General features: G+C 39.0%; 42 protein-coding genes, 2 tRNA genes and 1 pseudogene (1 of these 45 cut by a window edge). 38 read left to right on the forward strand and 7 right to left on the reverse strand.

Features of this window, described 5'->3' with window-relative positions:
* The 3 genes from A3GS_RS0108335 to rsmA all read left to right on the forward strand — a co-directional run.
* A protein-coding gene (locus tag A3GS_RS0108335) for a methyltransferase family protein (RefSeq protein ID WP_018364964.1) crosses the window boundary here: on the forward strand, window positions 1–35 show its final stretch. 487 nt of this gene lie to the left of the window's left edge; only the last 35 of its 522 coding nucleotides appear in the window; its start codon lies beyond the left edge, outside the window; its stop codon occupies window positions 33–35.
* Between the two features lie 36 nt (window positions 36–71).
* Window positions 72–596, forward strand: a complete 525-nt coding sequence (locus A3GS_RS0108340) for a DUF1697 domain-containing protein (protein ID WP_018364965.1) — start codon at window positions 72–74, stop codon at window positions 594–596.
* A 129-nt stretch (window positions 597–725) separates the two neighbouring features.
* Window positions 726–1,598: a 16S rRNA (adenine(1518)-N(6)/adenine(1519)-N(6))-dimethyltransferase RsmA gene (gene rsmA / locus A3GS_RS0108345; protein ID WP_018364966.1), complete on the forward strand. Its 873-nt coding sequence runs from the start codon at window positions 726–728 to the stop codon at window positions 1,596–1,598.
* Window positions 1,599–1,632: 34 nt separating this feature from the next.
* Here rsmA and A3GS_RS0108350 read toward each other — a convergent pair whose 3' ends face one another.
* Entirely contained in the window at window positions 1,633–3,027 is a 1,395-nt protein-coding gene (locus A3GS_RS0108350; protein ID WP_018364967.1) for a bacteriocin secretion accessory protein, read from the reverse strand.
* 11 nt (window positions 3,028–3,038) lie between these two features.
* Window positions 3,039–5,186: a peptide cleavage/export ABC transporter gene (locus A3GS_RS0108355; RefSeq protein WP_018364968.1), complete on the reverse strand. Its 2,148-nt coding sequence runs from the start codon at window positions 5,184–5,186 to the stop codon at window positions 3,039–3,041.
* A gap of 272 nt (window positions 5,187–5,458) precedes the next feature.
* On the opposite strand from A3GS_RS0108355, the gene A3GS_RS0108360 reads away from it, so the two are divergent.
* The 18 genes and pseudogenes from A3GS_RS0108360 (at window position 5,459) to A3GS_RS0108455 (ending at window position 16,094) form a co-directional block, all read left to right on the forward strand.
* Window positions 5,459–5,686: a Blp family class II bacteriocin gene (locus A3GS_RS0108360; protein ID WP_018364969.1), complete on the forward strand. Its 228-nt coding sequence runs from the start codon at window positions 5,459–5,461 to the stop codon at window positions 5,684–5,686.
* A gap of 1 nt (window position 5,687) precedes the next feature.
* Complete coding sequence (locus A3GS_RS0108365; protein WP_018364970.1) at window positions 5,688–5,876, forward strand: class IIb bacteriocin, lactobin A/cerein 7B family; 189 nt, start codon at window positions 5,688–5,690, stop codon at window positions 5,874–5,876.
* Window positions 5,877–6,354: 478 nt separating this feature from the next.
* Window positions 6,355–6,738, forward strand: coding sequence for a hypothetical protein (locus A3GS_RS0108370; RefSeq protein ID WP_018364971.1), 384 nt, complete (start codon window positions 6,355–6,357; stop codon window positions 6,736–6,738).
* Window positions 6,735–6,938, forward strand: a pseudogene (locus A3GS_RS12430) (garvicin Q family class II bacteriocin). The gene A3GS_RS0108370 and the pseudogene A3GS_RS12430 overlap by 4 nt, the downstream one beginning before the upstream one ends.
* An 11-nt stretch (window positions 6,939–6,949) precedes the next feature.
* Window positions 6,950–7,252, forward strand: coding sequence for a bacteriocin immunity family protein (locus A3GS_RS0108375; RefSeq protein WP_015695689.1), 303 nt, complete (start codon window positions 6,950–6,952; stop codon window positions 7,250–7,252).
* A gap of 157 nt (window positions 7,253–7,409) precedes the next feature.
* Window positions 7,410–7,631 carry a leucocin A/sakacin P family class II bacteriocin gene (locus tag A3GS_RS0108380; RefSeq protein WP_018364972.1) on the forward strand — a complete coding sequence of 74 codons (222 nt, stop codon included), beginning with the start codon at window positions 7,410–7,412 and terminating at the stop codon, window positions 7,629–7,631.
* Complete coding sequence (locus A3GS_RS0108385) at window positions 7,631–7,927, forward strand: bacteriocin immunity protein (RefSeq protein ID WP_006531879.1); 297 nt, start codon at window positions 7,631–7,633, stop codon at window positions 7,925–7,927. Before A3GS_RS0108380 ends, A3GS_RS0108385 begins: the two co-directional genes overlap by 1 nt.
* A gap of 167 nt (window positions 7,928–8,094) precedes the next feature.
* Complete coding sequence (locus A3GS_RS0108390) at window positions 8,095–8,322, forward strand: Blp family class II bacteriocin (protein WP_018364973.1); 228 nt, start codon at window positions 8,095–8,097, stop codon at window positions 8,320–8,322.
* Window positions 8,323–8,517: 195 nt separating this feature from the next.
* Window positions 8,518–8,775 (forward strand): garvicin Q family class II bacteriocin, encoded by a 258-nt coding sequence (locus A3GS_RS0108400; protein ID WP_018364975.1) that lies wholly within the window; start codon window positions 8,518–8,520, stop codon window positions 8,773–8,775.
* The gene (locus tag A3GS_RS0108405; RefSeq protein ID WP_018364976.1) at window positions 8,775–9,083 is read left to right on the forward strand and encodes a bacteriocin immunity protein; all 309 of its coding nucleotides are present in this window, start codon (window positions 8,775–8,777) and stop codon (window positions 9,081–9,083) included. The genes A3GS_RS0108400 and A3GS_RS0108405 overlap by 1 nt, the downstream gene beginning before the upstream one ends.
* Before the next feature lie 811 nt (window positions 9,084–9,894).
* Window positions 9,895–10,131, forward strand: a complete 237-nt coding sequence (locus A3GS_RS0108415) for a hypothetical protein (RefSeq protein WP_018364978.1) — start codon at window positions 9,895–9,897, stop codon at window positions 10,129–10,131.
* An 86-nt stretch (window positions 10,132–10,217) separates the two neighbouring features.
* On the forward strand, window positions 10,218–10,529 hold the full coding sequence (locus tag A3GS_RS0108420; protein ID WP_026216336.1) for a hypothetical protein: 312 nt from the start codon (window positions 10,218–10,220) through the stop codon (window positions 10,527–10,529).
* 212 nt (window positions 10,530–10,741) lie between these two features.
* Window positions 10,742–10,855 (forward strand): Blp family class II bacteriocin, encoded by a 114-nt coding sequence (locus tag A3GS_RS0108425; RefSeq protein WP_018364980.1) that lies wholly within the window; start codon window positions 10,742–10,744, stop codon window positions 10,853–10,855.
* Window positions 10,856–10,891: 36 nt separating this feature from the next.
* Window positions 10,892–11,296: a hypothetical protein gene (locus tag A3GS_RS0108430; protein ID WP_018364981.1), complete on the forward strand. Its 405-nt coding sequence runs from the start codon at window positions 10,892–10,894 to the stop codon at window positions 11,294–11,296.
* Window positions 11,297–11,476: 180 nt separating this feature from the next.
* Window positions 11,477–12,523 carry a DUF6568 family protein gene (locus tag A3GS_RS0108435; protein WP_018364982.1) on the forward strand — a complete coding sequence of 349 codons (1,047 nt, stop codon included), beginning with the start codon at window positions 11,477–11,479 and terminating at the stop codon, window positions 12,521–12,523.
* Window positions 12,524–13,097: 574 nt separating this feature from the next.
* A complete protein-coding gene (locus A3GS_RS0108445) occupies window positions 13,098–13,859 on the forward strand; it encodes a DUF6261 family protein (RefSeq protein WP_018364983.1) in 762 nt (253 codons plus the stop codon).
* A gap of 186 nt (window positions 13,860–14,045) precedes the next feature.
* Window positions 14,046–14,771: a LytR/AlgR family response regulator transcription factor gene (locus A3GS_RS0108450; protein WP_018364984.1), complete on the forward strand. Its 726-nt coding sequence runs from the start codon at window positions 14,046–14,048 to the stop codon at window positions 14,769–14,771.
* A gap of 12 nt (window positions 14,772–14,783) precedes the next feature.
* Window positions 14,784–16,094, forward strand: coding sequence for a sensor histidine kinase (locus tag A3GS_RS0108455; RefSeq protein ID WP_018364985.1), 1,311 nt, complete (start codon window positions 14,784–14,786; stop codon window positions 16,092–16,094).
* 17 nt (window positions 16,095–16,111) lie between these two features.
* Here the strand turns inward: A3GS_RS0108455 and A3GS_RS0108460 are convergent, their stop codons facing one another.
* The 3 genes from A3GS_RS0108460 to A3GS_RS0108470 form a co-directional block, all read right to left on the reverse strand.
* Window positions 16,112–16,270 carry a ComC/BlpC family leader-containing pheromone/bacteriocin gene (locus A3GS_RS0108460; RefSeq protein ID WP_018364986.1) on the reverse strand — a complete coding sequence of 53 codons (159 nt, stop codon included), beginning with the start codon at window positions 16,268–16,270 and terminating at the stop codon, window positions 16,112–16,114.
* A 269-nt stretch (window positions 16,271–16,539) separates the two neighbouring features.
* Window positions 16,540–16,628 (reverse strand) — tRNA-Ser (locus A3GS_RS0108465).
* A 110-nt stretch (window positions 16,629–16,738) separates the two neighbouring features.
* Window positions 16,739–16,821 (reverse strand) — tRNA-Leu (locus A3GS_RS0108470).
* Between the two features lie 464 nt (window positions 16,822–17,285).
* Between A3GS_RS0108470 and rsgA the strand changes: the two genes are divergently transcribed.
* The 11 genes from rsgA to A3GS_RS0108525 all read left to right on the forward strand — a co-directional run bounded on the left by rsgA (window position 17,286) and on the right by A3GS_RS0108525 (window position 28,453).
* On the forward strand, window positions 17,286–18,158 hold the full coding sequence (gene rsgA / locus A3GS_RS0108475; RefSeq protein WP_018364987.1) for a ribosome small subunit-dependent GTPase A: 873 nt from the start codon (window positions 17,286–17,288) through the stop codon (window positions 18,156–18,158).
* A 7-nt stretch (window positions 18,159–18,165) separates the two neighbouring features.
* A complete protein-coding gene (gene rpe / locus A3GS_RS0108480) occupies window positions 18,166–18,828 on the forward strand; it encodes a ribulose-phosphate 3-epimerase (protein WP_018364988.1) in 663 nt (220 codons plus the stop codon).
* The gene (locus A3GS_RS0108485; RefSeq protein ID WP_018364989.1) at window positions 18,821–19,453 is read left to right on the forward strand and encodes a thiamine diphosphokinase; all 633 of its coding nucleotides are present in this window, start codon (window positions 18,821–18,823) and stop codon (window positions 19,451–19,453) included. Before rpe ends, A3GS_RS0108485 begins: the two co-directional genes overlap by 8 nt.
* Window position 19,454: 1 nt before the next feature.
* Window positions 19,455–20,729 (forward strand): DNA recombination protein RmuC, encoded by a 1,275-nt coding sequence (locus A3GS_RS0108490; protein ID WP_018364990.1) that lies wholly within the window; start codon window positions 19,455–19,457, stop codon window positions 20,727–20,729.
* The gene (locus A3GS_RS0108495) at window positions 20,719–21,657 is read left to right on the forward strand and encodes a 3'-5' exoribonuclease YhaM family protein (RefSeq protein ID WP_018364991.1); all 939 of its coding nucleotides are present in this window, start codon (window positions 20,719–20,721) and stop codon (window positions 21,655–21,657) included. The genes A3GS_RS0108490 and A3GS_RS0108495 overlap by 11 nt, the downstream gene beginning before the upstream one ends.
* 93 nt (window positions 21,658–21,750) lie before the next feature.
* The gene (gene purR / locus A3GS_RS0108500; protein WP_018364992.1) at window positions 21,751–22,566 is read left to right on the forward strand and encodes a pur operon repressor; all 816 of its coding nucleotides are present in this window, start codon (window positions 21,751–21,753) and stop codon (window positions 22,564–22,566) included.
* Between the two features lie 204 nt (window positions 22,567–22,770).
* The gene (gene rpsL, locus A3GS_RS0108505; protein WP_009854984.1) at window positions 22,771–23,184 is read left to right on the forward strand and encodes a 30S ribosomal protein S12; all 414 of its coding nucleotides are present in this window, start codon (window positions 22,771–22,773) and stop codon (window positions 23,182–23,184) included.
* Window positions 23,185–23,201: 17 nt separating this feature from the next.
* Window positions 23,202–23,672, forward strand: coding sequence for a 30S ribosomal protein S7 (rpsG, locus tag A3GS_RS0108510; RefSeq protein WP_018364993.1), 471 nt, complete (start codon window positions 23,202–23,204; stop codon window positions 23,670–23,672).
* A gap of 155 nt (window positions 23,673–23,827) precedes the next feature.
* Window positions 23,828–25,906 carry an elongation factor G gene (fusA, locus tag A3GS_RS0108515; protein WP_018364994.1) on the forward strand — a complete coding sequence of 693 codons (2,079 nt, stop codon included), beginning with the start codon at window positions 23,828–23,830 and terminating at the stop codon, window positions 25,904–25,906.
* A 200-nt stretch (window positions 25,907–26,106) separates the two neighbouring features.
* Entirely contained in the window at window positions 26,107–27,120 is a 1,014-nt protein-coding gene (gene gap, locus A3GS_RS0108520; RefSeq protein WP_018364995.1) for a type I glyceraldehyde-3-phosphate dehydrogenase, read from the forward strand.
* A gap of 136 nt (window positions 27,121–27,256) precedes the next feature.
* Window positions 27,257–28,453, forward strand: a complete 1,197-nt coding sequence (locus A3GS_RS0108525; RefSeq protein ID WP_018364996.1) for a phosphoglycerate kinase — start codon at window positions 27,257–27,259, stop codon at window positions 28,451–28,453.
* Window positions 28,454–29,029: 576 nt separating this feature from the next.
* Here A3GS_RS0108525 and A3GS_RS0108530 read toward each other — a convergent pair.
* Window positions 29,030–30,658, reverse strand: a complete 1,629-nt coding sequence (locus A3GS_RS0108530; RefSeq protein ID WP_018364997.1) for a peptide ABC transporter substrate-binding protein — start codon at window positions 30,656–30,658, stop codon at window positions 29,030–29,032.
* 187 nt (window positions 30,659–30,845) lie between these two features.
* On the opposite strand from A3GS_RS0108530, the gene A3GS_RS0108535 reads away from it, so the two are divergent.
* From A3GS_RS0108535 to A3GS_RS0108560, 6 genes are all read left to right on the forward strand, one after another.
* A complete protein-coding gene (locus A3GS_RS0108535) occupies window positions 30,846–31,313 on the forward strand; it encodes an FUSC family protein (protein WP_420805167.1) in 468 nt (155 codons plus the stop codon).
* 114 nt (window positions 31,314–31,427) lie between these two features.
* Entirely contained in the window at window positions 31,428–31,799 is a 372-nt protein-coding gene (locus A3GS_RS0108540) for a MerR family transcriptional regulator (protein ID WP_018364999.1), read from the forward strand.
* Between the two features lie 43 nt (window positions 31,800–31,842).
* Window positions 31,843–33,189, forward strand: a complete 1,347-nt coding sequence (gene glnA / locus A3GS_RS0108545; RefSeq protein WP_018365000.1) for a type I glutamate--ammonia ligase — start codon at window positions 31,843–31,845, stop codon at window positions 33,187–33,189.
* 147 nt (window positions 33,190–33,336) lie between these two features.
* Window positions 33,337–37,854, forward strand: a complete 4,518-nt coding sequence (gltB, locus tag A3GS_RS0108550) for a glutamate synthase large subunit (RefSeq protein WP_018365001.1) — start codon at window positions 33,337–33,339, stop codon at window positions 37,852–37,854.
* Between the two features lies 1 nt (window position 37,855).
* A complete protein-coding gene (locus tag A3GS_RS0108555; RefSeq protein WP_018365002.1) occupies window positions 37,856–39,292 on the forward strand; it encodes a glutamate synthase subunit beta in 1,437 nt (478 codons plus the stop codon).
* Window positions 39,293–39,454: 162 nt separating this feature from the next.
* A complete protein-coding gene (locus A3GS_RS0108560; RefSeq protein ID WP_018365003.1) occupies window positions 39,455–40,096 on the forward strand; it encodes a COG3942 and LysM peptidoglycan-binding domain-containing protein in 642 nt (213 codons plus the stop codon).
* Window positions 40,097–40,212: 116 nt separating this feature from the next.
* Here A3GS_RS0108560 and A3GS_RS11720 read toward each other — a convergent pair.
* A partial coding sequence (locus A3GS_RS11720; RefSeq protein WP_018363866.1) for an IS3 family transposase occupies window positions 40,213–40,455 on the reverse strand: 243 nt, incomplete at its 5' end.

Here is a 40,455-nt window from a genome sequence, read left to right on the forward strand (position 1 = left end):
AAGCATATCAAAAACGTGTTAGGATGTATCTGTGACGTTTATTGTTACAAATTAGGCTGGGGGATTAGCTGATGAAAAAAATTATTTTGCTCAGAGGAGTGACGCCGACTGGTCCAAATCGTATCCCAAAGATGGCTTATCTTAGGGAAATTTTGATAGAGGTTGGTTTTGAGAATGTTCAAACCTATATCCAGAGCGGCAATATTGTCTTTGAGACAAATTTATCTGATGAAACTGTCCGAGGACTTGTGCACTATACCATTTTAGAAAACATTGGTGCGGATTTGTCTGTCATTATTAAAATGCCTGAGCAGCTGGCAGAGGCTGTGCAGGAAAATCCATTTGGTAATAGCTATGACGCCTCCAGAGTTCATCTAGTCTTTACCAACGACAAGTTGGACACTGGTATTTTGAAAAATTTAGCTCAAACTGACTTTGGCGATGAAGCACTTTATATCGGTAGCCAGTGTCTTTATCTGTATTTACCGCGGGAAGCCAAGAAAAAACGCCTCAATACCAATTTTTTAGAAAAGAAATTAGGAATCCGAGCGACTATGCGGAAGTTGAGTGTGACGAGTAAACTTTGTCTGATGTAACAAGTAAGAATGGAGTCAATTAAGCTCTCCCAAGGATAAGTTAGTGCTAGCCTATCCTTTTTATGTTACAATATGAGAGAATCATCATGAAGAAAGGGAAAACAGCTCATTGAGGGCTGTTGCTAATAAATGAGAATCGCAGACAAAACTGTTACCCGCGCCATCCTTGAGCGTCACGGGTTTACCTTTAAGAAATCGTTCGGTCAGAACTTTTTGACCGATACCAATATTTTGCAGAAGATTGTGGACACGGCAGAGATTGATAAGAATGTCAATGTCATTGAAATTGGGCCTGGTATCGGTGCTTTGACCGAGTTTTTAGCGGAAAATGCAGCTGAAGTCATGGCATTTGAAATTGACGATCGACTCATTCCGATTTTGGCAGATACGCTGCGTGATTTTGATAATGTTAAGGTTGTGAACGAAGACATTTTAAAATCAGACTTGCAAACGCGCATTAAGCAGTTTAAAAATCCTGATTTGCCCATCAAAGTGGTGGCTAACCTGCCTTACTATATCACGACGCCTATCCTCATGCACTTGATTGAATCAAAAATCCCATTTGCGGAATTTGTCGTGATGATGCAAAAAGAAGTGGCAGATCGTATTTCGGCAGAGCCAAACACCAAAGCTTACGGCTCGTTATCAATTGCGGTGCAATATTATATGACCGCTAAAGTTGCTTTTGTTGTACCGCGTACAGTCTTTGTACCAGCACCAAATGTGGATAGCGCTATCCTCAAGATGACCCGCCGTGAACAACCGCTCGTTCAAGTCAAAGACGAAGATTTCTTCTTCCGTGTTTCAAAAATCAGCTTTGTTCATCGCCGCAAAACCCTTTGGAACAACCTAACCAGTCATTTTGGGAAGTCAGAAGAGGTCAAGACCAAGTTAGAAAAGGCTCTGGAAGCAGCGGGTATCAAGCCGTCCATTCGTGGAGAAGCTTTATCTATTGCCGATTTTGCAAGATTGGCGGATGCCTTAAAAGAAGTCGGATTATAATGAAGAGACCCCAGCCATTTATTGTGGTTGGGGTTTAAAAATCTTTTAATAGCTTGTCTTTGTAATAATTAAAGAAAGTTTTTTTGCCGATGGTACTAATTGTTTTGCCTTGTAAACCATATTTTAGTTTGGAGCTATCTTGTTTATCAACAGTGGCTAGTGCTGTCACCTCAAAGACATTTCCTTCTTTGGTTTGTGTGGCAGAACTTGCAATTTTAGTGATTTTGCCAGTGATAACAATGGCGTGATTGCTAATTTTTTCAAGGGTTAGGCGAACAGGCTGTCCTTTTTTCAATTGACTAACATGAGTGGAGTCAACGTAATAGCGGATAGCGACTTGCTGTGTTTTGGCAATATCTGGGTAAATCTCTGCAATCTGACTGCCTTGCGGCAAGAGCGTTTGCCCTTCAAATTCATCAGAAACATGTAAAATGCCACTTTGACTAGCTTTTAAAATGGTGTCAGCTTTAGAGAGATTTGTCTGGTCAAGCTGCGCTTGCAAATTTTCTTTTTCTTGAGTAATTTGCGTGAGTTGTGTTTCAGCCTGTGTCAATTCCTGCTGACGCAAGCTTTCAATTTGACTAGTGGCACTAGTGTCATAACTTCCCGTTGAATAATTGGAAGCAGCTTGTGTCTGTAAACTAGAGATAGAGGCATTAATGCTATCAATCTGCCCTTGTAGGTCTGTTAAAAATTGATTTTTAAGGCTTTCTTTGCTAGCAGAATTGTTGTCAGTTGAACTGCTTTGTGTATTACTTGTTTGAATCTGGCTAAGATAGCTATTAAGAGTAGTTGCATATGGATTGTTGCCAGATACGTTTGTTTTATCAGTTTGAATAGCCTCTTTAACTTCTTGATATTGACTGACTTGGGTTTGTAGGTTAGCAATCTGTCTTGCGATAGCTTCATTTGCTTGGTTGACACCAGCTTCTTGTTTAGCAACTGATTGGTTTGATTGAGAAACTTGAGCAGTAATTGTTTGAGATTGATTAAAAAAACGCTCAACGGTTGCTGAATAACCAAATTCATCATCACCTGTAAAGAGGTTTTGTCCTTTCTTTAGACTTTCTTTCAATTGATTGAGTGCCTTTTGTTGACGTTCATCTCTTTCGATTTGTGCTTGAATGGCATTAAGTTGACTATCTTCCAGTTTGTCGGAGTATTGGATGAGTAGATCCCCCTTTTTGACTGCCTTATTTTCACTAAGATTATTGGTTAAAACGGTGTTATTGCTACTTGATTGAACAACAGCGATGACTTTTGTTGGTCTGATACTACCAAGTGTCGTAACGGTAATTTCTTTTTTACCGACGAGAGAAAAGGCAAGGAGAAAAAAGACCAAAAGTGTCATTGGAATGACTAAGATAGTCGCAAAATTATGGTAACGCCTATGATAAAATTCAGCAGATTGAAATAATTTAGGATTCATATGGTCTCCTTTTATTCATGAAATAGCTGTGCATAGAAACCTTGATTTTGGATGAGTTGTTGATGATGCCCTTCTTCGATAACCTGTCCTTTATCTAGGACAATAATACGGTCAGATTGTTCAGCGATGCTCAAACGGTGGGCAACAAAAATAATAGTCTTGTCTGTGAGAGATAGTAAATTTTTAATCACACGTTTTTCCGTTAGAACATCAAGGCCACTTGTGGCTTCATCTAAAATTAAGACGGGAGCTTGTGTCAGTAAAGCGCGTGCTAAAGCTAAACGTTGCTTTTGCCCACCAGATAACCCAGCACCATCTGAGAGTTCGGTATGGTACGCCATTGGCATTGATTCAATATCAGCACGGATTTCAGCGATGTCACAAGCTTTCAGAATATCTTCTTGTGTGATGTTAGCAGGTGCTCCCAAGGTCAAATTTTCTAAAATCGTCCCTGAAAAGACGTAAGACTGTTGTGGTAGATAATTAATGTATTGGCGAATGGCTTTTTTATCAATGGTTTTTAAATCGTAGCCACCCAGGGTAATCTGTCCATGGTTAGGTGTGTAAAAATTGACAATCATTTTAGCTAAGGTTGTCTTACCAGAACCGCTGATACCAACTAGGCTAATTTTTTCACCCTTCTTAATGTGTAAATTCACATGACTCAGTGTGTCACGACCAAAACCATATTTATAAGAAACATTATCAAAGACAATATCTCCTTGTAGAAAATGGCTGTCATTTAAGAGTTGTCTGCCATCAAATTCAGATGACACTAAGTAAACTTCGTTGAGACGATTGTTAGCTACTTTGGCAGATTGTAGTTTGGTTTGCAGATTAATAATATTTTCCATTGGTGTTGTAAAGTACGACAGAAGCGTATTGTAAGTAATCAATTGACCTACTGAAATGTTCCCAGCCATGACTAAATGTGAACCATACCAGAGAATGACGACGTTTAAAATCAGCTGTGCTCCCTGTTTTAACGACGTTTGCACAGCTTCATACTTACTAAGCGTAAAACTTTTATCCAAATAATCCACAAATTCACGGTCAATATTTTGATAACGGACTTCCTCGCTAGTCAAAGATTTAATCGTTTCAATACCATTGATATCTTCGATAATCGCAGAGCTAACCATAGAATTGGCTTGCATGACATCGTGATTCATTCGCTCAAAAGGCTTCATAAAAGCCAAAATAATAATAGCATAGATAGGCAATGCTATTAAGGTGATGAAAAAAAGATTGGCATTTTGCAGAATTAAGACACTTCCGACAATAAACAAAATACTCACATCTAAAAATAAAGAGAGAATCGTTGATGCCAGTGCATCAATAATCGAGTTAGCATCGGTGAAACGTGAGATAACTTCACCTGTCCGCCTTGTGGCAAAAAAGGACATGGGCAATTCAAAAATATGACGAATATAAGACAAAATCACGTCAATTGTTAACCGTTGGCTCAGCACAACAAGTAAATAATTTTGTGAAAAGCTCATGATTTGTTGCATTATGTAGGTTACAATCAACCCAACCGAGACAATGCCAAGAGTGGATTGCAAATGATTAGGAATATAATCGTCTAAGATTCCTTGCAAATAGTAAGACCCAACAATATTAATCAAGGTCACGAGCAAACTTGCCAGAATGATATAAGTTAGCAGTGCCTTTTGTTTGAAAATAATTGGTAAAAAGCTTGTTAAGCCATTTTTCTTATCTTTATGTGGTTGATAATGCGGAGCAGGTGCTAAGAAAATGGCGACACCTGTCCATTCCTTTTCAAAGCGCTCCTTAGGCATTTTGGTCACTTTGATACTGGGGTCTGGATCACCGATGATAAGGTGGTTTTTCTTAGCTTTGTAAACGATATAATAGTGCTGCAGTTTGCCTTTTTTGTTAACATGAACAATAAAAGGATAGGGAATATCGGCCATATCAAACAGTTCCATATTAGCTTGAATGGCGCGTGTTTCAAAGCCAATGGCTTTAGCTGCCTCGACTATCCCTAACGCTGTCGTCCCTTCCTTAGTTGTTTTAGCTAATTCCCTTAGGTGTGCCAGTGAGAAATCAGATCCATAATGCTTGGCAACTGACGCCAAAGCTGCCACACCACAATCTCGCAAATCAATCTGACTAACATACTTGTATCTCCTCATAACAGATTTCCTTCTAAAGAACCTAGTTTCAATAGATATGCTAAATAGACCATTGTTAATGTAGGTTCTAACCATTTGATAGACTTATTATGCCATAAAAAAGAGGTTTAGAACTATCAAAGTCCTAAACGGTCATTTTGAGTTCTTGAATGGTAACTCAATTACCGTTTAGGAACTCAAAATGACCTTTTACGACTTGGGCGTTCATTTTTCTAAAAAAGGGTTATACTATACTTGTTTCCGGAAATATAAATTAACAAGGAGGTATTCAGATGAATACAAAAGCATTCGAACAATTTGATGTAATGACAGATGCAGAACTTTCAGCAGTTGAAGGTGGGTATAGTGCAGGTGCATGTTTAACTGACATTGGATTAGGAATGGTTGGTGGTGGTGCTGCAGGTGTAGCTGGTGGTGTTGCAGGAATTGCTCTCGGAGTTGCTCTTGGACAAATTGGTGGTAGTGTAAGATGTATTACAAGTTATGTTGGAGGAAAGTAGAATGGAAGATTATAAAGAGTTGACCATAAATGATCTTGCTTGTATTAACGGAGGAGGAGTGAACTGGGGTGTAGCTGCTGGATATTGTGTTGCGGGTGCTTTAATAGGCGCTGCAGGAGGAGCAATTTCAGCTGGAGTGGGCTGTCTAGTCTCTGGTTTACAGGAAGTATCAGATGGGCTTTTTAAGTAATGTTATAAGAATATTATTTCCTTACATTTTGTTGACACCAATTATGTATATTATTTCCTATTGGAAGAGCAACAAATTTTTTAAACAATATGTAAGGATTGCTATCATATTTTTTCTATTACAAATCTTATCGGAATTGGCATATGCCATATTTAATAAGTAAAACTAATTTCGGCTGATAGCTCCCCTAGCGATCAGCCTTTTTCAAAAAGAAAGGGAGTTATTGATGACCTCAAAACATCTTAAATCATTGGTATTATTATTATCATCTGCTCAAACCGTGTGAGCATTAAAGGGTTTCAGGAAAAGTGATAAAATTGAACTGGTAGTCTTTTGGGGCTAGCTATTTTTATACAAACTGTATCTCTTGCGACTGTTTATGGTCATTTTATGACTTGGGCGTTCATTTTTCTAAAAAAGGATTATACTAAAACTGTAAAGGTTGCAACTCTAAAAAATAATTTATGAAAGAACTATTATGACTAATCACATTCGAGTATTGACAGCAGTGGTACTATCTCAGTTAATTATTGAGTGGCCAGGTTATCTTATTGGGCTGTCTATTCCTAAAATTATTGGAATTGTGTTGCTGAGTACAGCTGTTGAAGCTATTCTTCATATCTGTTGTGTCATGAAATACCATAGTGATATTTCTCTGGCAACCAGCTTAACTAACTTTAAACAATTTATTTGGAAAACTATTTATTATCCTATTATTGTTGTAGCGGTTATCGTAGTTGGTGTTTTTCAAAAAAACAATATCCTTACTATTTTCTTTGAGTGGAATGCCCTAGTTGTTTTTTATACCGTAGGATTTATCATGGCTTCTAATAATGTTCCTATGAAGAAACGGCATACATAAACGTTTACTTAGGATATGTTGAAGGTGACGGAAAGGGATATTGTAAGCCTGTTTATTACGCAGCAAACGGGTACTCATGTTGATATAGCAACGGTGAATGGGGCTATGTTGTTACTAAAGGTGTCTTTCAAGCAACAACAGATGTAATCGCAAACGGTTGGGTATCGTCTCTTGCTGGGGGATATTTTGGAAAACCATAGAGGAGTTTTTTATGGCTCAAATAACTAAAGAACACATTATGGACCAAGTTTATAATCTTATTTTAAATGTCGAAACTAAGGAAAATGAGCGCGAAGCTCTTATCAATTTTAAAAATGAGATTGAAGCTGGGAAAGAATTTGAAAGAAATTTAATGAAGCTAGCAGAAAGTTTACGGGAAATTAGCGTAAAAAACATTTCTGAGAAAACAACAATGAGCATAGGTGTGAGAGAATTTTATAAAAATATTTCATCATATGGTCAATTGAAGAAAAACTTCGGTCGTGGATTAGCAGTAAGCGGCTTTATGTTTTAAAATATCAAGCTGATAGATGCCTATCAGCTTTTGTATTAATCAAATGTTACCGTTTAGGAACTCAAAATGCCCTTTTACGACTTGGGCGTTCATTTTTCTAAAAAAGGGTTATACTATACTTGTTTCCGGAAATATAAATTAACAAGGAGGTATTCAAATGAATACAAAATGTTTTGAACAATTTGATGTAATGACAGATGCAAAACTTTCAACTGTTGAAGGTGGTAAGACAATTTATTATGGTAATGGTTTGTACTGTAATAATAAGAAAGGATGCTGGGTAAATTGGGCAGAGACTATTAATATTATAGCAAACAATTCAGCAATGAACTCATTAACAGGGGGAAATGCAGGCTGGCATTCTGGAGGAATAGCTTAATGGTAGATTTAAAGTGGTTCTCAGGTGGAAAAGAAAGAAAAAATGAAGCGGTAGTTATTATTGACGAATTATTAGTATCTTTAAGTGAGGATTCAAAATATATCCCACTTAAAAAATTTTTTCTTTTTTATCGTAAGGAATTAGAGTCAAGTGGGACCTCTACGCCATTAGTTTTAAGTAGGATGAATGTAGAGTTATCTAACATTCTGGTAGAAAATAAACTTCAACTATCTGATGCACAATCAAAGCAATTAAAGAGGTTAAGAAGTTTATCAAATATTAGATATGGCTATTAGATAAAATATTTATCGTCAAGCTGGTAGGTCCTATCAGCTTTTGTATTAATCAAATGTTACCGTTTAGGAACTCAAAATGCCCTTTTACGACTTGGGCGTTCATTTTTTAAAAAAGGGTTATACTATACTTGTTTCCGGAAATAGAAAAAATAAAGGAGGTATTCATTATGAATACACAAACATTCGAACAATTTGATGTAATGACAGATGCAGAACTTTCAGCCGTTGAAGGTGGCGGATGTAATTGGAAAGGTGCAGCTGCTACAGTAGCTGTAGGAGCTGTTGGTGGTGCAATAAAAGGAGCAGTAACAACATATTCATGGCAAGGGGCTGCTTTGAAGGCGGTAGGATATGGAATTAAAGTAGGAGTCGCTTACGGTGCAACCTGCCGTTGAACATAACAGTATGAAAAGATGGATTTTGGAATTCTTACTTCTAGTCTTAGTTTATAGCATCATTGCTTTACTATGGGAACAAGATAAAACATGGCAATTTTACGCATTAAGCATGTATGCAGCCATAAGTTTATCAGATGATATTTTTAAACTTTTGTTTCTAAAGAATAAGAAAAAATAAAGGAGGTATTCATTATGAATACACAAACATTCGAACAATTTGATGTAATGACAGATGCAGAACTTTCAACTGTTGAAGGTGGAGGTATGGGATATTGTAAGCCTGTTTATTACGCAGCAAACGGGTACTCATGTCGATATAGCAACGGTGAATGGGGCTATGTTGTTACTAAAGGTGTCTTTCAAGCGACAACAGATGTAATCGCAAACGGTTGGGTATCGTCTCTTGCTGGTGCTTATGGTTATGCGACTAGCTGGGGGAGACGCCCATAATGTTTTTTAAGCGAGGAGCAAGGAAACGTAAAGAGTTTTATCATCAAATCGAGTTGGTTTACAATAATTCTACTCTGCTGATTAGCGAAGAACTTCGCCAAGCTCTATTAGATAGTGTATTGAGGCTCGAAAAAGGTGATCGAATAGCGTATTTGGCTTATAAATTGTATCCTTTGGTTTGCGATGAGATTTTACATTGCAAATCTAATCGTAATGATGAGTTAGTGGTCTTACAGAAATATCTAGAAAAAGCTCGTTGGAAATACTATTGGGGTTCTGTTTTGAGCATGGCGTTTATTCGTCAGTAGCTTAAAAAGGGTTATACTATACTTGTTTCTGATAATATAAATTATTACGGAGGTATTCATGTAATGTTAATAAAATATACATTCCTTGTCCTAATATTTATTGCCACCCAGTTATTAATGTTTGTGATAAGACTAAAAGATGATGAAAAAAAAACAGTTAGACGCTTCTCTATCATTTTACTAATTTCTTATATTCTAGTTGATGCTTTCATTAGCATTCTTAGTATGTTGTAAAAACTAAGAATGCTAATGCAGTTCATGTGGGTACAAAAGTATTTGAACAATTTGAGGTGCCTCAGTAGAAGGAGCTGCTGGTGGAACTGTTGTAAATCTAACATTTTGTTCCACTTCAGTTAGTTAATAAATTCTATTAGAATAGAGGATTACTATGAAAAAATTTTACGCACAAATTGATATGTGGGTAAGAGTTTTAGTTATAGTAGTGGTAATTGTTCTTGGTTTGAGGGTACTCATCTATTCAACAGAGGTGTGGCGGAAAATTATTATTATTATTGGTGTTCCGCTTCTTGTTTATAATACTATTGCTTATGTTAAGAAGAAAAAATGTTAAAATCTTTCTCATTGTCCTAGTAAAAATAACAAACATAGTCACCTAAGCTGGTTGCTTTCCCTAAGCTATCAGCTTTTCTTATAGTTTAGTCCTAAACGGTCGTTTTGAGTTCTTGAATGGTAACTCAATTACCGTTTAGGAACTCAAAATGACCGTTTACGACTTGGGCGTTCATTTTTTAAAAAAAGGGTTATACTATACTTGTTTCCGAAAATATAAATTAACAAGGAGGCAGTCATTATGAATACAAAATGTTTTGAACGATTTGATGTAATGACAGATGCAGAACTTTCAACTGTTGAAGGTGGAGGTATGGAATGGATTGGAGATGTACTGAGTGCTATAGGTAATGCTGCGCATCCTGTTAACCCTCAACAAGTGGTAGATCAATTAAATGGAAAGTATCCACGTCGTGGTCCTGTTCGTTCTTGCCCCCCTGGAGGAATTGGAGGAACACCCAATGCTTGCAATTGGTAGGAAATGATATCTATTTGTCTGTAAAAACTTATAAATTAAAGATAATCTAAGGTTTTTTTAGCAAAAAGAAATAAGGTATGTACATTATGAAAGCATTATATAATGGTCATCTATCTGATGTATGGGAAATAAGTAAGACGAATGCACAACCAGCATGGGTTCAGCAAGCTTTTAAACAAAAATATCTGAGATGGAACGATGATAAATTAGTGATTTCTATGAGTGGAATAAATCCGTCTATGAAATTTAATTTGAAAATCAGCTTACTGAGTTACCCTGGTTATGCCTCTTACCCTGTGGGATATATCGGAGATTTTTTAGATGTTACTAATCATCGTGTTGTTTCAAAAAAACAATTTCAGAAACATTATCAAATTATTGAAGAAGACCCTCTATAATTCTCATTTATGTCTAAAACTACAGTTTAAAGCTGCTTTAAATGTTCGATAAAACTGGCGGCATACTTTTTGCCTATCAGCTTTTGTTTTAATCAAAATGTTACCGTTTAGGAACTCAAAATGCCCTTTTACGACTTAGGCGTTCATTTTTTAAAAAAAGGGTTATACTATACTTGTTTCCGGAAATATAAATTAACAAGGAGGCAGTCATTATGAATACAAAAGCATTTGAACAATTTGGTGTCATGAACGAAGTAGAACTTTCAGCCGTTGAAGGTGGAGGTTGGAAATGTGTTGCTGGAGTAGGAGGAGCATTTACTTGCTAGGTGGTGTGCCACTTTTCAAAGAAAAGAGGTATAACTATGAAATATCATCTTTCTAGGTTAGATAAGTTATTACTTATCAGATGTTTAATGGGTCAGTTACCAATTATAGGTATACTTAGTATATTCTTATCGCAGGAATTTTTTACCCTTCCTTTACTAACTAAAGTAGTTATAATACTAATTTTGACAACTAATATGGGAATCACTATTTACTTTACAAAGGAAATTAAACTAGAACAGGCAAAAGAAAATACTCATTTTCATGCTAAAGCTATGCAGATTTCTTTCATCGTGATTGCCTTGATTTTTGGTTTTATAGGCTTGTATAGGGGCGTAACTGCAGTAGAAACGTACCAACAAGTTATAGGGTATATAGGCGCTTTTATATGTATTGTTATAGCAGGTTTATTAGTTTGGGGGTTGAAATTTATTAAAGACTAAGCCTAAGGATTTTAATAAATACTTTTCTACCCAACTTATAGTATTCCTAATTAAGCAGTATCGTTAGAAACTTTATTCTTGATAGCAGGAATATATCTTTTGGTAACGACTAAGTAAAACTACTTTTGGCTGATAGCTAGGAACACTATCAGCCTTTTTCAAAAAGAAAGGGAGTTATTTATGACCTTAAAACGTATGAAATCAGTTGTATTATTATCATCTGCTTTATTGAGTATAGTAGCATTGACAGCTTTTGCTGACGATGAGGCGACTTCGTCTAGTTCAACTATTGAAGTTGTTAATCAATCTGAAACTAGTGTGACTAGCACAGAGACTTCATCATCAAGTATCGAATCAGCGGTTACGGCTATTGAAACAGAACCGTCTTCGGAAGAAAATCAAGCAGTTGTTGCTAAAGCTGAGGATAATACTCTCCCAGCTGAAACGACTCCAGAAGTACAGACAACACCTACTACCCAAACCTCAGAAGATACCACACCAGTTGCTGCTGATGAAGCAGAAGAAACTGGTACTGATGATGTAACGGTTAAACAATATGAAGAAAACGTTGCTGATTTTAATGCTGTTGGTATTTCTGATGTGTATCACATGTTTACCAAAGACAATAAGGAGCATGTCCTCTATATTGGTCGTCCGACTTGTTATTACTGCCGCCAATTTTCACCAGAACTAAAAGAGTTCAATACGCTGCTAGATGAGGGTTTGGCATATTATAATACAGATAGTGCAGATTTTGATGATAATGCGCGTGCTTTCCTTTATGAAACGGTGGGAATTCCAGGAACTCCTACTATTTTACGATTGCAAAATGGACAACTCTTATCAGGATGGGTTGGTGGTGGCGTTAGCGCTCAACAGCTCTATGATTACCTTTTCTTAGGAATTAACCCAGAAGAATCTCAAACAGATGATCATCAGGATAATAGCACAAAAGATGAGATTACAGAAGAAAGACCTGCCTCGCAAGATACAGCCATCTTTAATCAAGGACGACCAACGACCATGCAGACAAGCCCAGCATCAGCACAATCTGTTTCTCTATCAACTCCAGCTCCAACAAGCACCGTAGTAACCACAAAAACTACCCCAACAACTCTTCCAAATACTGGTGAAGAAAAAAGAAATTTTTACAGCTTAAAGATCCTTTTTATCCTACTTAGCTTAGCCACACTTGGCTTATCAAAAATGATGAAATCAGAAGACTAAAATCAACTAATCTCCTTATTTCGTAGCGGAAAAGAACTATCAAAATCACAAAAGAAACACGGTGACAAAGAGCTGACTACCATGCCATAACGCCCAAGACAGTTTATAAAGACGATATTTCAGTGAAAGGAGACAGCTTGATCCTTGCGATGTTGACAGAAAAAGAGAAAAACGAAAAGTTGTCCTGCGCGGTCAACTTTTTTGATCAGATGAAGTCATCTTGAAAGGTACGATCAAAAGTTTTGAGAAGTTAATGAGAAATTCAAACAATCTAAACAAAAGTTAGCTCAGGTCATTTGAAAATGGAAAAGTGTTCAACTAACTTCTGTTCACTAGATTGTAAAAATCAAATGGTCTCAACTAACTTTTGTTCACTACATTTTAAAAATCAACTGTTCTTAACCAACTTTGGTTGAACATAGTTGGAAAAATAATCTTCTCAACTAAAATTAGTTCAGCACATTAAAAAAATTTCTCAAAAAAACCAACTTTTTTCAGATTTTTTATTTGTCTTACGAATAAATAGATAGAGAAGAAAATCTTCTACTGTTTTTTAGGATAAGGAGACAAGAATATGTCACAAAAATCTATTCAACCACAATCATTGCCACGTCTTGAATTTACAGAGTTGATTTCAACAACTTTTGATGCCATTGATAGGGAAAACTTGACGTTGGGAACAGATGAAATCATCGTTAGTCAAGCGCATAAGCTAAGAAAATTACTCCCACAACTGGCAGCAACGATTAAGGAAAACCGTAAATCTGATATTTCCCAACAACTGGCAGAATCACAAAAACTACGTAGGGCAGATCTTCAAGCGCTTAAAGATGCCATTAAGCCTGCCAAGGTTAGTCGTTTGGTGGAGAAAAAGGATGCTTATCTGCTGTTAAATGAATTATTGAAAAAGCATAATGATGCTCAAAGCTCAGGACTAGAAAAAACGAATGGGGTGATAAAATCTCTTCTGACGAAATTAGCCTCAGAAGAATATGCTCAAGCAGTAGAAACTCTGAGGGTAGATGAATATGTCCAAAATCTCCAAGAAAGTCATCAAAAGACCTATCAACTCTATCTCAGTCGACAACAAGAAGAACTGGTCAAATCATCATCCAATAAAAAAGAAATCAGAGAAACCATGAACAAAAGTTATCGTCTTTTCTGTAGCCATTTGGAAAATCTTGTTGATTATGATGAAGATACGTCTTACAGTTCTTTATATACACTGGTTGAAAAAGTCAAAAAAGACTTTGCGGAAGTGTTACAACGTCGTAAAGCCCAAGCTAAGCGTAAAAAAACTATTCAATCAGAAGAGGTGGTGCCACCATCTGACTAAATTAGGTGTTTGTCATGACAATTTTATTTTTAATTATTTTCACCCTGTCAAAAATGGCGGGGATTTTTGTATCGCGATGACCGTTCACGACCTATTTTGAACCATTTACGACTTTGCTGGTTGTGAGAGAGGAAAATAGTTTATAATAGTATCAAGAAATAAGGCCAATATAGTTAGGAGGAAGACGTGGATATTTTTGTACTCGAAGATGATATTCCCCAACAATTCCGAATGGAGCGTGCTATTAATCTTGTGATGGAATCAAATAACTGGCATTATCGGTGTTTGGAGATTTCATCTAATCCTGATGAAATCATCGCAGTAGCAGGTAATGGTGAACATCAAATTTTCTTTCTTGATTTAGAAATTAAAGGTGAAGAGCAGCAAGGGATTGATGTTGCTAAAGCTATTCGTAAAAAAAATAGCACAGCTATTATTGTTTTTGTGACGACACATTCTGAATTCATGCTCTTAACCTATCAATCTTTAGTAGGTGCTATTGACTTTATTGACAAAGGATTAAACGAAGAAGCGTTTAACGAGCGCTTATTCGCTTGTCTTAAAGAGGCTGTCAAGCGCCAAGAGGGAAACTTTGGTGAACATTCCTACTTGTTTCATACCCCACAAGCCAAAGTGCGGGTAGCTTATGATGATATTTTATTTTTTGAAACGTCACCAGCACCTCATCGTGTTATTTTGCACACTAAGAACGAACGTACAGAATTTTATGCGACCATAGCAGAAGTGGCAAAATCAGATGAACGTCTTTTTAGATGTCATCGTTCTTTTGTGGTTAATGTGGATAATATCGCTAGATTTGATATGAGGTATAAGCTCATTTATTTTGAGATGGGAGAAACCTGTCCTGTAGCTAGGGCTAAGGTGAAATTATTACAGGAGAAAATTGGATAATGGAGAGGTAAAATGTTAGATTGGGTTATAACATCATTAATAGTTGATACTGTTATTTTAGTAATTTTTGCTCATGTTAAAGGAACTCCTCTAACAAAGAAAGGAATTTTATTAGCTGTTACTATTTTTACTATTACGGATCGTTCTTGGTTTTACTTCATTTTCTGTAATTTTTTGGTTTTAATTTGTATATCTTATTTTGAAGATGTCGAAAGAAAAATTCCTTTAATTGTTCATATTTTTTATGGTATTTTTCCTTTTGTTATTGAAAGTATCTTGAAACGAACCATTAGTTTTTTTATCTTGCCAATTTTTCATTTTAACTATGTAGATATAAGTAATAACACCTTATTATTTTTGAGTATAGAACTATTGATTTTAGCGATTTATTTTTTGTTAATAAAAATGTCAAAGGTCAATTTTCAAAATTTTGTAAACATGACTGAAATCACAAAATTACGTAAAATACTAATTTTTACCAACATTACAATGATTTTTTATTATATAGTTATGGAATTTCTCACGGGAGCAGAATTTCAGGGAAATGTATCTACTCTCCTTTATCGGCAATGGATGGCTGGACTGTACCTTTTCTTTTTCATCTTAATGCTTTTTTATCTTAATCGTAGTTACCAGACATGGTTAGAGCATGAGATTGTCTTGGGAAAGGAGAAGCAGTTACAAGCATTATCAGATTACAGTAAACAAATGGAGAGCCTTTACCAAGAGGTAAGAGGCTTTCGTCATGACTATATCAATATTTTGACAAGCTTGAAGGAAGGTATTGATAGAGATGATATGGCAATGGTTAGGAAAACTTATGAAACTGTTTTAGAAGAATCTGGTTATTTTTTTAATGATAGTAAATTCGAGATAAGCCACCTGTCTAATATTGAAAATGATGCTATCAAGAGTATTTTATCCACTAAAATGTTGGAAGCTCACTCACTAGGTATTGACATTAGCGTAGAAGTTCGAAATCTTATTGGTGCCCCAGATATTTCTTTATTGGATTATGTTCGTTTATTGTCTATTCTTTGTGACAATGCGATTGAGGCAGCGATTAAAGCAGAACATCCTCAAATAAAAATAGCCTATTTTGATCAAGATGACAGCTATACTTTTGTTATTGAAAATACAACTAAAGACGAACGTATCCCTGTAGATTTGATTTTTAAAAAGAACTATAGTAGTAAAGGTATTGGGCGCGGTGTCGGTCTAACAACAGTCAACCACATGGTTACTACTTATTCTAACCTTACTATTCAAACATCTAGTAAAAATCATCTGTTTAGACAGACAGTGCATATCAAAAAAGTCTAGGTTTAAACCCAGACTTTTTAAGCTTGTTTATCAGGTACTCTGGGATTAGTTTTTCTCAGCCAATCCCATAATCCAGCTAGAAGGTGTGTATCACCACCCTTTGTCATTTCCAGTTCTTCGGCACTTAGTTCAGAAAATTGGTCAAGTGTTGAAAAGTGAGTTGATGTATTTTTCATAGTAAATGTCTCCTTGTTTTTGCAACTATTATATCACAATAAGAAGAAAAGGGTGACAGAAATCATAAAAAGTCGTTTTTAAGTCGTAAACGGTCCTTGATGTACCAGTCACACCTCGGATAAGTACAGTTCAACGTTTACGGAGAACTAAAATTGTCAAAATCGGATTGGCGCCAATTGGATTATCCGAAGGTTGTATGAACATGGGCTCTTAGATAAAGAGTGTACATAAAAAGCCAACCTCATCTCTGAAATTAGCCTTTGTTATAAGGAAAGGACGGGATTTGAACCCGCGCGTGAATAAAATCCACTTGCCGGATTTCGAGTCCGGTGCCGTACCAAGCTGGGCCACCTTTCCAGAAGAAATATGTGAGATTAAAATGTTAAGGACTAATAACAGAGCAGTGATGCAAAGAATGAACAGAAGTTTCTCAAGCACAAGCAGCAAAGTTATTAGTCCTATAAAGATGCGGAGGAAGGGATTTGAACCCTCACACCCGTATGGGCACATGCGCCTGAAGCATGCGTGTCTGCCGTTCCACCACCTCCGCAAGGTACATTACTATTATACCCTTTTTCTCAAAAAAGACAAATGTAAATTTTCATGACCTTAAATCAGGTGGAAAATAGGCTAATCAAGCCTTAGCCTCACCCCAACTGTAAATCTTTTGTTTAGCTACTGAATTAAACACCTTTTTTTGCTATAATAAGGGTACTTGATGTTCACATTCAAAAACAAAGCAGACAACTATAACAGCTCTGCTTAAAGCAAGTTCTCATCAAGTGAAGAAGAACTTGCCTTAAGGCATCCTTTGTCGCCGTGGTGGTAAGTGGGGAAGTTTGAGACCTTGGGTTCAAACCTTTAGTTGCAAAATCCACTCTTGTGATAGCCTTGAAAGATCTTATTAGTGTCTAATAAGGAAGCTTTCTTAGGTTATCAAAGAGTTAGTTTGCAATGACCTCACCACTTAAGATAAAGGCCAAATCATTAATTTTAAAATTAATAGGAGTACATTTGCAAGGTCAAATCATCAAATCCCTAGCTGGTTTCTACTATGTGGAAGCCAATGGACGGGTTTATCAAACACGCGCACGCGGTAATTTTCGAAAAAAAGGTCAAACACCTTACGTGGGAGACTGGGTAGAGTTTTCAGCGAAGGAAAACTCGGAAGGTTACATTTTAGCCATCCAGAACCGAAAAAATAGCTTGGTTCGCCCCCCCATCGTCAATATTGATCAGGCAGTTGTTATTATGTCTGCCAAGGAGCCTGATTTTAATGCCAATCTACTGGATCGCTTTTTGGTTCTCTTAGAGCACAAGGCTATCAAGCCCGTTATCTATATTTCTAAGTTGGACTTGCTCAATAGCAGAGCTGAGATGGATGAATTTCGCCAGCATTACAAGGAAATTGGCTATGATGTTTGTTATTCCCTTGATGAGTTGCTGCCGCTGTTAAAGGCCAGGATCACAGTCTTTATGGGGCAAACCGGCGTTGGCAAATCAACCCTGCTCAATACAATTGCACCAAATTTAGAGCTGGAAACCGGCGAGATTTCGGAAACTTTGGGTCGTGGGCGTCATACCACACGTGCAGTTAGCTTTTACAATGTTTACGGTGGGAAAATCGCAGATACACCTGGCTTTTCGTCCCTTGATTATGAGGTAGACAATGTTGAGGATCTTAATGAGGCCTTTCCAGAAATTAGGCACCTCAGTCATTCTTGTAAGTTCCGCTCCTGTACCCATACTCATGAGCCATATTGTGCGGTCAAAGTCGCTCTAGAAACAGGTCAGCTCTGGCAATCTCGCTATAATAACTACCTTCAATTTCTTAGTGAGATTGAGAACCGTCGTGAAACGTATAAAAAAACCATCAAAAGAAAGTAGGTCTCTTATGTCAAATAATAAAATCGCTCCATCAATCCTCGCAGCTGATTATGCCAACTTTGCCAGTGAATTGAAGCGAATAGAAGCTACTGGTGCTGAATATGTTCACATTGATATCATGGATGGTCAGTTTGTGCCTAACATTAGTTTTGGTGCTGATGTTGTGGCCAGCATGCGCAAACATTCTAAATTGGTTTTTGACTGCCATCTCATGGTTGTTGACCCAGAACGTTATGTTGAGGCTTTCGCACAAGCTGGTGCAGATATTATGACCATTCATGTTGAGGCGACTAAACATATTCATGGTACTTTACAGAAAATTAAAGCAGCTGGACTTAAAGCTGGCGTTGTCATTAATCCAGGGACGCCTGTTGAAGCCTTGCTTCCAGTCCTTAATTTGGTTGACCAAGTGCTCATCATGACTGTTAATCCAGGATTTGGCGGTCAGGCCTTTATTCCAGAAGCTTTAAAGAAGGTCGCAGCAGTAGCTACACTCCGCGATGAAAAAGGCTACCATTATGACATTGAAGTAGACGGTGGTGTGGATAATCAAACTATCAAAGCTTGTTATGATGCTGGTGCTAATGTTTTTGTGGCAGGCTCTTATCTATTTAAAGCACAAGATCTGACTGCCCAAGTAGAAACACTCCGTGTGGCTCTCAATGACTAGAATTGCCCTCTTTGCAGGTGGTGATTTGTCAGGTGTCACTACTGATTTTGATTATCTGGTTGGTGTTGACCGCGGAAGCCTGTTTTTACTTGAAAATGGGCTTTCTTTGGATATGGCTGTTGGGGATTTTGATTCAGTTTCTGAGGGTGATTTTGCCCGAATTTCAGCTGCTGCGGGTCAGATGATCCAAGCACCAGCTGAAAAAGATGATACGGACACGGAACTGGCTTTGAAGACAGTCTTCACCCAGTTTCCTCAGGCTCAGGTCAGCGTTTTTGGAGCCTTCGGTGGACGGATTGATCACATGATGTCCAACATTTTCTTGCCCAGCGATCCTGCACTAGCTCCGTTTATGCAGCAGCTCAGTTTAGTAGATCAGCAAAACCTTATCCAATTCTACCCTGCAGGCCAGCACAGCATTTTTCCTAAAGAGGGTATGGCCTATGTCTCTTTTATGACAGATGGCGATGCCCAACTAACCATTTTGGGTGCTAAGTATGAGTTAACAGCTGAGAATTTCTTCCAGAAAAAGGTTTATTCCAGTAATGAGTTCGCAGGACAACCGATTGAAGTTCGTTTTGACCGTGGTTACCTGATTGTGATTTACAGCAAGGATAGGAGTTGAGATGCAAGTTATTATATTACTGCTGGTAGGAGCCAGTCTCGTTTTAATCATTTTTCTTTTGATGAAAATAGCAGAGCTACAAAAGGAGTTAGAGCAAAAATTGGATGACAATGCTGATAATTTATCAGACCAAGTCTCCTATCAACTGGATTTGGCACAGAAAGACCAGGCATTGGCTCTGACTAATCAGCTTAACCGCCTGCAAAATGACCTTTTTACCCAGCTCAACGATTTGCGTGATGTTCTTCATCAAAATCTCAGCGAAAATCGAGACCGCTCGGATAAGCGCTTAGAAGTTATTAATAATAACCTGACTCAGTCGGTTAAGGACATGCAGGCTTCCAATGAAAAACGTTTGGAGGAAATGCGTCAAACTGTTGAAGAAAAATTAGAACAGACCTTGCAGAATCGTTTGCAGGCTTCCTTTGAAACAGTCTCCAAGCAGTTAGAATCAGTCAATCAAGGCTTGGGTCAGATGAAATCTGTTGCCCAAGATGTTGGCAGTCTCAATAAGGTGCTGTCTAATACTAAAACACGTGGTATTTTAGGTGAATTGCAATTGGGGCAAATTATCGAGGATATCATGACTGAAAACCAGTACGAACGTGAGTTTGCAACGGTGCCAGGGTCGTCAGAGCGTGTCGAATATGCTATTAAATTACCTGGCACTCACGATGGTACCTATGTTTATCTACCTATTGATTCCAAATTTCCTTTGGAAGCTTATTATCGCTTGGAAGATGCTTATGAATTGGGTGACAAAGGTCAGATTGAGTTGCACCGTAAGTCGCTTTTGGCTAGCATTAAGCGTTTTGCCAAGGATATTAACGCTAAATACCTAAATCCGCCCGAAACGACCAACTTCGGCATTATGTTTTTACCGACAGAAGGTCTTTATTCGGAGGTGGTACGCAACGCTGCCTTCTTTGACAGTCTGCGTCGAGATGAAAATATAGTGGTAGCTGGTCCATCAACCTTATCCGCCCTCCTCAATTCGCTATCAGTCGGTTTTAAGACTTTGAATATTCAGAAAAACGCTGATGACATTAGCAAGATTTTGGGGAATGTTAAGGTTGAATTCGGCAAGTTTGGCAACATGCTGACCAAGGCTCAAAAACAATTAAATACAGCCAGCAAGAGCATTGACAGCCTTTTAACCACCAGAACCAATGCCATTATTCGTGCTTTAAACACTGTAGAAGATTATCAGGATCAAGCAACTAGCTCGCTCCTTAACCTCCCACCATTAGAAGATGAGGCAGACAATGAAAATTAACCAAATGAAGAAAGATGAGCTTTTTGAAGGTTTTTATCTGATAAAAAGAGCAGAGCTGCGTAAGACACGAGCGGGTAAGGACTATCTGTCCTTCACTTTCCAAGATGATTCAGGCGAAATTTCAGGCAATCTTTGGGATGCCCAGCCTTACAATGTTAAAGAATTTGTCGCAGGTAAGGTCGTTTTCATGAAAGGCCGCAGAGAAGTCTACAATGGCATGCCTCAAGTTAATCAAATCAGCTTGCGCAATCCGCGTGACGGTGAACCCAATAATCCAAGCGATTTTAAGGAAAAATCACCTATTGATGTACTTGATGTTAAAGAATACCTTGAACAAATGATGTTCAAGATTGAAAATGCTACTTGGCAACGTATTGTACGTGCGCTCTACCGCAAATTTGATAAGGAATTTTATACTTATCCAGCCGCAAAAACTAATCATCATGCCTTTGAATCAGGTCTCGCCTATCACACGGCTACGATGGTTCGTTTGGCAGATGCCATTAGTGATGTTTATCCTGATTTAAACAAAAGTTTACTCTTTGCAGGAATTATGCTCCATGACTTGGCAAAAGTGATTGAACTATCAGGTCCTGACAATACAGAATACACTGTCAAAGGTAATCTTATTGGTCACATTGCCCTCATTGATGAAGAATTGACCAAGGTTATTGTTGAATTAAATATTGACGACGACAAGGAAGAGGTAACTGTACTTCGCCACGTCATCCTAAGCCACCATGGCCTTCTCGAATACGGTAGTCCTGTCAGACCACGCATTATGGAAGCTGAAATCATTCATATGATTGATAATATTGATGCTGAAATGATGATGATGATGACTGCCCTCGGTCAAATTGATCAAGGCGAGATGACCAGCCGTATTTTCGCTATGGACAACCGATCTTTCTATAAACCAAGGCTTTAATAAGCAAAAAACGGACATTTCAGCTAGTTTTGTTCGTTTTTTTCGTCTTCTTATGATATAATGACAAAAAAGAATCTACAAAACGGAGAACTTATGAAATTACGACGTAGTGAACGCATGGTTGTCATCTCCAATTACTTGATTAACAACCCTTATAAATTAACCAGCCTCAACACTTTTGCCAGTCAATACGAGGCAGCCAAATCATCCATTTCTGAAGATATTGCCATCATTAAAAAAGCTTTTGAAGAAAGCCGCATTGGGGAAATCAAAACTGTTACGGGAGCGAGTGGAGGTGTTATTTTTACACCTAGCATCGCAGAAGCAGACGCCAAGGCTATTGTGGAAGACCTCCGGCTACGCTTGTCAGAGAGCGATCGTATTCTACCTGGGGGCTACATTTACCTGTCTGATCTCTTGAGCACGCCAAAAATTTTGCAAAGTGTGGGACGAATTATTGCTAATGCTTTCAAAAATGAAGAGATTGACGCTGTTATGACAGTGGCAACCAAGGGAGTTCCTCTGGCAAATGCTGTCGCTAATATTTTAAATGTCCCCTTTGTTATAGTCCGTCGTGACCTTAAAATTACGGAAGGTTCAACTGTTTCTGTCAATTATGTCTCAGGATCTAGTGACCGCATCGAAAAAATGTTCTTGTCAAAACGCAGTCTTAAGCCAAATAGCCGTGTTTTGATTGTTGACGACTTTCTTAAAGGTGGTGGAACTATCTCAGGTATGGTCAGTCTGTTAACAGAATTTGACAGTACGTTAGTTGGTGTTGCCGTCTTCGCTGAAAACTCTCAGGAAAAGCGTGATAAGATGAATTACAAATCTTTGCTCCGCGTTTCAGAAATTGACGTAAAAAATAATACAGTCAAAGTGGAACTTGGCAATATTTTTGAAAAATAACAAAGCTTGTCTAAAAAAATAAAGAGGAATAAAAGATTTGACATCAAGTACTGTTTATGTTATCATACTAGACGGTACTTTTTACTTTTGGTCTCTCAAAAGTGTACAGAGACGTGCTGACAATTGTTGCAAAAGTACACACAGATAGGAACTGTCACCAAGTGTTCTATCAACCAAAAATAAAAATTTCACAGGAGAATGTAGATGCCTACAATTAACCAGTTGGTACGTAAACCACGTAAATCTAAAGTAGAAAAATCTAAATCACCAGCTTTGAACGTTGGTTACAACAGCCACAAAAAAGTTCAGACTAACGTGTCTTCACCACAAAAACGTGGTGTTGCAACTCGTGTTGGTACAATGACACCTAAAAAACCTAACTCAGCCCTTCGTAAATTCGCTCGTGTACGTTTGAGCAACCTTATCGAAGTTACTGCTTACATTCCAGGTATCGGACACAACTTGCAAGAACACAGTGTTGTGCTTATCCGTGGTGGACGTGTAAAAGACCTTCCAGGGGTACGTTACCATATCGTTCGTGGTGCGCTTGATACTGCAGGTGTAGCTGATCGTAAACAAGGCCGTTCTAAATACGGTGCTAAACGTCCTAAAGGATAAGAAGGGAGATAAGAAAAATGAGTCGTAAAAATCAAGCGCCTAAACGCGAAGTATTACCAGATCCATTGTACAATTCAAAACTTGTAACACGTCTTATCAACCGTGTTATGCTTGATGGGAAACGTGGTACTGCTGCAACTATCGTCTACGATGCTTTTGAAGCTATCAAAGAAGCTACTGGCAACGATGCTCTTGAAGTATTTGAAACAGCTATGGAAAACATCATGCCTGTTCTTGAAGTACGTGCACGCCGTGTTGGTGGTTCTAACTATCAAGTCCCAGTTGAAGTTCGTCCAGAACGTCGTACAACACTTGGACTTCGTTGGTTGGTAAACGCATCACGTGCTCGTGGTGAACACACTATGAAAGACCGTCTTGCTAAAGAAATTATGGATGCTGCGAACAACACAGGTGCATCAGTTAAGAAACGTGAAGATACTCACCGTATGGCTGAAGCAAACCGCGCATTTGCACACTTCCGCTGGTAAGAACAATCTCGTTAAGAGACTTATCGCAAGTGGCTGGATGCTTAATCTAGCTACAAACTAAGCATTAGTTGTAAAACGGGTGGGTCCTGCCTATCCGTTTTTTCTAAATAATGCTATAATAAAAACGAAAAAATTTTAAAAATAGGAGAAACCAAATGGCTCGCGAATTTTCACTTGAAAAAACTCGTAACATCGGTATCATGGCTCACGTTGATGCTGGTAAAACAACAACAACTGAGCGTATTCTTTACTATACTGGTAAAATCCACAAAATTGGTGAAACACACGAAGGTGCTTCACAAATGGACTGGATGGAACAAGAACAAGAACGTGGGATCACAATCACGTCTGCTGCAACAACTGCACAATGGAAAGATACACGTGTTAACATTATCGACACACCAGGGCACGTGGACTTCACAATCGAAGTGCAACGTTCACTCCGTGTTCTTGACGGTGCTGTAACTGTTCTTGATGCTCAATCAGGTGTAGAACCTCAAACTGAAACAGTTTGGCGTCAAGCAACTGAATACGGTGTTCCACGTATCGTATTTGCTAACAAAATGGATAAAATCGGTGCTGACTTCCTTTACTCAGTGAGCACTCTTCATGACCGTCTTCAAGCAAATGCTCACCCAATTCAATTACCAATTGGTGCAGAAGATGATTTCCGTGGTATCATTGATTTGATCACTATGAAAGCTGAAATCTATACTAACGACCTTGGTACAGATATCCTTGAAGAAGATATTCCTGCTGAGTACCTTGATCAAGCACAAGAATACCGTGAAAAATTGGTTGAAGCAGTAGCTGAAACTGATGAAGATCTCATGATGAAATACCTTGAAGGTGAAGAAATCACTAATGAAGAATTGAAAGCTGCTATTCGTAAAGCAACTATCAACGTAGAGTTCTACCCAGTTCTTTGTGGTTCAGCCTTCAAAAACAAAGGTGTTCAAATGATGCTTGATGCGGTTCTTGACTACCTACCAAGCCCACTTGATATCCCTGCAATCAAAGGTGTTAACCCAGATACAGACGAAGAAGAAACTCGTCCAGCTTCAGATGACGAACCATTTGCAGCTCTTGCCTTCAAGATCATGACTGACCCGTTCGTAGGTCGTTTGACATTCTTCCGTGTTTACTCAGGTGTTCTTAACTCAGGTTCATACGTATTGAACACTTCTAAAGGTAAACGTGAACGCATCGGACGTATCCTGCAAATGCACGCTAACACTCGTAAAGAAATCGAAACGGTTTACGCCGGTGATATTGCTGCCGCTGTTGGTTTGAAAGATACTACAACTGGTGACTCATTGACAGATGAAAAAGCAAAAGTTATTCTTGAATCAATCGAAGTTCCAGAACCAGTTATCCAATTGATGGTTGAACCAAAATCTAAAGCAGACCAAGATAAAATGGGTGTTGCTCTTCAAAAACTTGCTGAAGAAGACCCAACATTCCGTGTTGAAACTAACGTTGAAACTGGTGAAACAGTTATATCTGGTATGGGTGAACTTCACCTTGATGTCCTTGTTGACCGTATGAAACGTGAATTCAAAGTTGAAGCAAACGTAGGTGCTCCACAAGTATCATACCGTGAAACATTCCGCCAAGCTACTCAAGCACGTGGATTCTTCAAACGCCAATCTGGTGGTAAAGGTCAATTCGGTGACGTTTGGATTGAATTTACTCCAAATGAAGAAGGTAAAGGATTCGAGTTTGAAAATGCTATTGTCGGTGGTGTGGTTCCTCGTGAATTCATCCCTGCAGTAGAAAAAGGACTTCAAGAATCTATGGCTAACGGTGTTCTTGCTGGGTACCCAATGGTTGATGTTAAAGCTAAACTTTACGATGGTTCATACCACGATGTTGATTCATCTGAAACAGCCTTCAAGATCGCTGCATCACTTGCACTTAAAGAAGCTGCTAAAACTGCACAGCCAGTTATTCTTGAACCAATGATGCTTGTTACAATCACAGCTCCAGAAGAAAATCTTGGTGATGTTATGGGTCACGTAACAGCTCGCCGTGGACGTGTTGATGGTATGGAAGCTCATGGTAACAGTCAAATTGTTCGTGCCTATGTTCCACTTGCTGAAATGTTTGGTTATGCAACAGTTCTTCGTTCTGCAACTCAAGGACGTGGTACATTCATGATGGTATTTGATCACTATGAAGATGTTCCTAAGTCAGTTCAAGAAGAAATCATTAAGAAAAATTCTGGTGAATAATTAAAATACTAAAGTCACTCTTTGGAGTGACTTTTTGTTTTGTGAAAACGGTATTTTGTATTTGCAATTTTTCTGAAATAGTTATATAATAAAGCTGTTGAAAGATGTTGCACTCGCTTGCAAGTTATTCTTTTCACAATTGGTGGAGAGGAACTCTCCAAATAAAAATATTTGAGATTTTCATAAGGAGGAAATCACTAATGGTAGTTAAAGTTGGTATTAACGGTTTCGGTCGTATCGGACGTCTTGCATTCCGTCGTATCCAAAACGTTGAAGGTGTTGAAGTTACTCGCATCAACGACCTTACAGATCCAAACATGCTTGCTCACTTGTTGAAATACGACACAACACAAGGTCGTTTTGACGGGACAGTTGAAGTTAAAGAAGGTGGATTCGAAGTTAACGGTAAATTCGTTAAGGTTTCTGCTGAACGTGATCCAGAACAAATCGACTGGGCAACTGACGGTGTAGAAATCGTTCTTGAAGCAACTGGTTTCTTTGCTACTAAAGCTGCAGCTGAAAAACACTTGCATGCTAACGGTGGTGCTAAGAAAGTTGTCATCACTGCTCCTGGTGGATCAGATGTTAAAACTATCGTTTTCAACACTAACCATGAGATTCTTGATGGTACTGAAACAGTTATTTCAGGTGCTTCATGTACTACAAACTGTCTTGCACCAATGGCTAAAGCTTTGCAAGATAACTTTGGTGTTAAACAAGGTTTGATGACTACTATCCACGCTTATACTGGTGACCAAATGGTTCTTGACGGACCACACCGTAAAGGTGACCTTCGTCGTGCTCGTGCTGCAGCAGCTAACATCGTTCCTAACTCAACTGGTGCTGCTAAAGCTATTGGTCTTGTTATCCCTGAGTTGAATGGTAAACTTGACGGTGCTGCACAACGTGTTCCTGTTCCTACTGGATCAGTTACTGAATTGGTAGCAGTTCTTGACAAGGAAGTTACTGCTGAAGAAGTAAATGCAGCCATGAAAGCAGCTTCAAATGAATCTTATGGATACACTGAAGATCCTATCGTATCATCAGATATCGTTGGTATCTCTTACGGTTCATTGTTTGACGCTACTCAAACTAAAGTACAAACAGTTGACGGAAAACAATTGGTTAAAGTTGTTTCATGGTACGACAATGAAATGTCTTACACTTCACAACTTGTACGTACTCTTGAGTACTTCGCAAAAATTGCTAAATAATTTTATTAGTTAGCGTAAGAGGACTTCGGTCCTCTTTTTTTGTGGGACTTTCTCAGGAAGTCATTGATTTTATCTAGGATATTTTGCTAAATTGTGATATAATTAGCATGTATAAAAAATTAAGGAGTCTACATTCATGGCAAAATTGACTGTTAAAGACGTTGAGTTGAAAGGTAAAAAAGTTCTCGTTCGTGTGGACTTTAATGTACCTTTGAAAGATGGCGTTATCACTAATGACAACCGTATTTCAGCTGCCCTTCCAACAATTAAATATATTGTTGAACAAGGTGGACGTGCTATCCTTTTCTCACACCTTGGACGTGTGAAAGAAGAAGCTGATAAAGCTGGTAAATCTTTGGCACCAGTTGCTGCTGACTTGTCAGCTAAATTGGGCCAAGAAGTTATTTTCCCAGGTGTTACACGTGGTGCTAAACTTGAAGAAGCTATCAATGCTCTTGAAGATGGACAAGTTCTTTTGGTTGAAAACACTCGTTTTGAAGATGTCGACGGTAAGAAAGAATCTAAAAATGATCCAGAACTTGGTAAATACTGGGCATCACTTGGGGATGGCATCTTTGTAAACGATGCTTTTGGTACAGCACACCGTGCTCACGCATCTAACGTTGGTATCTCTGCAAATGTTGAAAAAGCAGTTGCAGGTTTCCTTCTTGAAAACGAAATTGCATACATCCAAGAAGCTGTTGACAATCCAGTTCGTCCATTTATCGCTATCCTTGGTGGTTCAAAAGTTTCAGATAAAATTGGTGTTATTGAAAACTTACTTGAAAAAGCCGATAAAGTCCTTATCGGTGGTGGTATGACTTACACTTTCTTCAAAGCTCAAGGTATCGAAATCGGTAACTCATTGGTTGAAGAAGATAAACTTGAAGTTGCTAAATCACTTCTTGAAAAAGCTAATGGTAAATTGATCTTACCAGTTGACTCTAAAGAAGCTAACGCATTTGCTGACTACACTGAAGTTAAAGATACTGAAGGTGCAGCAGTAGATCCAGGTTTCCTTGGTCTTGACATCGGTCCTAAATCAATCGCTAAATTTGATGAAGAGTTGACTGGTGCGAAAACAGTTGTATGGAACGGTCCTATGGGTGTATTTGAAAATCCTGACTTCCAAGCTGGTACAATCGGTGTAATGGATGCTATTGTTAAACAACCAGGCGTTAAATCAATCATCGGCGGTGGTGACTCAGCTGCAGCTGCTATCAACCTTGGTCGCGCAGACAAATTCTCATGGATTTCTACGGGTGGAGGCGCAAGCATGGAACTTCTCGAAGGGAAGGTCCTTCCGGGATTAGCAGCTCTTACAGATAAATAAGATTTTGCCGTCAGTTTCTACAAAATCCTGTTTTGTAGAAAAGGAGCAAAATTGAAATGTTAGCAAGAAGGGTGAATCAGTTCACCCTTTTTGTGATAGTGAAGATATTTGTGACGCGGTGGCGGTGTATCTATAGAGTTGTTATAAGGAAAAGTGCTACCTGGCCTTGCTGCATTGGCAGATAAATAATTTCCGAATATTAAAAAAGTGTCGTAAGACACTTTTTTTGTGCACGATGTGAGCCTCCTACTAAACAGAGAGAATTAAAATATATTTTTAGAGAATAAAATTGATAAAGTGATGTGTTAGTACGGTTGGACTAAATGAATCTAACATCAAAAAATATATTTAAGAATAAGAAAAATGGTATCACGCTAGACAATTGATCGTAAAAGAGTACAAAGGTTCCTTTAGGGATGATGGTAAATAATGCTATGCCTCTTTAAAAGCTAAGTGCATAGTCAATAGCGGTTAGTTTAGAACAAAGTGAAAGCCAGCGTATTTAGACGCTGGCTGATGGTATGGGTTTGTAGTCCCTGTTTAAACCACCTGTTAGATATGTGGTCATGGTTTTACTTATTTTTTGTAGGCATAAGTCCAATCGTCTGTGGTACCTGTTGAGTTGCGGACGACACCTTTAACATCTGGGTTAACTAATGATTCGTTACTTTGGAAGGCGATTGGATTGATGTTGGCTTCTTCCATCAACGTTTTTTCGAGAATTTTGTAATCATTTGCACGCTCTTTTTCATTGAGGGCGTCGGTAGTAGTTGCCTTCTTGTAGGTATCAATATAGGTTTGGTTGGCAAAAAGTCCGCTGTTGTAACCAGATCCTTCTGAGAAGAGACCGTAAAAAGTGGAACCTTCAGGGTAATCTCCACCCCAGCTTCCAAGAATAATGTCAAAGTTTTGGGTTTGTTGATCTTGAAGACGTTGTTTAAATGGAACAAATTTTTCTTCGATAGTCAGTCCAGGTAATGCTTTTTCCCAAGCACCCTTGAGGTAATCGACCATTGATTTACGTGTAGGGTTATCAGCATCTGCTTCAAATTTGAGAGTGATTTTGGATTGACCTAATTCTGCTAAACCTTCTTTCCAAACTTTTTTAGCTTCTTTGAGGTTGTATGTGTAACCTGAATTAGCAAATTTAGCTAAGTCTTGACCAGTATCTGTAACAGCTAGACCAGTTGGAGCTAATCCTGTTGCTTTTTTGTAGCTGCCGCCCGTGACAGACTTAACAAGTCCTGCACGATTAGTAGCTAGGTTGAGCGCCTGACGGATTTTTTTGTTAGCCAAAGCCTTAACTTGTCCAGTTTGATTGTACTCAATGTAATCTGTTCGAGCCATAGGGATACTTTTGACATCCTTATTTTTTTTATTGGCAGCGTACATAGATGGTGTTGCAATGATTGAAACGGCGTCTAACTTACCTTGTTTGTACAATTGCAGAGCGCTTTCTGGTTTTTTGATAACTTTTAAATTGATGGTTTCTGTTTTGACAGCTTTAGCGTTCCAGTAGTATTTATTTTTAACTAGTTTGAAGCTGTTGTTTGAGCCGTTCCACCCTTTGAAAACGTAAGGACCGGAATAGATTTGCTGTTCAGAACTTGTTCCATATTTTTTACCAGCCTTAGTAACAAAGGATTCTTTTTGTGGCATAAAGTTTGAAAAGGCTAGAAGATATTCGAACTGAGGCGCTGGGTGGGCTAGTGTGAAAGTGATTGTGTTGCCATCAGCTTTAACACCGAGGTCAGCCATATTGGTGTTTTTACCTGAATTAATATCGTCTGCATTCTTGATGACATCCGTAGCGAGATAGGCATATTGTGACGCTGTCTTAGGGTCAACAATACGTTGCCAAGTGTAGACAAAATCGTTAGCTGTCAAGTCGCTTCCGTCTGACCATTTGAGGTTATCCTTTAGAACAAGCGTATAAGTTAGACCATCATCGCTGTGTTTGATTGATTTGGCAAGGTCGAGAACAGGTTTTCCTTTTTTGTCAATTCTCAATAAGTTAGCACCGCTATTCCCTAAAACAGTTGCTGAGTAGGTGTCTGTGTTCTTTGAGATATCTAGGCTTGTGATATCAGTTGGGAAGTAGTAATTCAAATCCTTTGAACTGTCAGCCTTAGCCGTAGTGGTGCTTGCAAGAGTAAATAGTAGAGCACTACTTAGCCCAAGTCCAAATAAAGTTTTCTTTTTCATGAAATCCTCCAAATATTTAGAATATTTATAATATTAGCACTAATCATTTAATTGTTCAAGTTATTTTGCCGAGATGGAGTATAAATAACTTTCAGGGATAGCAATATCATGATAAAATAGACTAAAAACTTTGGAGAATACTGTGATCAAAAAATATAAATTCGATATTAAAAAATTTAAACTAGGGATGCGTACCTTGAAAACAGGATTAGCTGTTTTTCTTGTACTACTTATTTTTCATTTTTTTGGCTGGGCTGGTTTACAGATTGGAACATTGACAGCTGTTTTTAGCCTCAGAGAGGACTTTGATAAAAGTTTGCACTTTGGTTGGTCGCGTATTGTTGGTAATAGCGTAGGAGGCTTTTTATCATTAATGTTTTTTGTCATTAATCAATTTTTTCATGGCGCTTTCTGGGTAACCCTATTCTTTGTCCCAATTTTCACTATGCTAGGGATTATGATTAATGTAGCCATTGACAATAAAAACGGTATTATTGGTGGAACAGCAGCCCTGCTCATTATTACTTTATCAATCCCTGCTGGGGATACGATTATGTATGTTTTTGCTCGGATATTTGAAACTTTCTGTGGCGTTTTCATTGCCATTTTAGTCAATGCGGACCTTGATATGTTACGTAAAAAATTGAAAAAATAATTATTTAATTTAGAAGGGATTGTAAGTCTAAAAAATTATGTCACATTTTCTAACATTAGCTCTTGACAGGTCGGAATTTTCAGATTATAATAAACAAATGGAAGGAGGATTATCATGAAAGAAAAAGAACTCAGACGTTCTATGGCAGTTTTTCCGATCGGCACAGTGATGAAATTGACTGATTTATCAGCTCGCCAAATTCGTTATTATGAAGATCAGGATTTAATCAAGCCAGAGCGCTCATCGGGTAATCGTCGTATGTATTCTTTAAATGATATTGATCGATTACTTGAGATTAAGGATTTTCTTAATGAAGGCCTTAATATCGCTGCGATTAAGCGTGAGTATACTGTCAGAAAAGATAAAACTTTGAGAAAGCAAAAATCTCTTACGGATGCTGATGTTCGACGTATCTTACAAGATGAACTCCGTAACCAGGGCCGTTTTTCGACCCCCTCACAACACATTAGCGGTTGGCGTATTTAGCAACGCCTGAATTATTTTTGGTTTTTAAAAAGGAGACCTACTTATGTCTATTACAGCAGCTGACATCCGTCGTGAAGTTAAAGAAAAAAATGTTACTTTTTTGCGCTTGATGTTCTCTGATATTGCAGGAACCTTGAAAAACGTTGAGATTCCAGCAACTGATGAACAACTGGACAAAATTTTATCAAACAAAGCCATGTTTGATGGATCATCTATTGAAGGTTTTGTGCGTATTAATGAATCAGACATGTACCTCTATCCAGATTTGGACACTTGGATTGTTTTCCCTTGGGGAAATGAAAATGGTGCGGTTGCAGGTTTGATTTGTGATGTTTATACAGCTGAAGGTGAACCATTTGCTGGTGACCCACGTGGCAATTTGAAACGTGCCTTAAAACACATGGAGGAAGTTGGCTTCAAATCATTTAATCTTGGACCAGAACCAGAATTCTTCTTGTTCAAGACTAATGAAAATGGTGAACCCACTCTTGAAGTGAATGACCAAGGTGGTTACTTTGACCTTGCACCGACAGACTTGGCTGATAACACACGTCGTGAAATTGTTAATGTTTTGACTAAACTTGGTTTTGAAGTTGAAGCTAGTCACCACGAAGTTGCTGTTGGTCAACACGAAATTGACTTTAAATATGCCGATGTGTTGAAGGCCTGCGATAATATTCAAATTTTCAAACTGGTTGTTAAAACTATTGCGCGTGAACATGGTCTTTATGCAACCTTTATGGCTAAACCTAAGTTTGGTATCAACGGTTCAGGTATGCACTGTAATATGTCACTCTTTGATCAAGATGGCAAGAATGCTTTCTACGATCCTGAAGATCCAAAAGGGATGCAGTTGTCAGAAGTTGCCTACGATTTCCTTGGCGGCTTGATGAAACACGCCTATAGTTATACTGCTATCATGAATCCAACTGTTAACTCATACAAGCGTTTGGTTCCAGGATATGAAGCCCCTGTTTATATTGCTTGGGCTGGTCGTAATCGTTCACCACTTATCCGCGTTCCTGCATCTCGTGGTATGGGGACTCGTCTTGAATTGCGTTCAGTTGACCCAACTGCTAATCCTTACTTGGCACTTGCTGTTCTCCTTGAAGCTGGTCTTGACGGTGTCGTGAATAAAATTGAAGCTCCTGACCCAGTTGAATCAAATATCTATGTTATGACAGAAGAAGAGCGCAAAGCAGCTGGTATCAAAGACCTTCCATCAACACTTCATAATGCCGTTAAAGCACTTCAAGAAGATGATGTGGTACGTAATGCATTGGGTGAACATATCTTTATTAACTTTATTGAAGCTAAACGTATCGAGTGGTCAAGTTATGCAGCTTTCGTTTCTCAATGGGAAATCGAAAACTACTTGAATCTTTACTAAAAAGACTTCTATACTGAGGTAGCTTAGGCTGCCTTTTTTTTAAAAAAATTATTTTCTTAAGAATCATTCTAAATTGTAAAAAAGTGTGATATAATATAGACTAAAATATTCTGAATTATCCGAATTTTATATCGAGGAGTAGATGCTATGAATGAAAGTGCTTTGAAAGCGCAGCAAACCACGCTTTGGGATCCGTCTTTTGAATCAGATGCCTGTGGTATGGGGTTTGTTGCTCAGCTTTATGGTCAGGCAAGCCATACTTTGGTTGAATACGCCCTAACAATGCTAACGCGGATGAATCACCGTGGTGGTACAGGTGCAGAACCAGATACAGGAGATGGAGCAGGGATGCTTTTGGCTATGCCAGACGAATTTTTCCAAAAAAAAGCTGCAGAGGCAGGGCTTGATTTTCCTAAGAAGGGGGATTACGCGGTTGCTCAGCTCTTTTTGCCACAAGATACTGAGGAAAAAATCAGTCTTCAAACTGCTTTGTTAGCAGAGATTAAATCTGCTGGCTATCAGGTTCTTATGACACGTGATGTGCCCTTTAACTATGATAACTGTGGCCCTGCGGCTCAAGAAATCATGCCAAGCTTTGTTCAGTTTTTCATTGCTAAGCCTGCTGATACAAAAGCTGGTCGTGAGTTCGAGGATAAATTATTCCGTTTACGACGTCGCCTAGAAAAAACGTTCTCAGCTAATGAATTTTTCATTTGTTCATTATCAAGTAAAACGATTGTTTATAAGGGAATGCTTCATGCTTTTCAAGTTGGTCTGTTTTTCCCCGACTTACAAGATGAAAGTTTTAAATCTCACATTGCCTTGACACACTCACGCTTTTCTACAAATACTTTCCCATCTTGGGATCGTGCACAGCCATTCCGCTTTTTGGCACACAATGGTGAAATCAATACTCTTCGTGGTGCTGAAAACTGGATGCACAGTCATCAAATCGAGATTTATAACGAAGAAAATTCAGACTCTGCTAAGTTGGAAAACTGTTTGGAATATCTTTATCGTCATGGCCGTGATATTCCACAGAGTCTGTTGATGATGGTGCCAGAGGCTTGGGGTGAACAATCCGGACTTTCAGAAGATTTGAAAGCCTTCTATGAATATGCATCGAGCTTTGTTGCTCCTTGGGATGGTCCAGCCGCACTTGTCTTCACTGATGGTGATATGGTTGTTGCTCGTCTTGACCGTAATGGTTTGCGCCCAAGTCGCTATTCACTGACTAAAGATAATTTTTTAATTTGTTCGTCTGAGTCTGGTGTTGTAGACCTTGAACCAAGCCGTGTTGTGGAAAAAGGTGTGCTTGGCCCAGGTAACATGATGCTGATTGACACAACTTCTGGAAAACTCATGAAAAATGAAGAAGTCAAAGCCTACTATGCAGCGCAGCATCCTTATGAAGAATGGGTTAAGGAAAACATTGCTCATTTGAGTGATTTTGAAGCAAGTGAGTTTAATGAAGAGGTTGATGACATTACGACCTTGTGGAAAACTTATGGCTATACTGAAGAAGTCATCCGCACAGTCATCTTACCAATGGCAGAAAAAGGTGAAGAGCCTGTTATTTCAATGGGATTTGATAGCCCATTAGCTGTTTTGTCACATAAGAGTCAGTCTCTTTTCACCTTCTTTAAGCAACAATTCGCCCAAGTCACTAACCCGCCAATTGATGCTATCCGTGAACAAATTGTGGTGTCAACAAGCGTCTATCTTGGTGGTGACGGTCATTTTACTGAAGACGGTGCAGATAATTGTGTTAAGGTAAAAATCGATAGCCCAGTCCTGTCTAGTCAGGATTTTGCTAAATTGTCCAATCTAACTGATGAGCGTTACTGCGCAACGACTTTGTCAACGGTATACGATTTGGTTGAGCCAAGCCACAATCGCTTGCAACGGACTTTGGAAAATCTTTTCAAAGCAGCTGAAAAGGCTGTGGACAAGGGCAGCAAAATTATCATCCTGTCAGATCGAAATGTCAAAGAAGGGCAATCAGCTATTCCAATGTTGCTGGCTGTATCAGGTTTGAACAACTATATGGTTGTCAAAGGAAAAGCCAGTCAATTTTCAATTGTTGTGGACACAGCAGAAGCAACAGAAGTTCACCACTTTGCTACCCTCGTTGGCTATGGTGCGGCAGCTATTCATCCTTATGGTGCTTATGCAACATTAGCTGATTACGGTAGGGATGAAACTGCCTTTGAGAAATATCGCAAAGCAGCTGAAAAGGGCATTGTCAAGGTTATGAGCCGTATGGGAATTTCGACTATCCTTGGTTATAAAGGTGCCCAGTTATTTGAAGCAGTTGGTCTATCTGATGAAGTTGTAAATCGATATTTTACAGGCACAGTGACACGTATTGGTGGTTTATCACTTGATCAAATCGAAGCTGAATACATTCAACGTGTGGAAGATGCTTTTGGTCCACATCGTGATGATTATCTGCAAAGTGGTGGTATCTACCAATTCAAAGCTGACGGAGAATATCATCTCTTCAATCCACAGACTATTTATAATTTCCAACAAGCTGTTCGTAAGGGGGATTACAAGCTCTTTAAGGAATTCACAAAAGCATTGGACAAGGAGGCGTTAGAACACCCAACGACTTTACGTTCTGTTTGGGAATTCGCCTCAGATCGTCCAAAAGTTGACCTTTCAGAAGTAGAACCAGCTGAAAGCATTGTTAAACGTTTCAAAGTCGGTGCTATGAGTTTTGGTTCCCTATCTAAGGAAGCTCACGAAACTATTGCTGAAGCTATGAATTCAATCGGAGCAAAATCAAACTCTGGTGAAGGTGGCGAAAATCGTAATCGTTTCAAGGTTCAGCCTGATGGCCGCAACCTTAATTCTAAAATTAAACAGGTGGCATCTGGTCGTTTTGGTGTTAATGCTGAATACCTCATGTCTGCTGAAGAATTGCAAATTAAATTGGCTCAAGGGGCTAAACCTGGTGAAGGTGGTCAGCTTCCTGGACAAAAAGTCTTCCCTTGGGTTGCTGAAATCCGTGGTGCAACGCCTGGTGTTCGCTTGATCTCACCACCACCGCACCATGATATTTACTCCATCGAAGACCTAGCGCAGCTTATTTTTGACCTTAAGGCTATCAACCCTTATGCAAAAATTAATGTTAAGCTAGTATCTAGCACGGGTGTTGGTACTATTGCGACAGGTTGTGTCAAGGCTGGCGCTGACAAGGTTGTTATCTCTGGTTATGATGGTGGTACAGGAGCTTCTCCTCGTAACTCTGTTCGTGATGCGGGTCTCCCTTGGGAAATGGGGCTGGCTGAAGCACATCAAACACTGTCTCTCAACCGTCTTCGTCAACGCATGACTCTTGAAACAGACGGTAAACTTATGACAGGACGCGATGTAGCGGTAGCGGCACTTCTTGGTGCTGAAGAATATTCGTTTGCAAGTTTAACATTGGTTTCAGTCGGCTGTGTTATGATGCGTGTCTGCTCACTCAATACCTGTCCAGTTGGTGTTGCCACACAAAATCCAGAATTGCGTAAGCATTTTGCTGGTAAACCTGAGCATGTCATCAACATGATGTTCTTTATGGCAGAAGAGCTGCGCGAATACATGGCAGAGCTTGGCTTCCGCTCTGTAGACGAAATGGTCGGTCATTCTGAAATCTTGAGGGCTAAATTTGTTCCTAAAGGTAAAGCAAAATCGCTCGACTTTTCTCGTATGTTGGGCACAGCCTACCCAATCGGACGTAAAACAGAGGATCCGTTTGCTGATCCACGCCAGTGGAAGGAATTAGATGGCTTTGCAGCGGCAGCTATTGACAATGGAACAAGTGTCACTATCAAAGACAATATCAACAATGTACAGCGTGCTGTCGGTGCCCGTATGGCAGGATGGGTGGCAGAGCGTTACGGTAATGATACAGTGGAACCAGGGCTTATCAAGTATGAGTACACTGGTATTGCGGGTCAATCCTTCGCAAGTTTTATCACGCAAGGAATGGAATTGACACTTATCGGTGAAGCTAATGACTACATTGCTAAGTCTATGTCAGGTGGTCGCTTGATTGTAAAACCACCGCACGATGCGGCCTATGATATCGAAAATTCACCAATCGTTGGTAATGTGTCACTCTTTGGTGCCGTCAATGGTGAGGCTTATTTCGCTGGTCGCGCAGGGGAACGTTTCTGTGTTCGTAATTCTGGTGCCAAGGTTGTGGTTGAAGGTGTTGGTGCACATGGTTGTGAATACATGACTGGTGGTGTGGCCGTTATCCTCGGAACAACTGGTCGTAACTTTGCTGCAGGTATGTCAGGCGGTGTGGCTTATGTTTATGATGTTAACGGTGATTTTGCTGAAAAAGTCAATACAGAAATGGTTGATCTTTATAAAATCGGTGAAACACGTGGAGACGATGTTCTTGTTGACATGATTCAAAAACATTACGAATATACAGGCAGTGCCAAGGCTAAACGTCTTTTGGATAATTGGGCTAATGAAGTAAACAAGTTTATCAAAGTTTACCCAACAGAATTCCATGAAATCAATAATATAGAACATGCGCTTGCTAATCGTGGCCTAGAGGGTGATGAACTCGAATTACGTACTTTTGAAATTGCCACAGGTGGTGCAGAAACAGCTGCCGAGAAGGAAGAACTTCTCGCAACAGTAACAGGAGGTAAATAAAATGGCAGACCCATTTGGATTTTTGAAATATGAACGTAAGGATAATCCTTACCGTCCTGTTGCCGAGCGCATTTTGGACTTTGAAGAGTTACAAATACCGCTATCAGAAGAGGAACGTCAAAAGCAAGCTGCACGTTGTATGGCTTGTGGAATTCCTTTCTGCCATTCAGGTGCCTTTTATGGTGGAGGCCGAGCCGTATCAGGATGCCCTAACGACAACCTGATTCCTGAGTGGAATGATTTGGTTTACAAAGGGGACTACAAACGTGCCTTTGAACGTTTAACACGTACTAACCCACTGCCTGAAATGACTGGCCGTGTCTGTCCAGCACCGTGTGAAAAAGGGTGTACAGAAGGATTAAATGGCTCAGGTGTTACCATTCACGACAATGAACGTTTTATCATTGATACAGCCTTTGAGAATGGTTGGGTTGAAGAATCAGGCCGTCCTTCTCAGCGAACAGGATTTAAAATTGCCATCGTTGGCTCAGGCCCTGCTGGCTTGTCTGCAGCTTGGCGTCTCAATAAACTTGGTCACAGTGTAACGGTCTATGAGCGTAGCGATCGTTTTGGCGGTCTTCTCATGTATGGTATCCCAAACATGAAACTGGACAAGGAAATTGTTCAACGTCGTGTTGATGTCATGGCTAAGTTGGGAGTTAACTTTGTCGCCAATACTGAAATTGGTCGAGATATTACTGCAGATGAGCTTTTGGCACAATATGACCGTGTGATTTTGGCGACTGGTGCTAGTGTGCCACGTGATTTGGATGTTCCAGGCCGTAATCTTACCGGTATTCGTTTTGCTGTCGATTTCTTAACTGAAACCACTAAAAGTGTTCTTGCTTCTGGTAATAAGAAACTCGGTCGCACCTTAGAAGGCAAGCATGTTCTTGTTATCGGTGGCGGAGATACTGGTAATGACTGTATCGGAACTGCTGTCCGTTTGGGAGCAGCTAGTGTCAAACAATTGGAAATTACTCCAGAGCCACCAGAAAAACGCTTACCAACCAATCCTTGGCCTGAATATCCAATGATTAAACGAATAGGTTATGGTCAAGAAGAAGCCAATTTTGTTCAAGATAGTGTACTGACTGCTTATGCAACCTCAACGACTGAATTTATTGGGGATGGTAACCAGGTTGTTGCTGTCAAAACAGTTAAGGTTGGACCTGGTTTTAAAGCTATTGAAGGAACTGAGGAAACGATCAAAGCAGACCTTGTTCTGCTTGCGATGGGATTCACTGGTGCTGAAACATCTTTGTTTGATCAATTTGGTGTTCAAAGTGTCTATGATGATTATTCAACCAATAATAATCAAGTCTTTATTGCAGGGGATGCTCGCCGCGGACCGAGCCTAGTTATCTGGGGAATCCGTGAGGGGCGTAAGACAGCTGAGCAAATAGACACCAGCCTACGTATTGCGTTAGCCCAATAAAATGGATCGTAAAAAACGGTTGTAACTGTTTGCTATTTTAGCGATTAGTTACAGACCGTTTTTTATCTTGTTCTTTAATTGTTATCTTTCTGTTTTATCATTTAATGAAAATGTTATATTTTTGAGGTAAGCTATAATTATTAAAAAGGAGAAGAATTAACGATGAAAAGAAGTTCATTATCAAGCTTACGAAAACCAGTAACTATTTGCGCGCTATCTCTATCAGGATTTATGTTAGGGACCACTACAACTAATGCGGATACGCACACTATTCAAGCAGGAGAGTCTTTTTACAGCATTGCTAACCAATATGGCATGGATGCCTATGATTTGGCAGCTATGAATAATCTTACAATAAATAGCCTTATTTTGCCAGGTCAGCAATTGACAGTATCATCTACAGTTACTTCAACAAGTACAACAACTAGTCAAGGTTATGAAGTAGAAGTGGGAGCTGATGGGCGGGTGACAAATCCCTATCCTGTCGGTCAATGTACTTGGGGTGTGAAATCTTTGGCACCTTGGGTTGGAGACTGGTGGGGAAACGGCGGTGACTGGTCAGCTAATGCAGCTGCACAAGGTTATAGCACAGGGACAACACCTACTGTCGGTTCGGTTGTTTGTTGGACAGATGGTGGCTATGGTCATGTTGCCTATGTTACTGCTGTAGACTATGCTTCCAATCAGATTCAAGTTTTAGAAGCTAACTATAAAGACCAGCAACAAATTAATAACTACCGTGGTTGGTTTAATCCAACTGCCAATCCAGCAGCTGGTCAAGTAAGTTACATCTACCCATATTAAGCCTAAATATAAAACAAAGGCTGGGTTTTTACCAGTCTTTTATTAGTTTGGAGATAAGAAAGCTACCTGTAAGATTGAACAGCTCCCTGTCAAGTGGACAATGAAATAATAAAAGATTAGGCGACGGCCTTGTTCCTCATTTCAAGAGGGGCAAGGCCGTTGTTGCGTTCTTGAAAACGTTGATGATTGTAAAAATAGATGTAGGCATCAATATCTGACACCAGCTCCTCAAAAGTTTTATACTTCTTCAAATCGTAGCACTCCGTCTTAAAGTGCCCAAAGAAACTTTCAATTGGCGCGTTGTCAATACACTTACCAACACGAGACATAGAGCGGGTCATCTGATACTGGGTCGTTAA

It is taken from the genome of Streptococcus caballi DSM 19004, assembly GCF_000379985.1.
In the GTDB taxonomy this organism is placed as follows: Bacteria; Bacillota; Bacilli; order Lactobacillales; family Streptococcaceae; genus Streptococcus; species Streptococcus caballi.

Coding starts and splice junctions, on each gene's coding strand:
- A3GS_RS0108340 (WP_018364965.1), top strand. CDS start 72: ATGAAAAAAATTATTTTGCTCAGAGGAGTGACGCCGACTGGTCCAAAT.
- rsmA (WP_018364966.1), top strand. CDS start 726: ATGAGAATCGCAGACAAAACTGTTACCCGCGCCATCCTTGAGCGTCAC.
- A3GS_RS0108350 (WP_018364967.1), bottom strand. CDS start 3,027: ATGAATCCTAAATTATTTCAATCTGCTGAATTTTATCATAGGCGTTAC.
- A3GS_RS0108355 (WP_018364968.1), bottom strand. CDS start 5,186: ATGAGGAGATACAAGTATGTTAGTCAGATTGATTTGCGAGATTGTGGT.
- A3GS_RS0108360 (WP_018364969.1), top strand. CDS start 5,459: ATGAATACAAAAGCATTCGAACAATTTGATGTAATGACAGATGCAGAA.
- A3GS_RS0108365 (WP_018364970.1), top strand. CDS start 5,688: ATGGAAGATTATAAAGAGTTGACCATAAATGATCTTGCTTGTATTAAC.
- A3GS_RS0108370 (WP_018364971.1), top strand. CDS start 6,355: ATGACTAATCACATTCGAGTATTGACAGCAGTGGTACTATCTCAGTTA.
- A3GS_RS0108375 (WP_015695689.1), top strand. CDS start 6,950: ATGGCTCAAATAACTAAAGAACACATTATGGACCAAGTTTATAATCTT.
- A3GS_RS0108380 (WP_018364972.1), top strand. CDS start 7,410: ATGAATACAAAATGTTTTGAACAATTTGATGTAATGACAGATGCAAAA.
- A3GS_RS0108385 (WP_006531879.1), top strand. CDS start 7,631: ATGGTAGATTTAAAGTGGTTCTCAGGTGGAAAAGAAAGAAAAAATGAA.
- A3GS_RS0108390 (WP_018364973.1), top strand. CDS start 8,095: ATGAATACACAAACATTCGAACAATTTGATGTAATGACAGATGCAGAA.
- A3GS_RS0108400 (WP_018364975.1), top strand. CDS start 8,518: ATGAATACACAAACATTCGAACAATTTGATGTAATGACAGATGCAGAA.
- A3GS_RS0108405 (WP_018364976.1), top strand. CDS start 8,775: ATGTTTTTTAAGCGAGGAGCAAGGAAACGTAAAGAGTTTTATCATCAA.
- A3GS_RS0108415 (WP_018364978.1), top strand. CDS start 9,895: ATGAATACAAAATGTTTTGAACGATTTGATGTAATGACAGATGCAGAA.
- A3GS_RS0108420 (WP_026216336.1), top strand. CDS start 10,218: ATGAAAGCATTATATAATGGTCATCTATCTGATGTATGGGAAATAAGT.
- A3GS_RS0108425 (WP_018364980.1), top strand. CDS start 10,742: ATGAATACAAAAGCATTTGAACAATTTGGTGTCATGAACGAAGTAGAA.
- A3GS_RS0108430 (WP_018364981.1), top strand. CDS start 10,892: ATGAAATATCATCTTTCTAGGTTAGATAAGTTATTACTTATCAGATGT.
- A3GS_RS0108435 (WP_018364982.1), top strand. CDS start 11,477: ATGACCTTAAAACGTATGAAATCAGTTGTATTATTATCATCTGCTTTA.
- A3GS_RS0108445 (WP_018364983.1), top strand. CDS start 13,098: ATGTCACAAAAATCTATTCAACCACAATCATTGCCACGTCTTGAATTT.
- A3GS_RS0108455 (WP_018364985.1), top strand. CDS start 14,784: ATGTTAGATTGGGTTATAACATCATTAATAGTTGATACTGTTATTTTA.
- A3GS_RS0108460 (WP_018364986.1), bottom strand. CDS start 16,270: ATGAAAAATACATCAACTCACTTTTCAACACTTGACCAATTTTCTGAA.
- rpe (WP_018364988.1), top strand. CDS start 18,166: ATGTCAAATAATAAAATCGCTCCATCAATCCTCGCAGCTGATTATGCC.
- A3GS_RS0108485 (WP_018364989.1), top strand. CDS start 18,821: ATGACTAGAATTGCCCTCTTTGCAGGTGGTGATTTGTCAGGTGTCACT.
- A3GS_RS0108490 (WP_018364990.1), top strand. CDS start 19,455: ATGCAAGTTATTATATTACTGCTGGTAGGAGCCAGTCTCGTTTTAATC.
- A3GS_RS0108495 (WP_018364991.1), top strand. CDS start 20,719: ATGAAAATTAACCAAATGAAGAAAGATGAGCTTTTTGAAGGTTTTTAT.
- purR (WP_018364992.1), top strand. CDS start 21,751: ATGAAATTACGACGTAGTGAACGCATGGTTGTCATCTCCAATTACTTG.
- rpsL (WP_009854984.1), top strand. CDS start 22,771: ATGCCTACAATTAACCAGTTGGTACGTAAACCACGTAAATCTAAAGTA.
- rpsG (WP_018364993.1), top strand. CDS start 23,202: ATGAGTCGTAAAAATCAAGCGCCTAAACGCGAAGTATTACCAGATCCA.
- fusA (WP_018364994.1), top strand. CDS start 23,828: ATGGCTCGCGAATTTTCACTTGAAAAAACTCGTAACATCGGTATCATG.
- gap (WP_018364995.1), top strand. CDS start 26,107: ATGGTAGTTAAAGTTGGTATTAACGGTTTCGGTCGTATCGGACGTCTT.
- A3GS_RS0108525 (WP_018364996.1), top strand. CDS start 27,257: ATGGCAAAATTGACTGTTAAAGACGTTGAGTTGAAAGGTAAAAAAGTT.
- A3GS_RS0108530 (WP_018364997.1), bottom strand. CDS start 30,658: ATGAAAAAGAAAACTTTATTTGGACTTGGGCTAAGTAGTGCTCTACTA.
- A3GS_RS0108535 (WP_420805167.1), top strand. CDS start 30,846: ATGCGTACCTTGAAAACAGGATTAGCTGTTTTTCTTGTACTACTTATT.
- A3GS_RS0108540 (WP_018364999.1), top strand. CDS start 31,428: ATGAAAGAAAAAGAACTCAGACGTTCTATGGCAGTTTTTCCGATCGGC.
- glnA (WP_018365000.1), top strand. CDS start 31,843: ATGTCTATTACAGCAGCTGACATCCGTCGTGAAGTTAAAGAAAAAAAT.
- gltB (WP_018365001.1), top strand. CDS start 33,337: ATGAATGAAAGTGCTTTGAAAGCGCAGCAAACCACGCTTTGGGATCCG.
- A3GS_RS0108555 (WP_018365002.1), top strand. CDS start 37,856: ATGGCAGACCCATTTGGATTTTTGAAATATGAACGTAAGGATAATCCT.
- A3GS_RS0108560 (WP_018365003.1), top strand. CDS start 39,455: ATGAAAAGAAGTTCATTATCAAGCTTACGAAAACCAGTAACTATTTGC.